At 28.6% G+C, this 57,671-nt stretch carries 54 protein-coding genes, 1 tRNA gene, 1 other RNA gene and 1 pseudogene (2 of these 57 running past the window's edge); 47 read left to right on the top strand and 10 right to left on the bottom strand.

The window, feature by feature from the left end; translation table 11 throughout:
* Positions 1-781, bottom strand: the 5' end (the start) of a protein-coding gene (nrdD, locus tag HGPB_RS04915; RefSeq protein ID WP_036738327.1) for an anaerobic ribonucleoside-triphosphate reductase. Its footprint begins 1,343 nt before the window's first position; 781 of the gene's 2,124 nt are visible here — the first part of the coding sequence; its start codon is at positions 779-781; its stop codon lies beyond the left edge, outside the window.
* A gap of 279 nt (positions 782-1,060) precedes the next feature.
* On the opposite strand from nrdD, the gene HGPB_RS04910 reads away from it, so the two are divergent.
* On the top strand, positions 1,061-2,236 hold the full coding sequence (locus HGPB_RS04910; protein ID WP_019132588.1) for a CD0519/CD1768 family membrane protein: 1,176 nt from the start codon (positions 1,061-1,063) through the stop codon (positions 2,234-2,236).
* 12 nt (positions 2,237-2,248) lie between these two features.
* Positions 2,249-3,085 carry a DsbA family protein gene (locus HGPB_RS04905; RefSeq protein ID WP_019132587.1) on the top strand — a complete coding sequence of 279 codons (837 nt, stop codon included), beginning with the start codon at positions 2,249-2,251 and terminating at the stop codon, positions 3,083-3,085.
* A 54-nt stretch (positions 3,086-3,139) separates the two neighbouring features.
* On the opposite strand, the gene gltA is transcribed toward HGPB_RS04905, so the two are convergent.
* Positions 3,140-5,449, bottom strand: a complete 2,310-nt coding sequence (gltA, locus tag HGPB_RS04900) for an NADPH-dependent glutamate synthase (RefSeq protein ID WP_019132586.1) — start codon at positions 5,447-5,449, stop codon at positions 3,140-3,142.
* Between the two features lie 202 nt (positions 5,450-5,651).
* On the opposite strand from gltA, the gene thrC reads away from it, so the two are divergent.
* Positions 5,652-7,103, top strand: a complete 1,452-nt coding sequence (gene thrC / locus HGPB_RS04895) for a threonine synthase (protein ID WP_019132585.1) — start codon at positions 5,652-5,654, stop codon at positions 7,101-7,103.
* A complete protein-coding gene (gene thrB / locus HGPB_RS04890; protein ID WP_019132584.1) occupies positions 7,100-7,945 on the top strand; it encodes a homoserine kinase in 846 nt (281 codons plus the stop codon). Before thrC ends, thrB begins: the two co-directional genes overlap by 4 nt.
* A 32-nt stretch (positions 7,946-7,977) precedes the next feature.
* Here thrB and HGPB_RS04885 read toward each other — a convergent pair whose 3' ends face one another.
* Positions 7,978-9,315, bottom strand: a complete 1,338-nt coding sequence (locus HGPB_RS04885) for a hypothetical protein (RefSeq protein WP_019132583.1) — start codon at positions 9,313-9,315, stop codon at positions 7,978-7,980.
* Positions 9,316-9,410: 95 nt separating this feature from the next.
* Between HGPB_RS04885 and HGPB_RS04880 the strand changes: the two genes are divergently transcribed.
* Both HGPB_RS04880 and holA read left to right on the top strand, forming a co-directional pair.
* A complete protein-coding gene (locus tag HGPB_RS04880) occupies positions 9,411-11,708 on the top strand; it encodes a DNA internalization-related competence protein ComEC/Rec2 (RefSeq protein WP_019132582.1) in 2,298 nt (765 codons plus the stop codon).
* A complete protein-coding gene (gene holA / locus HGPB_RS04875) occupies positions 11,674-12,672 on the top strand; it encodes a DNA polymerase III subunit delta (protein ID WP_019132581.1) in 999 nt (332 codons plus the stop codon). The genes HGPB_RS04880 and holA overlap by 35 nt, the downstream gene beginning before the upstream one ends.
* A 63-nt stretch (positions 12,673-12,735) precedes the next feature.
* On the opposite strand, the gene rpsT is transcribed toward holA, so the two are convergent.
* From rpsT to lepB, 4 genes are all read right to left on the bottom strand, one after another.
* Positions 12,736-12,993, bottom strand: coding sequence for a 30S ribosomal protein S20 (rpsT, locus tag HGPB_RS04870; protein ID WP_019132580.1), 258 nt, complete (start codon positions 12,991-12,993; stop codon positions 12,736-12,738).
* A 76-nt stretch (positions 12,994-13,069) separates the two neighbouring features.
* Positions 13,070-14,239, bottom strand: a complete 1,170-nt coding sequence (gene hemW / locus HGPB_RS04865; protein WP_019132579.1) for a radical SAM family heme chaperone HemW — start codon at positions 14,237-14,239, stop codon at positions 13,070-13,072.
* Positions 14,226-16,037 carry a translation elongation factor 4 gene (gene lepA, locus HGPB_RS04860; RefSeq protein WP_019132578.1) on the bottom strand — a complete coding sequence of 604 codons (1,812 nt, stop codon included), beginning with the start codon at positions 16,035-16,037 and terminating at the stop codon, positions 14,226-14,228. The genes hemW and lepA overlap by 14 nt, the downstream gene beginning before the upstream one ends.
* Entirely contained in the window at positions 16,030-16,572 is a 543-nt protein-coding gene (gene lepB, locus HGPB_RS04855; RefSeq protein WP_019132577.1) for a signal peptidase I, read from the bottom strand. The genes lepA and lepB overlap by 8 nt, the downstream gene beginning before the upstream one ends.
* A gap of 233 nt (positions 16,573-16,805) precedes the next feature.
* Between lepB and hrcA the strand changes: the two genes are divergently transcribed.
* From hrcA to HGPB_RS04710, 30 genes and pseudogenes are all read left to right on the top strand, one after another.
* Complete coding sequence (gene hrcA / locus HGPB_RS04850) at positions 16,806-17,840, top strand: heat-inducible transcriptional repressor HrcA (protein WP_019132576.1); 1,035 nt, start codon at positions 16,806-16,808, stop codon at positions 17,838-17,840.
* A 4-nt stretch (positions 17,841-17,844) separates the two neighbouring features.
* Complete coding sequence (gene grpE / locus HGPB_RS04845) at positions 17,845-18,411, top strand: nucleotide exchange factor GrpE (protein WP_019132575.1); 567 nt, start codon at positions 17,845-17,847, stop codon at positions 18,409-18,411.
* A gap of 21 nt (positions 18,412-18,432) precedes the next feature.
* Positions 18,433-20,274, top strand: a complete 1,842-nt coding sequence (gene dnaK / locus HGPB_RS04840) for a molecular chaperone DnaK (protein ID WP_019132574.1) — start codon at positions 18,433-18,435, stop codon at positions 20,272-20,274.
* Positions 20,275-20,363: 89 nt separating this feature from the next.
* Positions 20,364-21,479 (top strand): molecular chaperone DnaJ, encoded by a 1,116-nt coding sequence (gene dnaJ / locus HGPB_RS04835; protein ID WP_019132573.1) that lies wholly within the window; start codon positions 20,364-20,366, stop codon positions 21,477-21,479.
* A 43-nt stretch (positions 21,480-21,522) separates the two neighbouring features.
* Positions 21,523-22,440 (top strand): 50S ribosomal protein L11 methyltransferase, encoded by a 918-nt coding sequence (gene prmA, locus HGPB_RS04830; protein ID WP_019132572.1) that lies wholly within the window; start codon positions 21,523-21,525, stop codon positions 22,438-22,440.
* Positions 22,433-23,142, top strand: a pseudogene (locus tag HGPB_RS09110) (RsmE family RNA methyltransferase). Before prmA ends, HGPB_RS09110 begins: the two are co-directional and overlap by 8 nt.
* Positions 23,143-23,147: 5 nt before the next feature.
* Positions 23,148-24,452, top strand: coding sequence for a tRNA (N(6)-L-threonylcarbamoyladenosine(37)-C(2))-methylthiotransferase MtaB (mtaB, locus tag HGPB_RS04820; RefSeq protein ID WP_036738404.1), 1,305 nt, complete (start codon positions 23,148-23,150; stop codon positions 24,450-24,452).
* Positions 24,453-24,462: 10 nt separating this feature from the next.
* A complete protein-coding gene (locus tag HGPB_RS04815) occupies positions 24,463-24,801 on the top strand; it encodes a histidine triad nucleotide-binding protein (protein WP_019132569.1) in 339 nt (112 codons plus the stop codon).
* A 92-nt stretch (positions 24,802-24,893) separates the two neighbouring features.
* On the top strand, positions 24,894-25,076 hold the full coding sequence (rpsU, locus tag HGPB_RS04810) for a 30S ribosomal protein S21 (RefSeq protein ID WP_019132568.1): 183 nt from the start codon (positions 24,894-24,896) through the stop codon (positions 25,074-25,076).
* Positions 25,077-25,089: 13 nt separating this feature from the next.
* Positions 25,090-25,533, top strand: coding sequence for a GatB/YqeY domain-containing protein (locus HGPB_RS04805; RefSeq protein WP_019132567.1), 444 nt, complete (start codon positions 25,090-25,092; stop codon positions 25,531-25,533).
* A 355-nt stretch (positions 25,534-25,888) separates the two neighbouring features.
* Complete coding sequence (locus tag HGPB_RS04800) at positions 25,889-26,536, top strand: NfeD family protein (protein ID WP_019132566.1); 648 nt, start codon at positions 25,889-25,891, stop codon at positions 26,534-26,536.
* A complete protein-coding gene (gene floA / locus HGPB_RS04795; protein WP_019132565.1) occupies positions 26,536-27,516 on the top strand; it encodes a flotillin-like protein FloA in 981 nt (326 codons plus the stop codon). The genes HGPB_RS04800 and floA overlap by 1 nt, the downstream gene beginning before the upstream one ends.
* A 12-nt stretch (positions 27,517-27,528) precedes the next feature.
* Positions 27,529-28,065 (top strand): hypothetical protein, encoded by a 537-nt coding sequence (locus HGPB_RS04790; RefSeq protein WP_019132564.1) that lies wholly within the window; start codon positions 27,529-27,531, stop codon positions 28,063-28,065.
* A gap of 171 nt (positions 28,066-28,236) precedes the next feature.
* Entirely contained in the window at positions 28,237-29,217 is a 981-nt protein-coding gene (locus HGPB_RS04785; protein WP_019132563.1) for a PhoH family protein, read from the top strand.
* A gap of 1 nt (position 29,218) precedes the next feature.
* A complete protein-coding gene (ybeY, locus tag HGPB_RS04780; RefSeq protein WP_019132562.1) occupies positions 29,219-29,668 on the top strand; it encodes an rRNA maturation RNase YbeY in 450 nt (149 codons plus the stop codon).
* A 4-nt stretch (positions 29,669-29,672) separates the two neighbouring features.
* A complete protein-coding gene (locus HGPB_RS04775) occupies positions 29,673-30,380 on the top strand; it encodes a diacylglycerol kinase (protein ID WP_019132561.1) in 708 nt (235 codons plus the stop codon).
* Positions 30,381-30,388: 8 nt separating this feature from the next.
* Complete coding sequence (gene cdd / locus HGPB_RS04770; RefSeq protein WP_019132560.1) at positions 30,389-30,796, top strand: cytidine deaminase; 408 nt, start codon at positions 30,389-30,391, stop codon at positions 30,794-30,796.
* The gene (gene era / locus HGPB_RS04765) at positions 30,789-31,682 is read left to right on the top strand and encodes a GTPase Era (protein WP_019132559.1); all 894 of its coding nucleotides are present in this window, start codon (positions 30,789-30,791) and stop codon (positions 31,680-31,682) included. Before cdd ends, era begins: the two co-directional genes overlap by 8 nt.
* Complete coding sequence (gene recO, locus HGPB_RS04760; protein ID WP_019132558.1) at positions 31,679-32,386, top strand: DNA repair protein RecO; 708 nt, start codon at positions 31,679-31,681, stop codon at positions 32,384-32,386. Before era ends, recO begins: the two co-directional genes overlap by 4 nt.
* Positions 32,387-32,398: 12 nt before the next feature.
* Positions 32,399-33,283, top strand: a complete 885-nt coding sequence (gene glyQ / locus HGPB_RS04755; protein WP_019132557.1) for a glycine--tRNA ligase subunit alpha — start codon at positions 32,399-32,401, stop codon at positions 33,281-33,283.
* Positions 33,276-35,351 (top strand): glycine--tRNA ligase subunit beta, encoded by a 2,076-nt coding sequence (gene glyS / locus HGPB_RS04750; RefSeq protein ID WP_019132556.1) that lies wholly within the window; start codon positions 33,276-33,278, stop codon positions 35,349-35,351. The genes glyQ and glyS overlap by 8 nt, the downstream gene beginning before the upstream one ends.
* Before the next feature lie 13 nt (positions 35,352-35,364).
* On the top strand, positions 35,365-35,994 hold the full coding sequence (gene ccpN / locus HGPB_RS04745; RefSeq protein ID WP_019132555.1) for a transcriptional regulator CcpN: 630 nt from the start codon (positions 35,365-35,367) through the stop codon (positions 35,992-35,994).
* Between the two features lie 8 nt (positions 35,995-36,002).
* Complete coding sequence (locus tag HGPB_RS04740) at positions 36,003-36,830, top strand: pyruvate, water dikinase regulatory protein (RefSeq protein ID WP_019132554.1); 828 nt, start codon at positions 36,003-36,005, stop codon at positions 36,828-36,830.
* 12 nt (positions 36,831-36,842) lie between these two features.
* The gene (locus HGPB_RS04735; RefSeq protein ID WP_019132553.1) at positions 36,843-37,874 is read left to right on the top strand and encodes a deoxyguanosinetriphosphate triphosphohydrolase; all 1,032 of its coding nucleotides are present in this window, start codon (positions 36,843-36,845) and stop codon (positions 37,872-37,874) included.
* Entirely contained in the window at positions 37,865-39,673 is a 1,809-nt protein-coding gene (dnaG, locus tag HGPB_RS04730; RefSeq protein ID WP_019132552.1) for a DNA primase, read from the top strand. Before HGPB_RS04735 ends, dnaG begins: the two co-directional genes overlap by 10 nt.
* 14 nt (positions 39,674-39,687) lie before the next feature.
* A complete protein-coding gene (rpoD, locus tag HGPB_RS04725; protein ID WP_019132551.1) occupies positions 39,688-40,806 on the top strand; it encodes an RNA polymerase sigma factor RpoD in 1,119 nt (372 codons plus the stop codon).
* Positions 40,803-41,513 carry a tRNA (adenine(22)-N(1))-methyltransferase gene (locus tag HGPB_RS04720; protein WP_019132550.1) on the top strand — a complete coding sequence of 237 codons (711 nt, stop codon included), beginning with the start codon at positions 40,803-40,805 and terminating at the stop codon, positions 41,511-41,513. The genes rpoD and HGPB_RS04720 overlap by 4 nt, the downstream gene beginning before the upstream one ends.
* Positions 41,489-42,286 carry a Nif3-like dinuclear metal center hexameric protein gene (locus HGPB_RS04715; RefSeq protein ID WP_019132549.1) on the top strand — a complete coding sequence of 266 codons (798 nt, stop codon included), beginning with the start codon at positions 41,489-41,491 and terminating at the stop codon, positions 42,284-42,286. The genes HGPB_RS04720 and HGPB_RS04715 overlap by 25 nt, the downstream gene beginning before the upstream one ends.
* 21 nt (positions 42,287-42,307) lie before the next feature.
* Positions 42,308-42,639, top strand: an RNA gene (gene rnpB / locus HGPB_RS08490) — RNase P RNA component class A.
* Positions 42,640-42,769: 130 nt separating this feature from the next.
* Positions 42,770-43,654: a C40 family peptidase gene (locus HGPB_RS04710; protein WP_392392329.1), complete on the top strand. Its 885-nt coding sequence runs from the start codon at positions 42,770-42,772 to the stop codon at positions 43,652-43,654.
* 58 nt (positions 43,655-43,712) lie between these two features.
* Here the strand turns inward: HGPB_RS04710 and HGPB_RS04705 are convergent, their stop codons facing one another.
* Positions 43,713-44,321: a DUF4230 domain-containing protein gene (locus HGPB_RS04705; protein ID WP_019132547.1), complete on the bottom strand. Its 609-nt coding sequence runs from the start codon at positions 44,319-44,321 to the stop codon at positions 43,713-43,715.
* A gap of 114 nt (positions 44,322-44,435) precedes the next feature.
* Here HGPB_RS04705 and HGPB_RS04700 point away from each other — a divergent pair, with 114 nt between their 5' ends.
* The 9 genes from HGPB_RS04700 (at position 44,436) to HGPB_RS04660 (ending at position 55,272) form a co-directional block, all read left to right on the top strand.
* A complete protein-coding gene (locus HGPB_RS04700) occupies positions 44,436-45,767 on the top strand; it encodes a hemolysin family protein (protein WP_019132546.1) in 1,332 nt (443 codons plus the stop codon).
* A gap of 103 nt (positions 45,768-45,870) precedes the next feature.
* Positions 45,871-47,952 carry a type I DNA topoisomerase gene (gene topA, locus HGPB_RS04695; RefSeq protein ID WP_019132545.1) on the top strand — a complete coding sequence of 694 codons (2,082 nt, stop codon included), beginning with the start codon at positions 45,871-45,873 and terminating at the stop codon, positions 47,950-47,952.
* Positions 47,936-49,381, top strand: coding sequence for a GspE/PulE family protein (locus HGPB_RS04690; protein ID WP_019132544.1), 1,446 nt, complete (start codon positions 47,936-47,938; stop codon positions 49,379-49,381). The genes topA and HGPB_RS04690 overlap by 17 nt, the downstream gene beginning before the upstream one ends.
* Positions 49,378-50,559, top strand: coding sequence for a type II secretion system F family protein (locus HGPB_RS04685; RefSeq protein WP_019132543.1), 1,182 nt, complete (start codon positions 49,378-49,380; stop codon positions 50,557-50,559). Before HGPB_RS04690 ends, HGPB_RS04685 begins: the two co-directional genes overlap by 4 nt.
* Before the next feature lie 15 nt (positions 50,560-50,574).
* Positions 50,575-50,949: a prepilin-type N-terminal cleavage/methylation domain-containing protein gene (locus HGPB_RS04680; protein ID WP_019132542.1), complete on the top strand. Its 375-nt coding sequence runs from the start codon at positions 50,575-50,577 to the stop codon at positions 50,947-50,949.
* Entirely contained in the window at positions 50,946-51,644 is a 699-nt protein-coding gene (locus HGPB_RS04675) for a prepilin peptidase (protein WP_019132541.1), read from the top strand. The genes HGPB_RS04680 and HGPB_RS04675 overlap by 4 nt, the downstream gene beginning before the upstream one ends.
* Positions 51,641-52,966 (top strand): hypothetical protein, encoded by a 1,326-nt coding sequence (locus HGPB_RS04670; protein ID WP_019132540.1) that lies wholly within the window; start codon positions 51,641-51,643, stop codon positions 52,964-52,966. Before HGPB_RS04675 ends, HGPB_RS04670 begins: the two co-directional genes overlap by 4 nt.
* On the top strand, positions 52,963-53,955 hold the full coding sequence (locus HGPB_RS04665) for an AIR synthase related protein (RefSeq protein WP_019132539.1): 993 nt from the start codon (positions 52,963-52,965) through the stop codon (positions 53,953-53,955). The genes HGPB_RS04670 and HGPB_RS04665 overlap by 4 nt, the downstream gene beginning before the upstream one ends.
* Positions 53,956-53,997: 42 nt before the next feature.
* Positions 53,998-55,272, top strand: a complete 1,275-nt coding sequence (locus HGPB_RS04660) for an N-acetylmuramoyl-L-alanine amidase (RefSeq protein ID WP_019132538.1) — start codon at positions 53,998-54,000, stop codon at positions 55,270-55,272.
* A 207-nt stretch (positions 55,273-55,479) separates the two neighbouring features.
* Here HGPB_RS04660 and HGPB_RS04655 read toward each other — a convergent pair.
* Together HGPB_RS04655 and rdgB are read right to left on the bottom strand one after the other, a co-directional pair.
* Positions 55,480-55,556: transfer RNA gene (locus tag HGPB_RS04655), tRNA-His, on the bottom strand.
* Positions 55,557-55,780: 224 nt separating this feature from the next.
* Positions 55,781-56,386 carry an RdgB/HAM1 family non-canonical purine NTP pyrophosphatase gene (gene rdgB, locus HGPB_RS04650; protein ID WP_019132536.1) on the bottom strand — a complete coding sequence of 202 codons (606 nt, stop codon included), beginning with the start codon at positions 56,384-56,386 and terminating at the stop codon, positions 55,781-55,783.
* Between the two features lie 259 nt (positions 56,387-56,645).
* Between rdgB and plsX the strand changes: the two genes are divergently transcribed.
* Both plsX and acpP read left to right on the top strand, forming a co-directional pair.
* The gene (plsX, locus tag HGPB_RS04645; RefSeq protein ID WP_019132535.1) at positions 56,646-57,623 is read left to right on the top strand and encodes a phosphate acyltransferase PlsX; all 978 of its coding nucleotides are present in this window, start codon (positions 56,646-56,648) and stop codon (positions 57,621-57,623) included.
* On the top strand, positions 57,623-57,671 hold the beginning of the coding sequence (gene acpP, locus HGPB_RS04640; RefSeq protein ID WP_019132534.1) for an acyl carrier protein. It continues 176 nt past the right edge of the window; only the first 49 of its 225 coding nucleotides appear in the window; it begins with the start codon at positions 57,623-57,625; its stop codon lies off the right edge, out of view. The genes plsX and acpP overlap by 1 nt, the downstream gene beginning before the upstream one ends.

The following is a 57,671-nucleotide window of genomic DNA, read 5'->3' as shown; positions in this document are numbered from 1 at the left end:
TTTTTTCAGCCATTTTTTCAGCTAATTCTATATCACCAAGTGTATCTAATGCAATATTTAAATTCTTTTCATAAGATTTTCTTAAATATTTACCAAGACAAGCAATATTAATTGATTGACCGCCATATTGGTTAGATGCAATTTGTGCGATTATCTGAGTCATAACATTACATGCTACTTGGAATGATTTTGGAGTTTCAATCATCTTGCCGTTAACAACAGTTCCGTTATCTAACATATCTTTCATGTTTACTAGACAACAATTAAATATTGGTTGAATCATATAGTCTAGGTCATGGATATGTATAACTCCATTATTATGTGCAGCCACTAGATCTTGTGGTAGCATTTTTCTTTTAGCTATATCTTTTGATACTTCTCCTGCAATTAAATCTCTTTGTGTAGATGCAATAATTGGATTTTTATTTGAGTTTTCATCCATCAATCCAGTGTTTGTTCTATTTAATAAACCTAGGATTTCATTATCAGTTGTGTTTTGTTCTCTTTTGTAGGCTTGTACTGCCTTGTAGTTTTCATAAGCTCTTGCTGTTGCAGGGTTTCCATAGTTTATAAGCTTATAATAAACTTGTTCTTCAATATCAAAAATTGACATTGATTGATTTGAATTTTTTGCATAATCTTCTATTTCTTTTGCGATTGTTTCAGCTTGATCTTCAACAAATATTCCATTCGATGAGTTCATAGCTTTTTCGATTGCTATTTTTATTTTATTCCTGTCAAAAGCAACCTTGTCTCCATTTCTTTTTAAAACGTCCATAATAATTGCCCACCTAATAACCTTTCATTTATTTTATATAAACAGTATACAATATATTGTGGCTAAAAACAATAATATAAAAAAATATCACAATATACAGAAAAGTCTTGAAAGTTGCATTCTTGAACATTTAGAGGGAATTTATATAAAAATTTAAAAGAAAAATAAAATTTTTTATTAAAATTTATTTAATTGCTTAAATTTAATCCATGCTATAAACTATAATTAAATAATGTAAATTAATATATTTAATTTATATTAATACTAATTTTGGAGGCAAATATGGAAAAAGAAAAACTCAATTCATCTGAGAAAATAATTGAGAGGCAAACTCTTTTATTTTTAATTTTTTTCTTTGGTATTTTTGGATTTATAGCTAATAAGATGGGAACTATAAATATGATAAAAACTATACTAAACACATCTTATGATCTGCTTATGAATGTTTGTTTATATTTAATGGCTATAACCGTAATTACTGGTGGTATAGGACAATTATTTTTGGAATTTGGTGTAATAGATTTTTTGAATAAAATCTTATCCATCTTCATGAAACCTTTATATTCTTTGCCAGGGGCATCTGCTTGGGGAATAATTACTTGTTACATATCTGATAATCCAGCCATGATCTCTTTAGCTAGGAATGAAGAATACAAATCATTTTTTAAAAAATTTCAATTTCCAGCTCTTACAAATCTTGGCACTTCTTTTGGCATGGGTTTAATAGTAACTACTACTATGATGAGTATGCCAGTTAAAGGATCAGTTCCTGCTGCCTTAATAGGAAATCTAGGAGCGATAATAGGAAGTATTGTAAGTGTAAGACTCATGCTTATATTTACTAAGAAATATTATAAGGAGGAGGCTTATGATAGTGCTTCTTCTATAGATATAGATCATTTAAGTAAAAGTAGAGAGAAGGATAGACCTAAAGTTAAAAAAACTGTATTTGAAAGATTTATAAACTCTTTGATAGATGGTGGAAAGTCTGGCGTTGAAATTGGGCTTGCTATAATACCAGGAGTTTTAATAATTTGTACTTTTGTTTTATTATTATCTGACGGAGCGCCAGCAAATGGGGTATATACTGGTAGTCTAGGAGAAGGGGTAGGATTTTTGCCATATCTTGGTAAGAAGATATCTTTTATTGTTAAACCTTTGTTTGGTTTTACATCCCCTAAGGCGATTGCCGTACCGATTACAAGTCTTGGTAGTGCTGGAGCTGCAGTTGCTCTTGTACCAAATTTAGTAAAGGAAGGCCTAGCAGGACCAAATGATATTGCAGTTTTTACTTCAATTTCAATGTGTTGGAGTGGATATTTATCAACTCATATTGCCATGATGTCATCAATTGGAGAAAATGATCTTTCAGGCAAGGCGATTTTCAGTCATACAATTGGAGGTCTTGTTGGAGGTATTGCATCTAATATAATTTATAAATTGATAATGTTACTATAAAGGAGAGATTTGATGAAAATAGAAGTATTTTCTGATGTTGTTTGTATATGGTCTTATGGTGAGGAAAAAGTTTTAAGAGCTATAGATTATATTTATGACGGGAAAGTAAGTTTTGTAAATACAATGGGAGCACTAATAGCAGACTATAGAGATATTCTCCCAATGAATATGAAGGATAAGGACTCAAAGCAAACTGCAAATAATATACTTCTTTCACTTTGGAAGTCAGGATCACTTATTCACAAGATGCCTATTATGAAAAATAGTCCAGATCTTTTATCTAAAGAAAATTCTAGTACCTTTTTTATTAACAGAGGATTCATAACTGGAAGAATTATTGATCCAGAAAAGGCAAATGCTTATCTAAGAGAGCTTAGACTGGCAACAATTTTATATGGAGAAAATACCATGGATCTTGATGTTCTTGTTGATATAGCTAAAAGAGTTGGAATAGATACAGAAGATTTTAAAAATATCTTCCAAGAAGAGTCTTTAGAGGCTCATTTGCAAGATAGGATAAGGTGTTTTGATAGGAGATTTGAACACTATCCAGATTTTATGTATACAGATGAGAATGGAAAAGAGTTTATATTAAAGGGATACAAGTCAAAAGATGAATTAATAAAATTTATAGACCAACACTCCGACCTAGAAAAAAGAGAAATAAGATTAGATAAAGAAAGCCTTTTAGATTTTATAGAAAAATACAAAAAAGTATTTCCAGCAGAGCTTGTGGAAGTTTTTGAAGATGAAGAAAAGATAGAAGAAATCTTAGATGAACTAGAAAAAGAAAATAAAATTTCTATAAGTGAAATAGGAACAGGCAGAGAAATAAAAATAAATAATTAAAAAGAAAACCATTTGGAGAAAAATTCCAAATGGTTTTTGTTTGCAATAAATATATTAATTTCTAGATCTTATAGAAGAATCAATTTGTTCAGCTGCTTTTTTACCAGCTCCCATAGCTAGAATAACAGTGGCAGATCCAGTAACAGCATCTCCACCTGCATAAACATCTTCTCTTGATGTTTGTCCATTGTCGTCAGTTAAAATGCCACCCCAAGAAGTTGTATCAAGTCCTTTTGTTGTTTTAGCTATCAAAGGATTAGGAGAGGTACCAAGAGCCATGATAACAGTTTGGAATTCTTTTATAAACTCAGATCCTTCAATTTTTACTGGTCGTCTTCTTCCAGATTCATCAGCTTCTCCCAATTCATACTTTATACATTCAAGTTTATTGACAGAACCCTTGTCATCAGAAAGAATTTCAACAGGGGAGCAAAGGAATTCGAATTTTATTCCCTCTTCTTTTGCATGTTCAATTTCTTCTCTTCTTGCTGGAAGTTCTGCATCTGTTCTTCTGTATAAAATTGTAACATCAGATCCAAGTCTTTTTGCAACTCTTGCTGAGTCCATAGCAACATTGCCGCCGCCAATTACAGCAACTTTTTTGCCAATTGAAATTGGTGTATCATATCCCTCTATTACAGACCTCATTAGATTAACTCTTGTTAAAAATTCATTGGCAGAAAATACTCCATTTAAATTTTCTCCAGGAATATTCATAAACTTAGGAAGCCCGGCTCCAGATCCTATAAATACAGCTTCAAAACCATCTTTAAACAATTGATCAACTGTTATAGTTTTTCCAACAATAACATCAGTTACAATTTCTACTCCTAAATTTTCCAAGTTTTTGATTTCATTTGTAACTATTTCATCAGGAAGTCTAAATTCAGGAATTCCATATATAAGAACGCCACCCAATACGTGCAAAGCTTCATAGATTGTAACTTCATATCCCATTTTTGCGAGTTCTGATGCACAGGTAAGTCCTGCTGGACCAGCACCAACGACTGCAACTTTATGCCCATTTTTTATAGGTTTAAAGTTGCTTTCTATATTATTTTTCCTTGCATAATCAGCTGCAAATCTTTCTAATTTACCGATTGAGACTGCATCTCCACGTTTTGATAATATACATCTTTCTTCGCATTGAGTTTCTTGTGGACAAACTCTTCCGCAAACGGCAGGAAGGCTCGTATAATTTGATAAGATTTCATAAGCATGACTATAATTTGAATTTGCAATTTCTTTTATAAAACCAGGAATATCTATTGAAACTGGGCAACCGTCAATACACATAGGTTTTTTACAGTTTAGACATCTTTGAGCTTCCTTTTTAGCTTCTTCTTCATTGTAGCCAAGACAAACTTCTTCAAAATTTTCTATTCTATTTTTTGGACTTTGATTTCTTACTTCAATTTTTGTGAACCTATCAGTTTTTACATCCTTGATTTCATTATCATTAATTAAATCTTCTTCAAGTTGAATTTTTTCATCTTGAAGAACTACATCCTTAGGTAGTGACAAAGACTTTGCATCGAACTTTCTGTACTTAACATCCTTATATTGAAGTTGTCTTATTAGGGCAGTTTCAAAATCAACCTTGTGCCCATCAAATTCTGGACCATCAACGCAGGCAAATTTTGTCTCTCCATCAACAGTACACCTACAAGCTCCGCACATTCCAGTTCCATCTACCATGATTGGATTTAAAGAAACTGTAGTTTTTATTCCATATTTTTTTGTAAGTTCACAAACGCTTTTCATCATAAACATAGGACCGATTGCAACTATTTGGTCGTATTTTTTATTTTCATTTTCAACCAATTCACTTAATTTTGTTGTTACAAAGCCCTTAGATCCATAAGATCCATCATCAGTAGTTATGTATAAATTTTCAGCTATTTTTTCTAGCCTATCTTTAAAAATTAAAAAATTTTTATCTTTTGCCCCGATTATTACATCAACTTTTAAGCCATTTTTATGACACCACTTTACTTGTGGATATATTGGTGCTATTCCTGTACCTCCACCAATAAATAAAAGTTTTTGTTTTTTTAATTCTTCTATGTCACTTGAAATTAGGTGGCTAGGATTTCCAAGTGGTCCAGTGAAATCTCTAAAGCTGTCTCCAACTTCTTTTGAACAAATTTTTTTAGTAGAATCGCCAGAAACTTTTACGATTATATCAACAGAACCTTCTTTTCTATCGAAGTCGCAAATAGTTAGAGGGATTCTTTCAGAATATTTATCTACTATTACTATTACAAATTGTCCAGGGTTAGCTGATGCTGCAACTCTAGGAGCGAGCACGCTCATATGAAAAGAACCTGGAGCAATTTCATTTTTTCTTAAAATTTCAAACAAAATATCACCCCTATACAAATTAATAATTATATAACTCTATAGGATTATAATAACAAAAAACAGCTTGATATAAAACTAGATAAAATGATAATAGAATAAATTAATAAAATAAAAAAGCTGATAGATTGATAAAAGTAACTAGCTTGTAGTAAAATAAATGAAATACAGTAACTATAAATTTAATATTTATGGGAGGAAAAGAATGAATTACTTAAGTACAAGAGGCAGTTCAAAATTAAGTTCAAGCTTTGATGCTTTGATGAAGGGACTTAGTGATGATGGTGGCCTTTACATTCCAGAAAAATTAGAAAAAATAAGTTTTATAAAAGATGAAATAGAAAATTTTCAATATACAGATTATGCAAAAAAAATAATATCTAACATATTTGATGATATAGATAAAAAAGACTTATTTGAACAAATAGATTTAGCCTATGAAAGTTTTGAAAAAGATATTCTTCCAATAAAAGATTTAGATGATATTTTTTATATGGAATTATTTCATGGACAAACTTTTGCCTTTAAAGATTTTGCCCTAAGTCTTTTACCAAGACTAATAAGTCTAGCGCTTAAAAATAAAAATATAGACAAGGATATTTTAATATTAACTGCAACATCTGGAGATACTGGATCTGCAGCTCTTTATGGATTTAAAAATGTTGATAGGACAAAAATAATTGTATTTTATCCGAACAAGGGGATAAGTGAAATCCAAAAAAGACAAATGACATCTGTCGATGGCAATAATACTTATGCAGTTGGGATTGAGGGTAATTTTGATGATGCACAATCAAATTTAAAACTTATATTTAATGATAAGGAATTTAAAGAATATCTTGATGAAAAAGGATATATCTTATCCTCAGCAAACTCTATAAATATAGCAAGATTGGTTCCACAAATTGTATATTATTTTTATACTTATAATACTCTTTTAAAAGAAGAAAAAATTAAAGAGAAAGATAAAGTTTCTGTTTGTGTTCCAACTGGAAACTTTGGAAATATCTTGGCTGCTTTTTTAGCACGCAAGATGGGACTTAAGATTAATAATTTAATTTGTGCTTCTAATAAAAACAATGTTTTAACAGATTTTATTAACACTGGTGTCTACAATATTAAAAGAGATTTTTATATAACAAATTCGCCTTCCATGGATATTTTAGTATCTTCAAACCTTGAAAGATTTTTATATTATCAATTAGGCGAAGATCCTGAAATTGTTAAAAAACTTATGGAAGATCTTAAAGAAAAAGGGGAGTATAGGGTTGATAAAGATAAATTAAAGTCAATCTATGCCTATTCTTTTGATGATGAGGATACTCTAAAAGAAATAAAAAGAGTTTATGATAAATATAATTATCTAATAGATACTCACACAGCAGTTGCAAGCCTTGCAGCCAATGAATACTTAAAAGACCACGATGAAAAAGTTATGCTTGCATCAACTGCTTCTGCTTTTAAATTTGCTCATTCTACTAATCAAGCACTTGGCATAGACTACAATGACCAATTAGATGCGATTGATTGCTTAGAAAAGGCTACAAATATTTTAGCTGACAAGAGATTTAAGGAAATTTTAAATAAAAAAGAAAAACAAAATTATAGTGTTGATAAAAGTGAAATTAAGAAGATAATAAAGGAGATTATAAATTGATAGTAAGAGTTCCTGGAACAAGTGCAAATTTAGGCCCAGGTTATGACTGTATGGGCATGGCATTTAAGCTTTATAATGACTTTCATTTTGAAGAAACAGATTTTATGTCTGAAGAAGATAAAGAATCGCTAATGTATAAAACTGTAGAATTTTTTTATAAGGAAAATAATTTAGAAGCACCAAAGCTAAAAATCACAGTCGATGCTAATGTTCCTATGACAAGGGGTCTTGGAAGTTCTGCAACCTGCATTGATGCAGCCTTATTATTTGCAAATGAGTTTTCTAATTTAAACTTAGAAAAGCAAAAATTATTAGAATATGCTACAAGGATTGAAGGCCACCCAGACAATGTTCTTCCGGCCTTTCTTGGTGGGCTAGTTTGTGCATCTTATGATGATGGACTTGTTTATTATAAGGCAGAAGTTTCAGAAAAATTTAAATTCACCTTGCTTGTTGCTGACTTTGCTATGGAAACTAAACTAGCAAGAAGAGCCGTAAAAGATACATTGAGTTTAGACCATGCAATTTCTAATATAGCTAAGTCAAATCTAATCTTTCAAGCTATGAGAATAGGGGATATGGATATGTTAAGAAAGTCTGCCAAAGATTATATTCACGAACCTTATAGAAAAGTTTTGATTGAAGATTATGACATGCTTAAAGAAATTGCAAATAAAAATGAATCAGTTTTATTTATATCAGGAGCTGGATCAAGTCTTCTTGTTATTTCAGATTCTAATAATAAAAATATAGATACAGCCTTTGATAATTTAGAAACTAAGGCTAAGTGGAGGGCGATCAACTTAGAAGTTGATAATGATGGAGCTTACATACTAAGGTAAAGAAAAAAGAAGTTGTTTTTGTGCAACTTCTTTTATTTTTCTGTTTCATTTTTTATATTAATTAAAAATGCCTCCATGGCTCTTGCAAGATTTTGAGTTTTAACATTTGCTACAATTTGGTACATATTGCCAAAGCCCTTGATTGGAACTTTTTTACTAATATCATTGCTTATTTCTTTTAAGTTGATATTTATATTTTGAGATCTTGTAACTATTAATTGAGATTCATCAAAATTTTCTAGACCATATATTTGAATATAATTTTTTTCTTTCATTATTTTATTTGAAATTTCTTTTATTTCTTTTAAAGGCATATCTTTGAAAATTTTGTATATATACCTATTATCTCCAACTAGGGTAGACATATTTTTAAAACTTTCTATAAGTTCTAGATGGGATGCTTGCTCATCTTCATCTTTGTGAATTTCTTTATTCTGATTTTCTTCAAGCTTTTCATCTTGATTTTCTAATTTATTTTCATGATTTAAATTTTCTTTAGATTTTTCAGTTTTTAAAATAGGATTTTCCTTATTTTCTAAAGGGTTTTCATTTAAATTTTTAGAAATTTCATTTTTTTCTATCTTATTTTCTTGTTTTTTAGTTTTTTCATTCGAATCTTCTTCATCTACAGTAGAAACTTTATTGAAATTTGATTTAGATTTAAGATTTTTAACTTGGGAAAATATATCTTCTTCATTTTCTACGAATAAAATATTTTTAAGATTGCTAATGAGTTTAGATTTTTCTCTATAATCATCCAAAGCTCTTTGACCTGCAACTAGGCTCAATTCAATTTTATTTTCTTGATTTTTATCTAGATTTACTATTTTTATAAGACCAAGTTCGCCAGTTCTTTCAAGGCAAGGACCTTGGTAGTCTATTGATCCATAGCCATCAAGTGAAATTTTTCCATCTTCATTTTCTACTTTTAAATTAGCAAAGCATATGTAGCTGGCTAAATTTTCAATATCACTTATATTTTTATAAGAAACATCATTGCTATCTAAGATTATTTTATTTTCTTTAGAAGAAATTTTAAAAGATTCAATTTTTAAATCGCTGATTCTTTTTATGCAAAGTCTTACCAGAGCATTAGCAAGATTTTCTTGCATGATGTCAAGTCTGTGGTCATAATCAATTGTTTCTTCAATATAATCTTCATCAACTCTATAAAAAATCTCTCCATCTCTTATTAGATATTCAACTTGGTCTGAATTTATTTGAAATTTATCAGATTCAAGTTTATCATTGCCTAGAAAAATTATAGTATTTTTAGGACTTTTATAAAGAGATCCTTTTTCCTCTATTGTTTTTTTAATTTCTGTTTTATTTATTTTTTTGTATGGGTAATCTATATATAATTTATTCATTGTTAACTCCTAATCAATTGATAAATATTATTTTATCACAATAAGCCTTCTTGTTAAATATCAAGGCCTTTAATATAATTAATCTGAGGTGGCATATGATTTACTTACTCTTATCATTTTTACTTGGAATTTTTATAGCTAGTATAATAAAAATATCTTCTTACTTATCTTTATTAGCTTTTGGATTCTTTATATTTTTTTATTTTAAAAGCTCGAAAAAATTCAAACTGATAAGTTTAAGTTTGATATTTCTTTTCCTTGGATTTATTTCAACAAATTTTAGAAATAGAAATATTATAAATAGTGAAGAAATTTCTATAAGAGGGCAAGTTGTTGAAAATAGTATCAGCAATGAGAATAAATACATAATAAGAGATAATAAATTTAATTATTATTTGTTATATAGTGATGAGAATTTAAAATTAGGAGATAAATTTTCTTTAAAGGCAAGAGTAAAAAGACCCATGGGGAAGTTCAATGATTTTGACTTTGATTATAAATCTTATTTAAAGTCTAATAAAATCGACTACACATTATATGAAGAAAGTTTATCTATAAAATCAAGATCAAAACTGGGCGAGTTAAAGGAATTATTTAGAGACCGCACTTTAAAAAGTCTTTCTTATTTAAATGATAAAAATAAAAACACCATGGCATCAATTTTATTAGCCAACACTGATTATATGGACCCTAATTTAAAAGATAATTATAGGCAGGCTGGTATTTCTCATATTCTTGCCATGTCTGGTCTACATATTGGAGTGCTTTTTGCTCTGATAAATTTTATATTAAAAAAACTTTCCCTATCTAAAAAACTTAGATTTGGACTAGCAGCTTTTTTGATTTTTTTCTATATATATTTATCATCAATGCCATTTGGAGCCTTAAGAGCCTATATAATGATTCTAATAACTTTTTATTCTTTTATTAGTAAAAGAAAAATAGATAAGTTTGATGCTTTACTAGCGAGTGCTATCCTTATACTTATTTTTAATCCATATGCAATATTATCTGCATCTTTTTTATTGAGTTTTTTCTCAGTGGCAGGAATTCTTTTATTATATAGACCAATTTATTTGGCACTGCCCAGTAAATTATCTAATAAATCCTTGGCCTTATCGATTGCAATCTCAATAATGATAACTCCGATATGTTTATATTTTTTTAGCCAGTATTCAATTTTATCTATTATTTCCAATATTTTTATAGTGCCTTTAATAACTTTATCGATAGTTTTATCAATAGTTATGGTGATATTTAGCCCTTTTGCAATTATAATTTCTGCCAGCGTGGACCTGCTATTAAATATTTCTAATTTTTTAATAGAATTTATAAATAAAATTTCATTTATAAATATTAGTGGGTCTATAAATAGACTTAGCATTCTTGTTATTTACTATTTATTTGTATTTTTCGCATATAATAAAGATTCTTTTCTTAAATATAATAAATTTTTAAAAAGCATTTTTTATGCCTTCGTATTGGTAAGCTTATTTAACTTTACTTACTTAATTTTAGAAAATCAAAATTATTTTAGGATGGATTTTATATATGTAAACCAAGGAGATTCAACCATTATAAGGACGAAAAATAAAACTATTATGGTAGATACTGGGGGATCTTTAAATGAAAATTACAGGCCAGGAAAGATTTACACACTTAATTATTTAAAATCCAGGTCTATTAAAAATATAGACTACCTATTTATTTCTCATTTCGATGAGGACCATGTTGATGGTTTATTTGATATAATTGATCATGTAAATATTGATAAAGTTTTTGTTTCTTATATAGAAGATAATCCCTATTTAAATTTATTAAAGAGCAGGGGAATAGATACTTATTTGCTTAATAAAAATGACATTTTAAAAATTGATAAAAATAATTATATAGAAGTTTTAAGCGATAGAAAAGAAGGCACAGAAGTTACAGATGCTAATGATAAATCTTTGGTATTTATTTTAAATCATAAAAATTTTAAGACTTTATTTACAGGAGATATAAGCTCTAAAGTAGAAGAAAATCTAAAGACAGAAGCAGACCTTTTAAAAGTTGCTCACCACGGTTCTAAAACTTCAACAAATGAAGATTTTATAAAAAGACTTAAGCCAAGATATGCAACAATTAGTGCTGGCTTTGAAAATTCTTATGGGCATCCTCACGAGGAAGTTTTAAAAACTTTAGAAGACAACAATGTAAAATATAAGTCTACAAATAAAAATGGTATGATTAGCCTGCAAATAAGAGACGGAAAAATTTACTTTACTAGCTATGATCAAAAAAATTATAGATTTATTTACTATATGGCAATTTATATAATTTTATTATTAATATTTTTACTTAAGTTTGGTGATTATTTTGAATTACAGACAAATTTACAAGGAAGAGATTAGCGGAGCCTACTTATTTTATGGCTACGAAAAGCTGCTTTTAAGAAATACTAGCGAATATATTATAAAAAAATATTTAAAAAAAGATTTTAGGAACATAAATTTATTGAGCTTAAATGGAGACCAAATTGAGCTCGAAGATTTTATCAACTCTGTTGAAACTTTGCCTGTTTTTGATGATAAAAAAGTTATTATAGTGAAAAATATAAAAAATTTTTCCCTAAAGGTTGATGATTCATTCTATGAAATTTTAGATAAGCTTGCAGATTTTGTTATTGTGATTTTTTTAGATCTTGAAGATGAGTTGGATAAAAAGAGAAAATTTTTTAAATATTTTAAAAAGAAAAATAGAAATATTGAATTTCCAAAATTAAAAGGTCAGGAAGTAATAAGATTTGCCAGCCAATATTTTAAATTAAAAGGTTATGAAATAAATAATTCAGACCTATCTTATTTTATAAATAAGTCTAGTTACAATTCTAGAAACATAGAAGTGAATTTATATGATCTTAAAAATGAGATGGATAAGTTATTTTCTTTGTCTGAAAGCCCCCAAATAAAGAGGGAAGACATAGAGGCATCTATAATTGAAAGTATAGATACTAATGTTTTTAGATTTCTTGATTGTCTGTCAAATAGAAATGTGGGACAGGCTATTTTGGAATATAAAAATTTACATGATTTGAATGAACCTGCGCAAAAAATACTTTTTATGATAAGTAGGCAGGTAAGGAATTTAATTAATTATAAGAGTCTTTTAAAAAGTGGATATAATAATTTTGAAATACAAAAGAGGATGGGGATAAGTCCTTTTGAATTTAATAAGATAAGTTCTTTTTCTAAGAATTTTGAGCTAGATAAACTATACGAATTGCATGCTGAAATTTTAGAAACAGACAGGTCTCTTAAGACAACAAGCCTATCTAAAGATGTATTATTAGAATTATTAATCTATAAATTTGCATAAAAAGAACCTGAGATAGTCTCAGGTTTATTTTATATAATAAATGAAAAGTTATTACATAGTAAATTATTTATTTAATTTTTTAGCTAGACTTGAAATTTTTCTAGAAGCTGACTTCTTAGAAATAACATTTTTATTAGCTGCAACTTTTAATTTTTTATCAACAGTTTTTAATAATTCTCTAGCTTCATCTACATTACCTGCTTCAAGAGTTTTTTCAAAATCTCTCATTGCTGATTTAGCTTGAGTTCTAAATTTTTTATTACGATCTGTATTTCTTTTTGTAACTTCAATTCTTTTAATAGCTGATTTAATATTTGCCATGTAAATCACCTCCACAAATTCTTTTTTTTAGGCTCCTAGTATTTTATCATTTATAAAGAGTCTTTGCAAGAAAAAATTATTTAAAGAAGTCCAATTCAACCTGGTTACTAAAATCTAGTCCTAGACTAGTTAAGGACAAATTATTATTATCCAATTTTATAAGTCCAAGCTTTGTATTTTTGTCAAATTCTTTCTTGTAAGATTTAAAAAAGTCTTCATCAAACTTTTTATTAAATTCATCAATATTTAAACCCTTATTTAACCTAAGTGCCATAATTATATATTCATTTATTCTATCAATCTTATCTAAAATCTCAAAATCTTCTATAGGAAAGCTATGGTCTTTTAAAGAAGAAAAATATTGGTCAAAATTTTCAGTATTTTTAAATCTTATATTTTCTATATTTGAAGCTGCACTCATTCCAAAAGATAAATAATTTTTTAGTCTCCAATATCTTAGATTGTGTTTAGATTCATATCTATCTTTTGCAAAGTTTGAAATTTCATACTGTTTAAAATTTAAATTATCAAGACCTTTTAATAGGTAATGATACATTTTTCTATCTTCTGTATCAGAAGCAAAATTAAAAAGACTTCTGTTTTTATACATATAAGTATTTTCTTCTAATATTAAAGAATAATAAGATATATGTTTTGGATTTAAATCTTCTATATAACGAAGAGACTCTTCAATATCTTTTAAATTTTGATCAGGTAGACCAAGCATAAGGTCTAGAGAAAAATTTTTAATATTTTTTTCTTTTAAAAGCTCTATAGAAGAAATAATTTGTTTTTTATTATGAATCCTTCCAATTTTTTTAAGAAGACTATCATTAAAAGATTGGGCTCCTATTGAAAACCTATTTATCCCGGAGCTCAAATAATCATCTAATTTTTTTGAATCAAGAGAATTCGGATTAGCTTCAATAGTAAACTCTAAATCTTTTTTTAAATAACTATATTTATTTAACCTATCTACTATATTTAAAATATTTTTAGAATCTACGCAAGATGGTGTTCCTCCACCAATAAAGACACTTACAATTTCCTTATCTTTTAAAAATTCTTTATATAAATCAATTTCTCTTAATAGATATTTAAAATATTCTTCTTCCTTTTCTTTATTTAAAATAGAAGAGCAAAAATCACAATAAAAACATCTTTTAATACAAAAGGGAATGTGTATATAAATAGATAAATCTTTATCAGGAGAAGATATTTTATCTAAAATATTAATTTTCTTCATCGAATTTTAGTACAGTCAAGAAGGCTTCTTGTGGAACTTCAACATCTCCAACCATTCTCATACGTTTTTTACCTTCTTTTTGTTTTTCAAGTAATTTTCTCTTTCTTGAAATATCTCCACCATAACATTTTGCCAATACGTCTTTTCTAAGAGCTCTGACAGTTTCTCTTGCAATAATTTTATTTTGTATAGCTGCTTGAATTGGCACAGCAAATTGATGTCTTGGTATTACATCTTTTAATTTTTCGCAAATTTTTCTTCCTTTAGTATAGGCAGTAGATTCGTGAACTATTATAGAAAAAGCATCAACTAGATTTTCATTTATTAAGATATCTAGTTTAACAAGTTTAGACTCTTCATATCCTATAAAATCATAATCATAAGAAGCATAGCCTCTTGTTTTAGATTTAAGGGCATCAAAAAAGTCATAAATAACTTCATTTAAAGGAAGATCATAGATTATATTTGCTCTAGTTTCTTCAAGGTAAACCATATCTATAAATTTACCCCTTCTATTTTGGCAAAGTTCCATTACAGCACCAACATAGTCTGTTGGTGTCATAATTTCTGCCCTGACTATTGGTTCTTCCATCTTTGCAATTTCTGTAGTTTCAGGTAAATTTGATGGGTTTTGTATCTCAATAACTTCTCCATCGTTCTTTGTAACTCTGTAAATAACAGATGGAGCAGTTGTAACCATGTTTAAATTAAATTCTCTTTCAAGTCTTTCTTGGATGATTTCCATATGAAGCAGTCCTAAAAATCCGCATCTAAAACCAAAACCAAGAGCTGCTGAAGTTTCAGCTTCAAATTCTAAAGCAGCATCATTTACTTGTAATTTTTCAAGAGCTTCTCTAATATTTGTATATTCTTCGCCTTCGCCTGGATAAATTCCGCAATAAACCATTGGAACAACTTTTTTATAACCAGGATATGGTTTAACATCCTTGCTATTTGCAAGTGTGATAGTATCACCAACTCTTGCATCTTTAACATTTTTGATACTAGCTGCTATGTATCCAACATCTCCGGCTCTTAATGAATCAACAGGTAAGTGACCAGAAGTTGTTACTCCAACCTCAACTACTTCAAATACTTTATTATTAGAAAACATTTTTATCATATCGCCAGCTTTAACAGATCCATCACCGATTCTTACATAGCAAATTACACCCTTATAAGAATCATAGTAGGAGTCAAAAATTAAAGCTTTAAGAGGAGCACTCTCATCTCCAGAAGGTGCTGGTATATCAGTAATTATTTTTTCTAAAACTTTTTCTATCCCTATACCACTCTTAGCTGAAATAAGAGGAGCATCTTGGCAATCAATTCCAATAATATCTTCAATTTCTTTTTTTACTTCGTCTGGTCTTGCACTAGGAAGATCAATTTTATTCAAAATAGGAACAAGTTCCAAATCTTGATCAACTGCTAAGTAAACATTGGCAAGAGTTTGTGCTTCGACACCTTGAGATGAATCGACAACAACCAAGGCTCCTTCGCAAGCTGCCAAAGATCTTGATACCTCATAGTTAAAGTCAACATGACCAGGAGTATCTATTAAATTAAAAGTATATTTATGACCATCTTTAGCTTTATAAATAAGTCTTACAGACTTTAGTTTTATAGTTATACCTCTTTCTCTTTCAAGATCCATAGAGTCAAGAACTTGTTGATCCATTTCTCTTTTTGTAAGTAGTCCAGTATCTTCTATTAATCTATCGGCTAAAGTAGATTTACCATGATCTATGTGAGCAATTATTGAAAAATTTCTAATATATTTTTGTCTATTATTCATTTATACCTCCTACTGTTCCAAATTTTGAGAAAGGCCAAAATCTTAATTTAACAATTCCATCTATGCTATCTTTTTTTATTGGACCAAAGGCCCTAGAATCAGATGATTTATTTGGATGACGATTATCTCCTAAAACAAAAAATTCATCGTCTCCTAATTGCCACGAATCTTCAAAATAAATTCCAGTTTTTACATCTTTATCAATATAATTTTCTTCTAAAATTTCACCATTTCTAATAACATTCCCATCCATGACTTCAATTTTATCTCCAGGTTTTCCAACAATTCTTTTAATATATTCTTTCCCTTCCTCAATAGGGGAATTAATGATTACAACATCTGCATATTCTGGATCTTTATAATATAAAGGAAAAATTAAAGCTATCACTCTGTCATTTTCAGTAAAAGTAGGCTCCATTGATACTCCGTTAATTATATTTGCAGAAAAAACAAAACGTCTAATTAATAAACCTAGAACTAAGGCAATTATAAAAGTAAATATATAACCACTTAAACTTTCTTTATTGTTACTCATTTTTTATTCTCCTAATTAATATTAAAATTTAAAAATTTAAAATATAAAAAATTAAAATACGATTAAATGCGATTAATTCAAGCTATATTTTAACATAGTTTAATAATAAATAAAATAAAGTGAAAATATATAATTATTTTTTAAAAATCATTGACAATCTTTGACCAAGCATGTAGTATATATACATAAGCATTAGCACTCAAATAAAACGAGTGCTAATAAAGGGTGATAATTTGGATAAGAGAAAAATAGAAATATTAAATGCCATTATTAATTCCTATATCTACTCTTCTACTCCTGTTGGTTCTAGAAAGTTATCAAAGGAATATGATCTTGGAGTTAGCTCAGCCACTATTAGAAATGAAATGGCTGATCTAGAAGATTTAGGATATCTAAATAAACCTCATACATCAGCTGGTAGGATACCATCTGATAAAGCTTATAGATTTTTTGTGGATCAGTTAATAAAAGAAGAAGGATTGTTTGAATATGCTAGAGATGATTATGAACAAATTTCTAAAAGCTTATCAAATGATATCTTTAATATAAGCGATATATATAAAAATGCTGTTAAACTTTTAGCTGATTACACAAATTGCACATCATTTTTGATGGCTGTTAATGAGTCTGACACTAAGATCAAACTTATTGAGCTTATTAGTATAGATGTCAATACGGTATTGCTGATTATTGTAGGCAATAAAGGAGTTGTTGATCATCAACTAATAGAAGTCAAAGAGAGCATAAGTGATGTAGAGTTAAAAAATTTATCTACTGAACTAAATAAAAATTTAAGTGGAGTTGATTTTGGTAAAGTAGGCAAAATAAAAATTATATTAAAAGGCTCACTAGTTGAGTATAGCGATCTAATATTGAATATAATAGATAGAATTTCAAAATTTCATGAAAAAATATCATCTATTAATTTTTATTATGATGGAATAACAAATATACTCAATTTCAAAGAATACTTTGATACAGAAAGAGCTAAAGAATTTATGAATTTTATTAATGATAAGAAAGATTTAATAAACATAATTAAAGAATCAGAAGATGAAAGTAATTTTAGTGTAATTATTGGAAGTGATGAGTCAAGTGGTCTTCTAAAAGGAAATGCGATTATTAAATCAAACTTTGCTAGTTTTAGCAATCATAGAGGTGTTATTGGGATAATCGGTCCTAGAAGAATGGACTACAAAAATCATGTTAAAAATGTTTGGGCAGTTAGCAATAACTTAGTTAAAACAATAGATAGTATAGTGAGGTGATTAGGTGGCAAATTTAGAAAATAAAGATGAAAATCTTATTGAGGAAGAAAAGTTAGGCCAGGTCAATGAAGATTTAGAAAAAGATTCTTCGGATGAAAAAGTTGAAGTTGAAACTGAAATTGAAGAAGATGAGCAAGATTCTGATAAAGAAAATGAAAAGTATGCTGCCTTAGAAGATAATTTTGTGAGACTACAAGCTGATTTTGTTAATTACAAGAGAAGGACAGAACAGGAAAGAAAAGACTACATTGAGCTTGGAAGTAAAAAAGTACTCAATGAATTATTAACAGTAATTGATAATTTTGAAAGAGCAATAGAGGCTCATACAAATGAAGAAAGTTTTAAAGAAGGTGTTGAATTAATCTACAAACAACTTTTAGAACTTTTAAACAAAAATGATGTTACTGAAATGAAATGCTTAAATGAAAAATTCGACCCAGAATTCCACCATGCAGTATTAGTTGAAGAAAAGCAAGGTGTTGAAGAGGGCATTATAATAGATGTTTTACAAAAAGGATATTTAATAGGAGAAAAAGTATTGAGACCTGCAATGGTCAAGGTATCTCAATAATTAATAAGGAGGATATATATTATGGGTAAAATTATAGGTATTGATTTAGGAACTACAAACTCCGCAGTTGCAGTAATGGAAGGTGGAGATTCAATAATAATTCCAAATATTGAAGGTAGTAGAACAACTCCTTCAGTAGTAGCTTTTACAAAAGACGGAGAAAGACTTGTTGGAGAAACAGCAAAAAGACAAGCAATAACAAATCCTGATAGAACAATTCAATCCATTAAAAGAGAAATGGGTTCAGATCATAAAATAAATATAGATGGAAAAACTTATACACCACAAGAAATATCAGCAATGATTCTTCAAAAGTTAAAATCAGATGCTGAATCTTATCTAGGTGAAAAAATTACAGAAGCAGTTATAACAGTTCCTGCTTATTTTACAGATGCTCAAAGACAAGCAACAAAAGACGCTGGAAGAATTGCTGGACTTGAAGTTAAGAGAATAGTAAACGAACCAACAGCTGCAGCACTAGCATATGGAGAAGATAAAGAAACTAATGATGAAAAAATCATGGTTTACGACCTAGGTGGAGGTACATTCGACGTTTCTATCCTTGAAATGAGTGATGGAGTATTTGAAGTACACTCAACAAGAGGTAACAACAAGCTAGGTGGAGATGACTTTGATAATAAAGTTATTGATTATTTAGCTGAAGAATTTAAAAAAGAAAATAGTGTTGATTTAAAAGCTGATAAGATGAGTCTTCAAAGACTTAAAGAAGCAGCTGAAAAAGCTAAAAAAGAATTATCTTCAACAATGTCAACAAATATCAACTTACCATTCATTACAGCAACAGCAGAAGGTCCACTTCACTTAAATATGGACTTAACTAGAGCAAAATTTGATGAATTAACAAAAGATCTTGTAAAAATGACAGAACAACCGGTTAAAGATGCTCTTAAAGATGCTGGACTAAGCAGTAGTGATATTGATAAAGTTTTACTAGTTGGTGGATCTACAAGAATTCCAGCAGTACAAGAATGTATTAAAAAATTAATAGGAAAAGATCCTCAAAAAGATATTAACCCAGATGAATGTGTGGCACTTGGTGCAGCAATTCAAGGTGGAGTATTGTCTGGAGATGTTAAAGACTTATTATTACTAGATGTAACACCACTTTCATTAGGAATTGAGACAATGGGTGGAGTAACAACTAGATTAATTGAAAGAAATACAACAATCCCAACAAAGAAATCACAAATCTTCACAACTGCTACAGATAATCAAACTTCAGTAGATATTCACGTACTTCAAGGTGAAAGACAAATGGCTTCTGACAATGTTACTTTAGGTAGATTCCAACTTGAAGGTATAGCACCAGCAAGAAGAGGAGTTCCTCAAATCGAAGTAACATTTGATATAGATGCTAACGGTATAGTAAATGTATCAGCTAAAGACCTTGGAACAGGAAAAGAACAAAAAATTACAATAACATCATCAACTAATTTAAGTGATGAAGAAATTGATCAAAAAGTAAAAGAAGCTGAAATGTATGCTCAAGAAGATAGCAAAAAGAAAGAATTAATAGAAGCTAGAAATAATGCTGACTCTATGATATATCAATCAGAATCTACCTTAGAAGAAGTTGAAGGCAAGATTAAAGATGAAGATAAAGAAAAAATAGAAAAAGCTATTGAAGAATTAAAATCTGTTAAAGATTCTGATAATTTAGATGAAATTAAAGAAAAAACAGAAAACTTAACTCAAGCTTTCTATGCAATATCTGAAGAGCTTTATAAAAATGCTAATCCAGATGGAGAACAAGCTAACCCTGGATCTACAAGCGAAGAAGCACACGACAAAGATGATGTAGTTGATGCTGATTATGAAGTTGTAGACGATGATGAAGAATAAGAATCATCTTAATAAAGCTAAATCTTTTTAGATTTAGCTTTATTTTTTTTGATAAAAGATATAAAATATTAATCTAATGGGGTGAAGAATTGAGAGATTTTTATGAAATTCTTGAAGTAGAAAGAAATGCTAGTAAAGAAGAAATAAAAACTTCATATAAAAAGTTAGCAAAAAAATACCATCCTGATTTAAATAATGGTGACAAAGAAGCAGAAACAAGATTCAAAGAAATTAATGTTGCCTACGAAATCTTGTCAGATGACAAAAAGAGAAGTAATTATGATCTTTATGGTGAAGATGGTATAAATCAAAATTATCAAGATGCTGGATTCGGCGGATTTTCTGATATTTTTGGTGATATTTTTGACATGTTTGGTGGAGGCTTTAGAGGAAGCGACACTAGTCAAAGAAAAGATATGCCAATTAAAGGCGATGACTTAAGGTATGATATCAGATTAGACTTTAGAGAAGCTGTTTTTGGTGTTGAAAAAGAAATCAGAGTTAGAAGAGAAGAAAATTGTTCTAAATGTGATGGATCTGGTGCTGAAGCAGGCAGTGAAAAACACACTTGTGATAAGTGTCATGGAAGCGGACAGGTTAGAGAACAAACCAGCTCTGGTTTTGGAAGATTTATAAGGGTTGTAACTTGCGATAAATGTCATGGATCTGGAGAAATCATTGAAAATCCTTGTAAAAAATGTCATGGAAAAGGTAGAGAAATAGTTTCAAAAAAATTAAATGTAAAAATTCCTGCAGGTGTCGACAATGATACTGTAATTTCAATGTCTGGAGAAGGTAGTGCTGGAGAAAATGGTGGACCAAATGGAGACTTATATATCTATATAAAAGTACAATCTGATTCAGTATTTCAAAGAGATGGATATAACTTACATTTAAATATGCCAATAACTTACATGGATGCAGTTCTTGGAGGAACAATCAAAGTACCTACACTAACAAAGCTTACTGAATTTGAAATTCCCAAAGGAACTCAAGCAGGAACAACCTTTAAGCTAAAAGATGAGGGAGTTAAAAAACTTAGATCAAACGGCAAAGGAGATCTTTATTTCACAGTAAATATTATTGTACCTAACAAGATAAATGAAGAGCAAGAAAGACTTTTAGAGGAGCTTAGGAGCAAGAGTGATACTGCAGAAAAGCAAGAAAAAGGTTTCTTTAGCAAAGTAAAAGAATTTTTCGAATAGACAAACTCATTTGAATTTGTCTATTTTTTTATAAAGGAGAAAAATGCAATATTTAAAATTTCAAGTATCATCTACCATTGATAAAAGAGAAGCAATAATTGAAGAACTCGAAAAAAATGATCAATTTATATATGAAGAATATGGATCACAAGTAATAGATGAGCTTGACCAAAATGAGAAGAATTGGGACTTTGTAGATACGGACATATTAAATATGGACAAGACTCTTATAAAAATTTGTCTGTATTTTGCCTTAGAAGATAGAAATAAGGCCCGAGATTTAAAAGATAAATTTGATGATAAAGATTTAGGCAAGGTAGAAATTATTACAGAGGATGATCAAGACTGGTCTAATAATTGGAAGAAATATTATCATCCAATTGAAATTTCAAATAAACTTGTAATCAAACCATATTGGGAAGATTATGATAATAAAGATGATAGAAAAATTGTAGAAATAGATCCTGGCATGGCCTTTGGTACAGGTAGCCATGAAACAACTTATTTATGCCTTGAAAGCATAGAAAAATATATAAAAGAAAAAGATAAAATATTTGATATAGGTTGTGGAAGTGGAATACTTGCAATAGCAGCAGTAAAATTAGGGGCAGAATCTGCAATTTGCGTAGATATAGATGAAAATTGTATAAAGGCAAGTAAGCACAATGCCAAAATAAATGGAGTAGAAGATAAGCTTACAATTTATAAGGGCAACTTACTTGATGTTATAGAAGGTAACGCTGATATCATAGTTTCTAATATTATAGCCGAAGTAATAGTTGAGATGGTACCAGATTTAAGAAAACATTTGAATGAAAATGGAATTATAATATTTTCTGGAATAATTACAGAAAAAGTTAAAATGGTTACAGATAAACTTTCTGAAAATAACTTTGAAATAGTAGAAATTAAAGATAAAAATGGTTGGGATCTTATAATAGGTAGGATTAAAAATGTTTAGATTTTTTGTAAATGAAAATTTTGATGAAAAAATAAAACTTAATAAAGAAGATTCTCATCATTATTTAAATGTTGCTAGAATAAAAGCAGATGAAGACGTAGAAATCATTGCAGATAATGGATACTTTATAGGAAGATTTCTTTGTGAGAAAGACGGATTTGTTTATATAAAGAAAATTAAAGAAATTAATTCTAGCAATGAAAGCGATGTAAAACTTTGCTTAGCTTTTGGGATATTAAAAAATAATAATACAGAAGAAATACTAAAATACTGCACTGAAATTGGTGTAAGTGAATTTTTACCACTGTATACAAAAAGAGTAGTATCAAATATAAAAGCAAAAGAAAAAATAAAATTGAAAGATGGAAAAGAATTGTTGAATCAGCAGCAAAACAATCAAAAAGAAATGTAATTCCAACAATACACAAGCCGGTAGATATTATGGATTTAGAAAAGTATAAGGATGATAAGAAGATATATCTTGCTTATGAAAATGAAGATAATAACAAATTCGATGGATCCTGTAAGGATAAAAATATTATGCTAGTAATAGGTCCAGAAGGCGGATTTGAAAGATCTGAAGTTGATTATATAAAATCTATTGGAGCTGAAATTATATCACTTGGAGATAGGATTCTTAGAGCACAAACTGCTGCAATTTGTTCAAGCTTTTATATAATAAATCTTTTAGAAGGGAGGTAATCGCAATTAAAAAAACTTTTTCTATACTTACACTGGGTTGTAAAGTAAACCAATATGAATCAGAAGCTGTTGCTGAGATGTTCAATAAAAAAGGATATTTAAACTTAGATTATGAAATTGAAAACTCAGATATTTTTATTGTAAATACATGTACTGTCACAAATCTTTCTGATAGAAAATCAAGACAAGCAATTAGAAAGGTAAAAAGGAATAATCCTGATGCAATAGTAGCTGTTATGGGTTGTTATTCACAAGTGGCTCCTGAAAAAGTAGAAAAAATTGATGGAGTGGACATAATAATTGGAACCACAGAAAGAGATAAAATTGTTGAACTTGTTGAAAATTTTGAAAAAGAAAACAAGCAAGTAAATATAGTAAGATCTCTTAAATACGACCATGAATTTCAAAAAATCCATACAAAACATACAGATGGTATGACAAGAGCCTATATGAAAGTTCAAGATGGATGTAATAGATTTTGTAGTTATTGCATTATACCTTATGCTAGAGGACCGATAAGATCTAGAACTATTGAAGATGCAGTAGAAGAAGCAAAAAAATTAACAGAAAATGGCTACAAAGAAATTATTTTAACAGGAATACACGTTGGATCTTATGGATACGATCTTGGCAAAAAAAGACTTATTGATTTAATTGAAGCAATAGCAGAAGTTGATAAGGTTAAGAGAATAAGATTATCCTCCATAGAACAAGGAATTATTTCAGAAGAATTTTTAGAAAGAGCAATGAAAACCGGAAAACTTTGCGATCATTTTCATCTTTCTTTACAAAGTGGATCGGATGAAATTTTAAAGAAGATGAACAGAAAATATACTTGTGATGAATTTTATGAAAAGACTGAACTTATTAGAAAATATATGCCTGATGCTGGTTTAACAACAGATGTTATAGTTGGATTTCCTGAAGAAAAAGAAGAAAACTTTAAAGAAAGTCTTGAATTTATAAAAAAAGTTAAGTTTTCTAAAATTCATATTTTTAAATATTCAAAAAGAGCAGGTACTCCAGCTGCAGAAATTAAAGACCAAGTCGACGGAAATATAAAGATTGAAAGAGCGGAAAAATTAGCAGAAGTTAATGAACAATTAATGAAAGATTTTAAGAAAGAAAATTTTGGGAAAATCAAATCTTTATTAGTTGAAGAAGAAATTGAAAAAGGTAAATTTTTAGGATATACTACAAATTATATAAGATGCTTAGTTGAATCTGAAAAAGATATCAAAAATCAAATTCTTGATGTAGAAATAAAAGATGAAATCGATTCAGAAATAGCTAAAGCAATAATAGTGTAAGGAGGTTAAGATGGACTGTTTATTTTGTAAGATAATTAGTGGTGAAATACCATCAAATAAGGTCTATGAAGATGAAAAAATATATGCTTTTAAAGATATAGACCCTCAAGCTCCTGTGCATATTTTAATTATACCTAAAAAACATATAGATTCTTTAGACGAAATTGATGAGTCTGATAGCGAATTACTTTCCTATATACTTTTAAAGATTAAAGATCTTGCTAAAGAATTTGAACTTGATAAAGGTTATAGAGTTGTAATTAATACAAAAGAAGATGGTGGACAAAGTGTAAATCACTTGCATTTTCATTTGCTTGGCAAAAGATCACTACAATGGCCACCAGGTTGATAAAATTTTATTGAAAACAAGTTAATAATAATATATAATTATTGAGAAATGGTTCAATATGAACTACCTTTTCTACGAGAGGAGGGAATGCAGTGTCAGAAATTAGAGTTGGAGAAAATGAATCTCTTGATAATGCTCTTAAAAGATTTAAGAGACAATGTGCTACTAGTGGAGTACTTAAAGAAGTAAGAAAAAGAGAACATTATGAAAAACCAAGTGTGAGAAGAAAGAAAAAATCAGAAGAAGCACGTAGAAAAAGAAATTCTAGATATTAATTAGGGGTGTAATATGTCTTTAAAAGATAAATTAATGGAAGACTTAAAGTCTGCCATGAGAAATAAAGACAAACTTAGAAAAGATACCATTACTATGGTACGTGCAGCTATTAAACAAAAAGAAGTTGATGACAGGGTTGAACTTAATGATCAAGATGTTATCGACATTTTAACTAAACAGTTAAAGGAAAAGAAACACTCTATTGAGGAATTCAAAAAGGGTGATCGTCAAGATTTAATAGAGCAAACAAATAAAGAAATTGATGTTTTACTAGATTATCTTCCAAAACAACTTGGTGAAGATGAATTAAGACAAATCATTCAAGAAACTATGAATGAAAACAATATTAACTCTGTAAAAGACATGGGCACTCTCATGAAAAATATAATGCCTAAAGTTAAAGGCAGGGCAGATGGAAATACTGTTAGTAAAATTGCAAAAGAATTATTAAAATAATCTGGATTATTCCAGATTATTTTTTTTTGTGTTTTTTAGAGTTTATAAAAAATAATATTTGATTATTTTACATAATTTGGTTTTAATTAGTATCTTAATATTATTTGTAATTCATCATAAAAATAAAAAATTTACAAATTATACAAGAAGGTTAAACAAAATTAAATTATAATAAAGTAAATTAATTATAAAAATAATATAGGTAAAACAAGAAAATTATATAAATATTAAAATATAGAATAAACTCAAAAATAAAAGATATTATATTAAAATAATACTTATAATTCTAATATTATAAAATTTATTGATAATAATAAGTTAAATTAATATAATTAAGCTAAAGTGAGTTGATAATATGTCAGATTTTTTAAATTTTATAGCAAGCCCTAATGTTACCACAATATTATTAATTTTTGCCCTAGTTGGCTTAGTTGTTGAAATATTTACTCCTGGTTTTGGCCCAGGAGGTGTGGTTTCTTTAATTGCATTTTCTCTATTTTTCGTATCAAATATAGCGTCTCAAGATTCAAATTGGTATGCTATACTTATTTTTTTAATCGGAATTGGATTAATATTTATTGAAGTTTTAGTTCCAGGCTTTGGTATAGCAGGAATAAGCGGAATTGTAGCGATCATAGCAGGAATTATTATAGCTATGAACTCTATAGAAGTAGCACTAAAAAGCTTATCTATTGCAATTGTAATATCAGCAGTAATAATAACTTTTATAATTAAAAAATCAAAAAACTCAAAATTTATAAAAAATAGTTTGTTATTAAATAGTCATAAGAGTGAGAAAGGTTATTTGAGCGTTGATAATAGCCCTTTAAAAAAGGGAGATATAGCTATAACAACAAGTGTATTAAAACCAACAGGATTTATAGAATTTAATGGAGAAAAATTTGAAGCTATAAGTGAAGATGGATTTATTGAAAAGGGAAGTAAGGTTGAAGTATCAAAAACTGAAGGATTTAAAAACTTTGTAAGGAGGATTGAAGAATAATGAGATCGATATTTCTTGGTGGAGGAACTGTATTCCTAGCCTTAGTATTAATAATATTATTTTTTAGCTTTGTGCCAGTTGGACTTTGGGTAACAGCATTTTTTTCTGGGGTAAAAATAAAAATTTCTGATTTAATTGGGATGAAATTAAGACGTGTTAGGCCTAGTAGAATAGTCAACCCAATGATTAAGGCAACAAAGGCAGGATTAGATATTAAAATTGAAGAATTAGAAGGACATTATCTAGCAGGAGGTAATGTAAACACTCTTGTAGATGCATTGATTGCAGCAGAAAGAGCAAATATTCCACTTGAATTTGAAAGAGGAGCAGCAATTGATCTTGCGGGAAGAAATGTTTTAGAAGCGGTTCAAGTTTCTGTAAACCCAAAAGTAATTGAAACTCCAAATATTTCTGCTGTTGCACAAGATGGTATCGAAGTATTGGTAAAGGCAAAGGTAACAGTAAGAGCAAACATAGATAGGCTAGTTGGTGGAGCTGGAGAAGAAACAATTATAGCAAGAGTTGGCGAAGGAATTGTTACTACAGTTGGTTCTTCAAAAACTTATAAGGGAGTTTTAGAAAATCCAGACTCAATATCAAAAGTAGTGTTAGAAAAAGGTTTGGACTCTGGAACAGCTTTTGAAATTTTATCAATTGATATAGCTGATGTTGATGTTGCTAGAAATATAGGAGCGAGATTACAAACAGATCAAGCAGAAGCAGATAAGAGAATAGCAGAGGCAAAAGCATCAGAAAGAAGAGCTATGGCTCTTGCTAGAGAACAAGAAATGAAAGCAGAAGTTGAAGCTATGAGGGCAAAAGTAGTTGAAGCTGAATCTGAAGTTCCTTTAGCTATGGCAAAAGCTTTAAAAGATGGAAACTTAGGTGCGATTGATTATTATAAATTAAAAAACATCTTATCCGACACAGATATGAGAGAATCAATTTCAAAAGTAACAAAAGATACTAAAAAAGATTGATGAAGTGATTTTATGATATATAAACTTTTATTATTTATAGCGATATATTCTATTCATAATAAATATAAATCAAAAAAAGAAGCTGAAAAGAAAGAAGAAAATCCTAATGCTGGAACTTTTAAAAACAAGAAAAATAAAAAATCTAAAATTTCTAGGGGAATGTCTTATTTTAAAAATGATTTAGAAAATGAAATAAAATATTATAAAGAAGATGAGAGATTTAATTCTTCTGATGATAAAAATCAAGGCTTTTTTACATTTATTAAAGATGTAGAAAGCGATATAAAAAGACAAGTTTCAGATAAGAACTCAAGTAAAAATAAAAGTACAAAAAAACAAGCATCAGATAAGATAAAAACAAAAGATAAAGAAAAGAATAACGGATATATAAAATCAGCTGAAGAAAAGGTTGAGAGAAGTTTCTTAGAAGAAAAGAAAGAGGATTATGATGAATTTTTAAATCCTAGAGACTTTGAAGCAGATCAATTAATAAAATCGATTATTATGAAAGAAATTTTAGACAAACCAAAAGCATTAAGAGATGAGTAAGATTGAGAATTAAAGTTTATATTTATAGACTTTAATTCTTTTTTTATTTTTTTAAAAATAAATTATATATATGTTATCCCATAAAAAAACAAAAAATCAATCTTTAGCTGCTGCTAATATAGAAAAAATCAGCTCTATATGATATCATATTAAGGATAATTGGAGGTAATAATGTTTAATAAAACAGTAGATTTAAGCATGTTAAATTCAGATAAATATTCTATGCTTGTTGGCAAACTTGATGAAAATATTAATTATATACAAGATAAGTTTGATGTTAGAATTAAAGTTGCTAGCGACAGTTTAGTTATAGATTCTGAGAAAGAAGAAAATGTTTATAAGGCTCAACTATTGTTTGATAACCTAATTAAACTTTTGAAAATACAAAAAAACATAGAACTTAAAGATGTAAAATATTCAGCATATTTAATTAATAGTGGCAGAACTGAACCTATAGCTGATTATATTAATGAAACAATTTTATATAGTTCTATGGGAAAACCAATAAGGGCAAAAACATTGGGACAAAAGAAATACATTGACACTATAAAAGAAAATGATGTTTCTTTTGGAATTGGACCTGCCGGAACAGGTAAAACATATTTAGCTATGGCGATGGCTGTTAGAGCTTTTAAAAATAAGGAAGTAAATAGGATTGTTCTTACAAGACCAGCAGTAGAAGCTGGGGAAAACTTAGGATTTTTACCAGGAGATTTACAAATGAAGGTAGATCCTTATTTAAGACCACTATATGATGCTTTATTTGAAATGCTTGGCCATGATAATTACGACAAGTATGTTGAAAAAAACCAGATTGAAGTTGCACCTCTAGCTTATATGAGAGGTAGAACTCTTGATTCATCTTTTGTAATATTAGATGAAGCCCAAAATACAACTAATGAACAGATGAAGATGTTTCTTACAAGACTTGGATATGGATCAAAGGCAATTATAACAGGAGATATAACACAAACTGACCTTCCAAGAGCTAAAAAATCAGGCTTAAGAACAGTATTAAAAATATTAAAAGATGTTAGAGGAATAGGTATAGTTTATTTAGCTAACAATGATATAGTTAGACACCCTCTAGTACAAAGAATTATCACAGCCTATGATAAATACGAAGAAGATTTAGATAAAAAAGAGGATTAATATGGATGAGATAATTTTTGATAATAGACAAGATTATGTTGAAATTGATGATGAATTATTAAATCTTATTAAAAAATCCATCAGAGCAGTTTTAGATGAAGAGAAGATAAAAGATTCAGTAATGGTTAGTGTATCTTTTGTTGATTCAGAAGAAATAAGAAATTTAAATAGAGACTATAGGAATGTTGATAGATCAACGGATGTCTTATCTTTTCCAATAGATGATGAATTTATGATAGAAAGAAGAATTCTAGGAGACATTGTAATTAATACTCAAAGAGTAATAGAACAGGCAAAAGAATACGGACATTCAGAAAAAAGAGAATTTTCTTATCTTACAGTCCACTCATGCCTTCATCTATTAGGCTATGACCATGAAGAAGAACAAGACAAAAAGGTTATGAGAAGCAAAGAAAAGCTAATTATGGATAAATTAGATATTCACAGGTGATTATATGAAAAAGGGCGGTTTTATTTCTTCCTTTAACTATGCAGTTCAGGGAATAATATCAGCTATAAAAACTGAGAGAAATATGAAATTTCATTATTTGGCTGCTGTTTTAGTTTTAATATTTAGTTTATTTATGGATTTTTCCAGACTGGAATTTATGATTTTATTTTTTACAATTTGTTTTGTTGTTGCAAGTGAGATGTTTAACACGGCTATTGAAAGGACAATTGACCTTGTAGTTCAAGAATATAATCCAATAGCAAAATATGTAAAAGATGTTTCTGCTGGAGCAGTCTTGATATCATCAATAAATGCCGTGGTAGTTGCTTATCTTTTATTTTATGACAGGATTTCAATTAGTGGAGATTTTGTTCTAGATAAAATACAAAATTCAAATGAACATTTAAGTTTTATAGCAATAATATTAGTTCTAATCTTTACTATAGGTGGTAAATACCTAAGAGCTAGAAAAAACAAAGGAACTTACTTTCAAGGAGGAGCAATCTCTGGGCACTCAGCTCTTGCTTTTTGTGCAGCGACAATAATATCTATAATAGCAGCAGATAAATTAGTGACACTTGCTGCTTTTGGAATAGCTTTTTTAGTGGCTGAATCCAGAGTTGAAACAGGAGTGCACAAGGTAAGTGAGGCTATATCGGGTGCAGTTTTAGGGGTATTGATTGCAATTTTAATTTTTAAATTTTTTAGTTAGGAGAAACAATGGACTTTACTAAGATGATAGAAGAAGCTATATTTGCAAGAAATAATAGGACCTACACACCTTATTCTAACTTTAAAGTCGGAGCCTGTGTAATGATGGAAGATGGCAGTCTTTATAGTGGCGGAAATATAGAAAATTCATCATATGGAGCGACAAATTGTGCAGAAAGAACTGCAATATTTAAGGCTATATCAGAGGGGAAAAAGAAAATAAAAGCAATAGCGATAGTTGCAGACCAAGAAGATGTTTTTCCTTGCGGTATATGCAGGCAGGTAATAAGAGAATTTAGTGATGATGCAGAAATAATTATTGCAAGTAGCATAAATAAATACGAAATCTACACTATAAATGATTTGTTGCCAAATAGCTTTACTAATAAAAATATGGGAGTAAAAAAAGATGTTTAAATCAGGATTTGTCAGCGTAATAGGAAGACCGAATGTTGGTAAGAGTACTTTCCTAAATGCTTTGATTGGGCAGAAAATATCTGCAATATCAGATAAGGCTCAAACAACAAGAAATATAATAAATATAATCTATACAGAAGATGATATGCAGGTTGTATTTTTAGATACACCGGGCATCCAACAACCAAAAAATAAACTTGGCGACTATATGCTAAAAATTTCAGAATCGGCTCTAAATGATGTAGATGCTATTACTTATATAGTTGATTGTTCGCCAACAATAGGGAAATTAGATTCTTATATTATAGAAAAACTACAAGAAGTTTCAGCTAATATTCCTATAATACTTTTGATAAATAAGATAGATCAAATTCCTAAAGAAGGATTATTAGAAATAATAAATATGTATAATAAGATTGGAATTTTTAAAGAAATAATACCGATCTCAGCCTTAAAAAATGATGGAATAAAACAGTATATAAATTCATTAAGAGATTATTTAAAAGAAGGCCCACAATTTTATCCAGAAGACATGATAACAGATAAGTCTGAAAGATTTGTTGTTTCAGAAATTATAAGAGAAAAAGCACTTAGAAATTTAAAAGAAGAAGTGCCTCATGGAATAGCAGTAACAATTGAGTCTATGAAAGAAAGAAAAAATAAAGACCTTACAGATATATCTGCAACAATTTATGTTGAAAGAGCAGCCCATAAAAAAATAGTAATTGGCGAAAATGGTAAAATGATTAAAAAAATAGGAATAGATTCAAGAAAAGAGATTGAAAACTTGATTGATTCTAAGGTAAATCTAAAACTATGGGTTAAGGTAAATCAAAAGTGGAGAGATGAAGAAAAAGGACTAAATAAATTTGGTTATACAATATGAGTGATTTAGAAACTTTGATGCTGGTTTTAAATGAGCAGAAATATGGTGAATCTAGTAAAATTATTAGGGTACTGACAAGAGATCATGGAAAAATATCAATAATGGTAAAGGGTGCCTTAAGAGCTAAATCATCTTATGTTAGCATTTCATCAAGATTTGCTTATTCAAAAGTATTGCTTTCTAAGGGGAAATCATTTTATTATATAAAATATGCAAATTTAATAGATTCAAATTATAAACTAAGAAATAATTTTTTCAGCATAATATATGCATCTTATCTTGTTGAATTATTAGATAGGAGCTTGCTTGAAAATTATGTAAATAAAAAAATATTTGATTTAACAATAAAGACACTTGAATTACTCTGCCAAGAAAAAAATCAACAAAACCAGGCAAATATAATTCTTGCCTATAACTTAAAATTCATATCATTTTTAGGATATAGGCCAAATCTTAAGTCAAATATGGGTAATGTATTTTCTATTTCAGAAGGAGGTATAAGTAGTAAGAATGGTGTAAGCGGTTTAACTTATAATCTTAGCAAGGAAGAAATTAATATTTTAAATAGCTATCTACTTACATCTCTTGATAAATTAGATTTTAATATAAGTAAAAATAGTTTAAAAAAACTAGAAAATATAATTATAGAATACATAAAGTATAATTTAGAAATTGATAATTTTAATTCATTATCACTTATTTAATGAGGAGGAAAAATGTATTTCCAAGAATTAATTCAAAATTTACAAAAATATTGGATGGACAAAGGATGTATAGTAATGCAACCTTACGATATAGAAAAAGGTGCAGGTACAATGAATCCATCAACTTTTCTTAAAGCTCTAGGACCAGAGCCTTGGAGAACTTGTTATGTAGAACCATCAAGAAGACCGGATGATGGTAGATATGGAGAAAATCCAAACAGACTATATCAACATCATCAAATGCAAGTTATTTTAAAACCATCACCAGAAAATGTTCAAGAATTATATCTTGAAAGCTTGATGGCATTAAACATTGACCCGCTAGCTCATGATATTAGATTTATAGAAGATAACTGGGAATCTCCAACCTTAGGTGCATGGGGACTCGGCTGGGAAGTATGGCTAGATGGAATGGAAATAACACAATTTACTTATTTCCAACAAGTTGGGGGAGTAAATTGTGAACTAGAATCAGCAGAGTTAACCTATGGTCTAGAAAGAATTGCAATGTATCTACAAAATGTAAATTCAGTTTATGACATAAAATGGAATGAAAATGTTACTTATGGTGACGTATTTAAGATGAATGAATATGAACAATCAAAATATTCCTATGAAATTTCAGATGTAGATATGCTAATGACTTTATTTGATACTTACGAAAAAGAATCTTTAAGAATTATAGAACAAGGACTTGTCCTACCAGCATATGACTACTGCTTAAAGTGTTCACATGTATTCAATCTACTTGATGCTAGAGGTTCTATTTCTGTATCAGAAAGAACTGGATTTATTTCTAGGGTAAGAAATCTTGCAAGGGCAGTAGCTCTTCAGTACCTAAAAGAAAGAGAAGAAATGGGCTATCCATTAGCTAAGAAAGGAAATGCAAATGAATAAGTTTTTATTAGAAGTCGGAGTTGAAGAACTACCTTCTAGATTTATCGAAGCTGCTATAAATGATTTTTCAAACAAGGCTTCAGATTTATTAAAAGAAAATAAAATAAAATTTGATAATATAGAAGCTTATGCAACTCCTAGAAGATTAAGTTTAATAATAAATGATATAGATTTAAAACAAGATGACATCCACACTGAAGTAAAAGGACCTGCTAAAAAGATTGCTTTTGATGAAGAAAATAATCCTAGCAAGGCACTTCAAGGTTTTATGAAATCTCAATCCATTGGACTAGATGAGATAGTAATAAAAAGCTTAAAAGATGTTGAATATGTTTATGCAGAAATTTATAAACAAGGACAAGATACAAAAGATATATTAAAAGAAAATTTAGCTAATCTTATAAAGTCAATAAATTTCCCTAAAAATATGAAATGGGGAGGCAAAAATATAAGATTTGCAAGACCAATCAGATGGGTTGTATCTATGTTAAATCAAGAAGTTGTGGAATTTGATTTTGAAGGAATTTCCGTTTCTAATGTAACAAGAGGACATAGATTTTTAGGATCATCACATATAGAAATTGATGAAATTGACAACTATGAAAAACTTCTTGAAGAAAACTATGTTGTCTTAGATCAAAACAAAAGAAGAGATAAAATTAAATATGAAGCTACAAGACTAGCTAAGACTCTAGGCGGAGAAATTGAAAAAGATCCAGCCCTACTTGAAGAGCTAACTTATATTGTAGAATATCCAAATCCAATAGTGGGAAGCATAAAAGAAAAATATTTAAGTCTTCCAAAAGAAGTATTGGTAACACCAATGAAAGATCACTTGAGATTTATTCCAATAGTTGATTCTAAAAAGGAACTTCTACCATACTTTATAACAATAAGAAATGGCGACAATCAACACGTTGAAACTGTTGTAGAAGGAAATGAAAGAGTATTAGATGCAAGACTTGAGGATGCAAAATTCTTCTATGAAGAAGATATATCTAAAAAACTTGAAGAATATGTTGAAGCATTAAAGGGAGTTACTTTCCACGATCAACTTGGCAATATGTATGATAAATCTCTAAGAATTCAAAAGCTTGCAAAAAAAGTTGGAGAAGACTTAGAAATTGCAGAAGAAGCGACAGAAGAACTTCAAAGAGCTGCATTTTTATCAAAAGCTGATGCAACAACCAAAACAGTACAAGAATTTACAGAACTAACTGGAGTTATGGGTTCTATTTATGCTAAAAATTCTGGAGAAAAAGACATAGTTGCACAAGCTATATTTGAACACCATCTACCAAGATTTGCAGGAGACAAACTTCCGGATTCAACAGTGGGTTCTATTCTTGCAATAGCAGATAAGATGGATACAATCTGTGGTTTATTTGCAATAAGTCAAATTCCAACAGGTTCTCAAGATCCATTTGCTCTTAGAAGAGCAGCAATTGGAGTAATAAATATTATTAGAGATAGAAATTGGGAAATTTCCATTTCAGACCTTATAGATTCAAGCCTTTATTTATACACAGAGGATTTAACATTGGCATTTGATTATGAAAAGACTAAAGATGAGATAATCAATTTCTTTAAGGGAAGACTAAAAACGATCCTTCAAGGCTTAGATATAAGATATGACATTATAGAAGCAATAATTAATGATAATATTTCTATAAATGAAATATTTATAAAAGCAGAACAAATAAATAATTTCTTTAAAGAAGATAAAAAAGAACTTGTTGATTCTTTAGTCAGAGTTCATAACCTAGCAAGCAAACAAGAAGAAGATACAGAATTTGATGAAGAATTGCTTGAAGAAGATATAGAAAAAGAGCTATATGCTGCTCAAAAAGATGTATTAGAAGAAGTTAGAGAATTATCTAAAGATAAAAAATATGAAGAAGCACTTGTAAAAATTGCCGAACTAATAGTTCCTATCAACAAATATTTTGACAATATCATGGTATTAGTTGATGATAAGAAAATTAAAAATAATCGCTTGAGTATGTTAAATGAAATTGATAAGACAAGTAAAGAGATATTTAACATAGAAAAGATTGTTACTGAATAAAGTTGGTGATATTTTGGATCTTACAAATAGACAGCTTGAGATAATTGATATAGTAAAAAAAGAAGCACCTATTACTGGTGATGATATAGCGAAAAAGTTAGAACTATCTAGAGCAACAATAAGACCTGATTTAACAATTTTAACTATGCTAGAAATTTTAGGAGCTAGACCTAAAGTAGGTTATTTCTACACAGGGAAAAATAATTTTAATAACTTTGCAAAACAGGCTAAAAATATTCATGTAAAAGATACCATGAGTGTTCCAGTTGTTATGGATGAAAACATCTCCATATATGATGTTATAGTGGGATTATTTTTAGACAATATGGGATCAGTTTTTGTAACATCAGATGGCTTTTTGGCAGGGGTGGTATCTAGAAAAGATTTATTAAGATCAGCTATAGGAAAGCTAGATTTACAAAACACTCCGATCGGACTTATAATGACAAGAATGCCGAATATTGCTTATGTTTTAGAAGAAACACCTGTAATAGAAGCTGCTAAATTAATACAAGCTAGAGAAGTCGACTCATTACCAGTTGTAAAAATTATCGACAAGGAAAAAGATAAGTTAAAGGTAATAGGAAGATTTACTAAAACGAATGTAAATAACTTGTTTGTAGAATTTGCAAGCGAGAAATAGGAGGAAGTATGCAAGATAACGGAATAATAATTTATGTGATTTCAGACTCAATAGGCGAGACAGGAGAGTTGATTGCAAAAGCGGCAGTTAGACAATTTGAGACTGATAACTATGAAATAAAAAGATATCCATATCATAATAGCATAGAAGATATTGAACCTATACTATTAGATGCTGCAAAACATCCAAGAAGTTTAGTTATATATACAAATGTTGTATTAGAAACTAGTGAATTTATAAATAAAAAGGCAAAGGAACTTAATATCAAAGTTGTTGATGTTATGGCTGAACCCATGCAAAAAATAGAAGAAATTTTAGAATATCCACCTCTAAGAGAACCTGGATTAATAAGAAGGCTTGACCAAAATTACTTTAAAAAAGTTGAAGCGATCGAATTTGCTGTTAAATATGATGATGGAAAAGATCCAAGAGGAGCTAAAAAAGCTGATATATGTCTAATAGGAATATCTAGAACATCCAAGACACCACTATCAATGTATTTAGCTCATAAACTATACAAGGTAGCAAATATACCTCTAGTTCCAGAAGTTCCAGTTCCAAAAGAAGTTTATGAAAAAGATCCTCATAAGATAATAGGACTAACTTGCAATCCTGAAAAATTAATTTCAATAAGGGAGGCAAGATTAAAATCTCTAGGACTAACTGGAAATGCTAAATATGCAAATTTAGATAGGATAAAAGAAGAACTTAGATATTCTAAACAAATAATGGAAGAATTAGGCTGTATAGTAATTGATGTTTCAGATAGAGCTATGGAAGAAACAGCTGGAATTATCATAGACTATGTTGAAAACAATTCAAAAGAATTATTATAAAAGGGTGGTTAATTGATACCAAGAATTAAAAGAGAAAAGCTTGAGCATTATATGCTTTATAAAGAAGCATCTTTTGCTGATCAAACAAGAGGAAGATTAGAAGAAGAAAACAAGTGCGATATAAGAACCGACTTTCAAAGAGATAGGGATAGAATTCTACATTCTAGAGCATTTAGAAGGTTAAAGCATAAGACGCAAGTTTTTATTTCTCCAGGCAAAGATCATTTTAGAACAAGGCTAACTCACACACTTGAAGTTTCACAAATTGCAAGAACAATTGCAAGAGCCTTGGAATTAAACGAAGATCTTACTGAAGCTATGTCTCTTGGACATGATCTTGGACACACACCATTTGGTCATAGTGGAGAGTTTGTATTAAATAAATTAAATTCAAAAGGTTTTAGACACTATGAACAATCCCTTAGGATAGTTGACCTTTTATCTCACAGAACTAATAAACAAGGTTTAAATTTGACATTTGAGGTAAGAGATGGAATACTTAATCATTCTGGGAAAAATAAAGCCAGCACTTTAGAAGGTCATATATTAAAGTATGCAGATAGGATTGCCTATATAAACCATGATATAGACGATGCAAGATCTGCAGGAATAATTTCTGATAAAGACCTTCCAAGTGAACTAATAGAGATTTTAGGAACTACAAACTCACAAAGAATAAATACAATGATAAGTTCAGTGGTAAATGAAAGTTATCATAAAGATTATATAAGGATGGACGAAAAAATAGAGAAAGCAACTGGAGAATTAAGAAAATTCATGTTCCAAAATGTCTATTTAAATCCAGTTGTAAAATCTGAAAATGATAAAATAGAACATTTAATTACTAGCTTATTTGAATATTATAAAAAAGACCTAAGTAGAATCCCTAAAGAAAATCTAAAAACATACGAAAATATTGATTGTAGTGATGAAGATATAATATGCGATTATATAGCTGGGATGACTGATGTATTTGCTGTAAAACTATACGAATCATTATTCATACCAGTTGGTTGGAGTAAGCAGGTGAGCTATTGGCACTAATAATTGATGATTATTTACTAGAAGAAATCAAAGACAGAGTTGATCTAATTGATTTTATAGGTGAATATGTAGATCTTAAAAAAAGTGGTAGCAACTATATGGGATTGTGTCCTTTTCACAATGAAAAGACACCATCATTTTCAGTATCCCCTTCAAAGGGGATATTTCATTGTTTCGGTTGTGGAGCTGGCGGAGATCAAATAACTTTTGCAATGAAAATTGAAAACTTAAACTTTATAGAAGCAGTTAAGTTTTTAGCAGACAGGGCTCAAATTGAAATAAAAGAAAAAGAAACTACAAGCTATGATAAAAAAATAGTAGATGAAAAAGAAAAATGCTATCAAGCTAACAAAGATACTGCCTTATTTTATTTAAATAATTTAAGGAGAAATAAAATAGCATATTCCTACCTAACAAAGAGAGGTATAGATCCAGAGACTATAAAAAATTATGGACTTGGATTTGCAGAAAACTCTTGGGATGGTCTTTATAAATATCTAAAAAATAAAGGATACAAAGACGAGGAATTATATAATTATAATTTAATAAGCAAAAGTAAAAATGGAAACTATATAGATAGATTTAGAAATAGGATAATTTTTCCAATAATAGATACAAATAAAAGAGTTATTGGGTTTGGAGGAAGAGTTATAGACGATTCCATGCCAAAATATCTTAATACAAAAGACACAATCGTATTTAATAAAGGTAGGCATCTCTACAATCTGAACATAATAGCTAACGAATCGAAAGAAAGAAAGATTATTTTAGTAGAAGGCTATATGGATGTTATTTCTTTATATAAAAGTGGTATTAATTACAGTGTAGCAAGCTTAGGTACTTCACTTACTTTAGACCAGGCTGGACTAATAAAAAGATATGCTGATGATGTATATATATGTTATGACTCAGATGATGCTGGAGTAAATGCAACTAAAAGAGCCATTGATATATTAATATCAAAAGATATACATCCTAAAATAATTAGCCTGCCTGATAGACTTGATCCAGATGACTATATAAAGAAATATGGGAAATTAAGCTTTGAGCTTGAAATTAAAAATGCCATAAGCTATATTGATTATAAAATTTTAAAAATCAAAGAAAATTATAATATAGAATCAGCTGAGGGTCTTAGTAACTTTACAAGTGAGATAGCAAAAGTTTTATCTAGAATAAAAAATCCAATCGAAATGGATGTATATGTAAGTAAGATAGCCAAAGATTATCAGATTTCAAAAGAATCAATTTTATCTTATATTAAAAGTCTAAATATAAATAAAAATAAAAAAGAACTAAAAAAACAAGCAGTAAGCAAAAAAAGAGTCATTAAAAAAGCTAGTGAGAAGATTTTTACATCAAAGAGAAAAAGAGCAGAAGATTATTTGATTAGATTTTGTATGGATGCAGAAGAAAATTATCGCTATGCTCAAAAATTTATATCTTCTTATGAATTTTCTGACACTAGAAATAGGATTATTTTTGAAAATTTAGATGACCTATATAAGCAAATAGATAGTAGTAAAGATTTAATAGATAAAATTACCAATGATAGGGGTATAGAAATAGAAAAGCTAGAAGATCTTCTATCAATTGATATAGATAAGCTTAACTTTAGCGATATTAAAGATGAATTGATTTTGACAATAAAGGATGAGAACTTAAAAACTAGAAGAATTCAGATCCTTGAAGAAATTAAATCTATTGAAAGTACAAGGCAAACAGAATCGACAAAGACGGAAATTAATTATTTACTTAAAGAATTAGACGAGATAAATAAAAAAATTCAATCTTTCTAAAAAAGGAGGATGCAATGAGTAGAGATCTTAATGAAAAATCAGAAGATTTATCAAAAAATGTTATAATAAAAAAATTAAGGAAAAGAGGTAGGATTAAAGGTAATCTTACTTATGAGGAAATAGTAAATGCCCTTGAAGAGATACCTTTGGATTCAGAAGAGGTTGATCACATATATCAAGATTTTGAAAATGATGGTATAGAACTTCTTGATGACAAAAAAATAGATGAAAAAATAAAAGAATCTGAGGGTAAAGATGACGAAGAAGATGCATCCAAGGAAGATTTAAGCGTTCCTAAAGGAGTAAGCGTAGATGATCCTGTTAGGATGTATTTAAAAGAAATTGGTAAAATTCCACTTCTTACAGGCGAAGAAGAAGTAGAAATAGCTAAAAGAATGGAAGCAGGAGATAACTCTGCTAAAAAAGAATTAGCAGAAGCTAACCTAAGACTTGTTGTATCTATTGCAAAACGCTATGTGGGCAGGGGAATGAGTTTTCTAGACCTAATTCAAGAAGGCAATCTAGGTCTAATGAAAGCTGTAGAAAAATTTGACTATAAAAAAGGTTTTAAATTTTCAACCTATGCTACATGGTGGATTAGACAAGCTATAACAAGAGCAATAGCAGACCAAGCTAGGACAATAAGAATTCCAGTTCATATGGTAGAAACAATTAATAAATTAGTAAGAGTTCAAAGACAATTAGTACAAGAATTCGGAAGAGATCCTTTACCAGAAGAAATCGCAAAAGAAATGAATTTGGATGTTGATAGGGTAAGAGAAATTCAAAAAATTGCTCAAGAACCGGTATCATTAGAAACACCAATAGGAGAAGAAGAAGATTCTCACCTAGGTGATTTTATTCCAGATGATGAAATTCTATCACCATCAGATGCTGCAACATTCACTCTACTTAAAGAACAATTAGATGACGTTTTAACAACTTTAACAGACAGGGAAAAGAAAGTTCTAATTTTAAGATTCGGACTTTATGATGGTAGAGCTAGGACCTTAGAAGAAGTAGGAAAAGAATTTGATGTAACTAGAGAAAGAATAAGACAAATTGAAGCAAAGGCTCTTAGAAAATTAAGACATCCTAGTAGAAGTAAAAAATTGAGGGACTTTTTAGAATGATAAAACTTTCTAAAAGATTAGAAGAGATTGTAAATTTAATAGATAAAAATTCAAAAGTTGCAGATATTGGTACTGATCATGGATTAGTACCAAATTTTCTTGTAGAAAACAATATCTCTTCCTATATAGTTGCTAGTGATATATCAGAAAAATCATTAGAAAAAACCTATGAATTAGTAGACGATAAATATATCGATTCTAAGATTCATTTAAGAGTTGGAAATGGACTAGAAGTAATAGAAAAAAATGAGGTAGACACTGTAATACTTGCAGGTATGGGTGGTATATTAATTTCAAAATTAATAGAAAGAGATTTTGATAAAGTAGAAAATCTGAAAAAACTAATTCTTCAGCCAATGCAAAATCAATATGAATTAAGAGAATACTTGTATAAGAATGGATTTATATTTAATGATCAAAGAATTGTTTACGAAGAAAAAAAGTATTTTGAAATAATGGATGTAAGCTATAAAGGAGAAATCAGTAAAGTTGATTCAATTTTTTATGAACTTCCTTATGAATGCTATAAAAGAAAAGACGAAACTTTTGCAGAATATTTGCTTTATAAAATTAGAAAGAATAAATTTATTTTAAATAAATTAGCACCAGAAGAAAAAACAAAAAGAATAGAAAATAAAATATTAGAGTTAAACGATAAAAATGAAAGGTATGAAAAATTATTATGGGATATAAAATCAGCCAAATAATAAAATTTATTGAAGACTGGGCAAAACCTTCCTACCAAGAAAGTTGGGACAATAGTGGTTGGCAAATACTTACAAAGGATAGAGAAGTTGAAAAAGTTTTACTTGCCTTGGACTTAACTGATAATGTAGTTGATAAAGCGATTAAAGAAGGGGCAAATTTAATAATTACACATCATCCCTTATTTTTTGATTCTGTAAAAAATATCAAAGATGATGATTATATTGGAAATAATATAATCAAACTAATTCAAAACAATATAAGTCTATATTCAGCTCATACTTCAATGGATATAGCAGAAGAAGGCGTAAATGATACTATCTGTGATTATCTGGGATTAGAAAAAATAGCAGGACTTGAAGAAACAGACAAAGGATATTATCTTGGCAATATAGCAAAAAATTCAAAAAACTTATCATTAATAGATATTTATAATTTGTTTGATAAATTATCTGATAAAAATGAAGTAGGAGTTTATGGTAGAGCTAAAGATAAAATTGATAAAATAGCAATTTGTGGAGGATCTGGATTTTCATTATTTGAATCTTTTAAAGAATCTGGAGCAGATTTATTTATAACTGCTGATATTAAACATCATCAAGCCCAACAAGCATATGAAAATGATTTATGTATAATGGACATTGGTCACCACAATGGTGAAAAGTTGATAATAAATAAAATTAAAGATAAGCTAGAAAAAAACTTTTCCATAGAAGTTTTAACTTATTTAAATAATGATTATAAAATAGACATTAATCATATTGAAAATAAATAGAAACAATGTTATTGTTATATGGTAGTAATTCATTCAATCGCTTCTTTTGAAGAGGAAAGTCTGCACTCCACAGAGCAAGGTGCCAGTTAACGGCTGGTGGGGGTGACCCTAAGGCTAGTGCAACAGAGATATACCGCCTGTTTATCAGGTAAGGGTGGAAAGGCGAGGTAAGAGCTCACCGTGATATTGGTAACAATATTGACATGTAAACCCCACTTGGAGCAAGACCAAAATAGGAAAAAACAAATGCTGCTCGCATTTGCCGGTAGGTAGGTCGCTTGAATTTATTGGTGACAATAAATCTAGATAGATGATTGATTAAACAGAATGCAGCTTACAGAATTACTATTTAAATTTAGTATTATATTTTTGGAAAGATTACAAAATGGTTAAAAATATTTTAATAATTTTGTAATCTTTCTTGATTTTTTGTAACTATTTTGTTATAATTTAAAAAGAAAATATAAGAACATTAAATAAGGAGTGTTTATCTTGGATAAGAAATGTAAAAGCTCTTTATCAGTGCTAATCCTTTGTTTAGTTTCACTATTTGGATTAAAGGATACTGGTATATTTATAGCTGATCATGCTCAAACTACATACAGTGGTAATAAAATTTATTTTGAAACTGGAGAAGAAGCCAAAATAATTGATTCATCAGATAAAGGATATCTAGTGGAAAAAGGTAGTGCAAAAGTCACAGTACCACATACGAAAGTTCAACTTACAGAAAAAGTTACTAGAACATATAAAGTTATAAAAAGTACTTCAATAAAAAATGATAAAAATGAAATTGTTAGAAATTTATTTATTGGAGAAGAGCTAGAAGAAATTTCGATGGGTAATGGCTACATACTAGCTAAAACTTCAGACGGAGTTAAAGGAAATGTTTCTTTATTATGTTTAGAATTAACTTCTGAAAATAAAACAAAAGAAGAAGTTAAAGTAGAAAAGAAAGACAATAAAGATACTAAAAATTATGAAATAAAAGCTAGTGGACAAGCCAAAGAAGCTGTTGATCTAGCATTAGATAAATTAGGTTCTACATATGTTTATGGAGATACTGGTAAAGATGGTTATGACTGTTCAGGTTTAATATATGCAGTTTATAAAAATCAATTAGGAATTAACTTACCAAGAACATCTTCTGAACAATCAAAATACGGTAAACAAGTTTCAAGATCAGATTTACAAGCAGGAGATTTAATCTTCTTTAACACAAGTGGTAATGGTGTTTCTCATGTAGGAATTTATATGGGAGACGGAGAATTTGTTCATTCTTCTAGTGGTCAAAAGAAAGTAATTGTTTCAAAACTTAGCGAAAACTATTATGACACTAGATATGTAAATGCAACAAGAGTATTATAATAAAATTAAATTAGGTTACATAAAAAACTCTAAGTTTTTAAACTTAGAGTTTTTTTAATTACTTGAATTCAATTTCTAAACTATACTTTTCTAGCAAGTCATCAATATTTAAAATATCATAAATTGCCTTTTTTGTTTTCTCATCAGCTTTTTCTAACAAACCTTTTTCAATAATTTCATTTTCGATTTTCTTTTTTTGGCTTTTTGAAAAATTGTTATAATCTTCTAACCTGATAGGATTAAATATAGAGTTCTGTTCATCAAATATTTTTAAAGAATCCTCATAAATTTCATGACTAAGTATTTTAGCATGGTCTAGCTTGATTTTTATTTTATTTGAATCTATAGTAACATCCATATCAGCAAGATTTACACCGATATTTACACTTCCATCATATGAGATTATAAATTTCTTTGAAGTAAAAGGAATTTTATATCCATAAAAAGTATTTGAATTTTCAAATTGACCCATATTTGTATAATTGTATTTTACTGTTGTTAATTCTTGGACTGATACCAACTTATTCTTTATTATGTTTGAATCAATTTCTGTTTTTTCTTTAGGTCTAAGGGAAAGTCCTAAAAATAAAAATATACAAATTACAAAAAGTAGTAAAGAAAATTTTTTATAAGAGAATTTTAATATAGTAATTCCTCCTTTGTACAAAACTTGTATTTCAACTTATTTAAATTATACTATAAAATAATGAAGTTTATAAAACATAGATAAATTTATTTATAATTGATATAATATAATTTATTAAAATTAGGAGGTATTTTTATGGAAGAGGGAGCCTTGTGGCCCAAATTTATTTTAATTTTAATACTTATTATAATTAATGGTTTTTTTGCTTCTGCTGAAATGGCAATGGTTTCAGCGAATAAAAATAAAATAAAGGAAAAAGCTGAAAAAGGCGATAAGAGAGCTGAAACTTTGCTTTCTATTACAGAGGATCAAACTAGGTTTTTATCAACAATTCAAGTAGCTATAACACTTGCCGGATTTTTCTCATCTGGATCAGCTGCACTTAGTGTTTCTCAAGTTTTAGGAAATAGTTTATATAATTTTGGAATTCCATATGCAAAAACTATATCGTTTGTGCTTGTTACCTTTTTGCTATCTTATATAACTCTTGTATTAGGAGAACTTGTACCAAAAAGGATTGCACTTAAAGATCCAGAGAAGGTTGCTATTAGGTCAAGTTATATAATTAAATATGTTTCTAAATTATTTTTCCCATTTGTTAAATTGCTTTCTGTTTCAACAATATTTGTACTAAAATTGTTAGGCAAATATTCTGAAGATGTAGAGGAGAAAATATCTGAGGAAGAATTAAAAAGTTATATAAGGGTATCTCAGCAAGCAGGAGTTATAAATTCTACTGGAGAGAAAATGATTGTTAATATCATGGACTTTGATGACAAACTTGCTTATGAAATAATGACTCCAAGAACATCGATTTATATGATTGATATAGATGAATTTAGCACTGAAATGATCTCAGAAATTTTGAAATCTGGATATTCTAGGATGCCTGTATATAAAGATAATACTGACAATATTATAGGTGTCTTATATATAAAAGATCTTTTTGTTGAATATGATAAAAATAACTATGAGCCAATTAAGTTAGAAAATATTATGAAAACACCTTATTTTGTTCCTGAGACAAAGAAAATAGATATACTTTTAAAAGATTTGCAATCAAGTAAAAATTATATTGCATTACTAATAGATGAATATGGTGGATTTTCTGGAATGGTAACAGTTGAGGATATAGTGGAAGAAATAGTTGGAGAAATAGAAGACGAGTATGACTATGATTATCCCGCCATTAAAAAAATTAAAGATAATAATTATATAGTAGACGGTGCCATGACTATAGATGATGTAAATAATCAGTTAAATATTAATTTAAATTCTGATAAGCACGAGACTATTTCTGGTTTAATTATAGAAAAACTGGGCTATATACCAAAGACTAACATTTCAAAAAATTTAAAACTAAATATAGAAGGCTGCATATTATCGGAAATGAAAGTTAAAGATAAGAAAATTTTAAGTACAAATCTTGAACTAACAGAAGAAGCTAAAAAGGACAAAAGATATTGATTATCTAATAAGATAATTGATATCTTTATTTTTTTAAGTTGAAGAGTTAAAGATTAATTGATATTATGAATATGTTTATAGAAAAAAGTTAGGGAGTGTAAATTTGGCTAAAAATTTAGTAATAGTTGAATCTCCAACTAAAGCGAAAACTATTAAGAGAATGTTAGGTAGAAATTATAAAGTTATGGCTTCTGTTGGTCACATTAGAGATTTACCAAAAAGCAGATTAGCTATAGATATAGAAAATAATTTTGAACCTGAATATATTAATATCAGAGGCAAAGGCCCAATAATTAAAGAATTGAAGAAGGAAGCAAAAAATGCTGATAAGATTTTTCTTGCAACTGACCCTGATAGAGAGGGAGAGGCAATTTCTTGGCATTTAGGGAAAATACTAGATATAGATCCAGAAAGTAATTCCAGGGTAGCATTTAACGAAATTACAAAGGATACTATAAAAAGAGAAATGAAAAATCCAAGAAAGATAGACAAAGACCTTGTCGATGCACAACAAGCTAGAAGAGTCTTGGATAGGTTAACTGGTTATAAAATAAGTCCACTACTTTGGAGCAAGATAAAAAATGGATTATCAGCCGGTAGGGTTCAATCAGTAGCTTTAAAAATTATATGTGATAGAGAGCAAGAAATTAGCGAATTTATAACAGAAGAGTACTGGACAATAGAAGCTATTCTTAAAAAATCAAGAAAGAGTTTTGAAGCTAATTATTATGGCCGGATAGAAAATGGTAGTAAAGTAAAAGTTGATATAAAGACTGAAAAAGAAGCTATAGATATTTTAAACAGGATTGATGAAGATAGGTTTGTAATATCGGATTTAAAGAAAGGTAAAAGACAAAAGAAATCTTACAATCCATTTACTACTTCAACCTTGCAGCAGGAAGCATCTAGGAAATTAAATTTTTCTAGTAGAAAAACTATGATGATAGCTCAAAAGCTTTATGAAGGTATAAGTATTCCAAAAGAAGGTCAAGTCGGATTAATAACTTACATGAGAACCGACTCAACAAGGATATCAAACGAAGCTAAGGCTCAAATATCTTCTTATATAAAAGATAACTTTGGTAAAGAGTATCTAGGCTCAAGCTATGTCAAAAAAACCGATAAAAAGATACAAGATGCTCACGAATGTATAAGAACGACTGATGTATTTAGAACACCTTTTCAAATTAAAGACTCCTTATCAAAGGATGAGTACAAGCTTTATAATTTGATTTGGAAAAGAACAGTGGCATCTCAAATGGCAAATGCAGTATATGCAACAATTAATTTGGAGATTTTAAATAATAATGAAATCTTTAAATCTAGTGGATCACAAATTATCTTTGATGGATTTTTAAAAGTCTATGATTACACAAAAGATAAGGATAATATTTTGCCAGACTTAGAAGTTAATGAACAAGTGAAATTAAAATCAATAGATAAAACCCAACATTTCACACAACCACCAGCTAGGTATAACGAGGCTTCTTTAATTAAAAAATTAGAAGAGCTTGGAATTGGCAGACCATCGACATATTCGCCAATAATATCTACTTTATTATCTAGGTATTATGTAGTGGTTGATGAAAAAAGACTTACTCCAACTGAGCTTGGTTTGACAGTAAATGAAGTTTTGTATAAAAACTTTAAAGACCTAATTAATGAAGAATTTACTGCAAATATGGAAGATAGTTTAGACAAAGTTGCAGATGGAGAAATGTACTGGAAAGACTTAATAGCAAACTTCTACGAAAAACTAAAAAAAGATCTTGATGTTGCTGAGAAAAACATACAAAAAGTTGAAATCAGAGATGAAGAAACTGATATAGTTTGTGAAAAATGTGGAAGAAACATGGTCATAAAAATGGGAAGATATGGTAAGTTTTTAGCTTGTCCAGGTTTTCCTGATTGTAGAAATACAAAACCACTTGTTGAAAAGATAGATGTTGCTTGTCCTAAGTGCGATGGGGATATAGTTATTAAAAGAACGAAAAAGGGTAGAAAATTTTATGGTTGCTCAAATTATCCAAAATGTGATTTTGTAAGTTGGAATGAACCAATTGATAGAAAATGCCCAGTTTGTGGAAGTATATTGACTAAATTTAATTCGAGACAGGGCAAGCAAATAAAATGCAGCAATGACAAGTGCAACTACAGAGAGAAAGAAAATGATTCAGAAAAATAATATTGAGCAGGAAATAAACAAAGAATTATCTATAAAATATAGGATTGTTCCATATAAGTTTGACCAAGATAAGATGATTTTTTGGACAGATAAATATTCTTCTAACACAAAAGAAGCCTTAAAGGTCTTGACCAAGAAGAATATAGAATTTAAAGAATGTTCTAGCAAAGACTTATATGATTTGAGGCAAAAATATTATTCTAAAACAGATATATCAAATATCAAATCGATAATTGATGATTTTTCTGACGAGAAAATTTTAAATAAAAGACAAGGTTTTGAAAATAATGATTCAAAGATTATAAGGCTAGTGAATTACCTTTTAGACTATGCAATAGCAAACAAGGCATCAGATATTCATTTTGATGCAGTTGATGGAGCTTCCCTTGTTAGGATTAGAATTGAAGGAATACTAAGAGATTTATTAAAACTTGATAGGTCTCTTAGTAATATTTTAATAAATAGGATAAAAGTTTTAGCTAAGCTAGATTATACAGTGAGAAATATTCCACAAGATGGAAGCTTTAGCTACAAAAAAGATGGAAAAAATATAGATATAAGAGTTGCAGTAGTTCCAACAATTTATTCTGAAAAACTAGTTCTTAGGATTTTAAACAGGGACAATGTTGAATTAACTAGACAAGGAATAGGTTTGCAGGGAAGAAATGCAGAACTTGTGAGTAAACTTATAAGGCAACCAAGCGGACTAATTCTTAGTGTTGGACCGACTGGAAGTGGAAAATCTACAACTCTTATAACTCTTTTAAAAGAATTAAAAAGTCCAGAGATTAATATTATGACTGTTGAAGATCCAGTCGAATACAAGGTAGAAGGCTTTAATCAAATAGAAATTAACGAAGAAAGAGGCTTGGATTTTAATCTAGGATTAAAATCTATTTTAAGGCTTGACCCAGACAAACTCATGGTTGGGGAAATTAGAGACCAAGAAACAGCAAGGACAGCTCTTAGAGCATCTATAACCGGCAGATTAGTTTTAAGTAGTTTACATACCAACGATTCACCTTCCGCCGTATATAGGTTAAAAGATATTGGAGTAGAGGAATATTTAATTTCAGCTGGGCTTATAGGAGTAATTTCTCAAAGACTTGTCAGAAAATTGTGTGATTGCAAAGTAAAAGAAAGAAAATATGTTGAGCTTTATGACGAAACTATGGATATATATAAACCAGGATCTTGCGGTAAGTGCGACATGGGTTACACAGGAAGAATAGCAGTATATGAAATTCTTCTTTTAAATGATAGATTAAAAGAAGCTATAAATTCAGGCATGGGACTTATAGAATTTAAAAGACTTTGCAAAGAAGAAGGACTTATTAGCTTAAAGGAATCCATGAAAGAAATGCTAAAAGAAGGAAGCACATCGCTTGATGAAGTTTACAAAAACATCATGACAATAGGTGAAAAATGATTTATAAATACAAGGCCCTATCCTCTGATGGAAAAGAGTTAAGAGGCCAAATTGATGCTAGCGATAAGAGTCATGCAGCTTTAAAAATTAGAGATTTAGGCTACAGACCAGTTAAAATATCAGAAGCAAACATTTTAAATAAAGACATAGTATTATTTTCAAAAGCCTTTAATGATAAAAATCTACATATATTTCTCTATCAACTATACATATTATTAAAATCAAAAATCCCAATTGACCAAGCAATTTCTCTACTAAAAGATAGTTATAGCAATAAAAGACAAAAAATTATTGCAGATATACATAAAGAAATCATTTCTGGAGAAAATCTAAGCAAGAGCCTGGATGCTAGCGGATCTTTTCCAAAGCTCGTAACTAATATGGTAGAGGTTGGAGAAAATTCATCAAATTTACCTGAGGTTTTAAATAACCTTTCTAAATTTTATAAAAATAAAGTTATTTTTGAACAAAAAATTAAAAATGCTTTAATTTATCCAATTATTTTGATCCTTGTAACTTTTCTTATTTTAAACTTTTTAGTTTTTAATATTTTGCCAAGTTTTGAAGAAGTTTTTAGAGATTCTTCAATGCAACTGCCTTTTTTAACTAGGATTTTGCTTGGATTTTCAAGATTTATAAGAGATAATTTTTTTATAGTTTCTTCTATATTTATTGCTATAATTCTAGCCTTGCTTGTTTACTTTAATTCAAATAAGGGCAAGTCATTTATAGAAAGGTTAAAACTTAAATTTGATTTATATAGGATATTTTTAATATCAAACTTTGTAAATATGATGAGATTTTTATTAAAGTCAAATTTAACGACTGCAAGAGCCATTGAAATAATAGCTGATTCTAATGAAAATGAAAGTCTAAATAAGGATTTACAAAAAGTAAGACAAGATATATATGAGGGTTTATCTTTATCAGAATCATTAAAAAGCTCTAAGATTTTTTCTGATTTTGATATATCTATGATAAAAACAGGAGAAGAGTCTTCTAATATATTAGAAATAATGGATTCAATTTCTGAATACTATGAATATAAACTAGAATTAAAACAAGAAAAATTTATTTCATATTTTGAACCAATTATGATATTAATCTTAGCCGTAATTGTTGGATTTATCGTAATATCAATAGCCATGCCTATGTTTGATTTAATTAATACCATTTAGCCTTAAGGAGGTAACATGAAAAGAAAATTAAAAGCTTTTACCTTGGTAGAACTCGTAATCGTTATAGCAATTATATTAATACTTGTTTCAATAGCTTTGCCAAGATTTAAAAAATCTAATTTAAATGCTCAACTGGCTGCGCATAACTTAAATGTTAAAGAAATAAAAAATGCATCCATTTTATATTTAATGGAACATGAAGATGAAAAAGTATCTAGCATAAGCATAGATGAACTTTCTGATTATTTTGAAGGTAAGCCACCAAAGCCAGCCAAGGCTTATACAAATGACGATTTTACTATAAGCGTTGGAGATAATCAGGAGATAACTGTAAAGCCAGGACTTTTAAAATTAGAGGGCGACAAATTAGTTCCTGATGATAGCAAATGATTTATTTAATTTTTATAATTGGTGCAATAATGGGCTCCTGTATGGGGGCCTTTATTAGTAGAAGAGATAATATAAAATCATTTTTATTTGGAAGATCGGAATGCGAAAGTTGCGGGAAAAGAATAAAATTTTATAATAATATACCAATTTTTTCCTATATTTTTCTCAAGGGAAGATGCCAAGATTGTAATGAAAAGATAGATTTTTCTATATTTTTAATTGAAATTTTTACTGGAATAATAAGTTTAATTATCTATAAAAAATATGGTCTTGGGTTAAATTTTTCTTTGAGAATTTTGCAAGCCTATCTTTTAATCTTGATAGCTTTTACTGATATAAGATTTAAATATATTTATAGTCTAGATGCATATCTTGTATTTTTTCTTGAATTAATTTATAAATACATAAATACTTTAGAAATTAGAGGACCTATTATAGCAAGCCTATTTTTACTTGCTATTTATTACTTAATATACAAATTTAGTGGAGCAATGGGAATTGGAGATGTAATATTGGGAGCTGTTTCTGGATTTTTTGCAAGTGATTTATTCCAAGCATTTATAATTCTTAGAAATAGTTTTATTGTCGCTGCAGTTTTCTCCCTTATTTTTGTAGCTAGTGGATATAAGAAAAGAAAAGATCAAATAGCTTTTTGTCCATATATTGCAATAGCTATTATGGAGGTCATACTTTGAATTTTTATAATAAAGATACTACATATATTATTATCGACGACTTATCTTTTACTATTATTAGCAAGAATTTAAATAAAACTTTTGAACTGCCAAAAGATATTATTAAAAATCTTCTAGTTGAGGATAAGTCTTATTTATTTTATATCTTAAAAAAAGAAATTGAAAATAGCGACATGGATAATTTTATTATAATAAGTCCATCTGATAGATTTATAAAAGTTAATTTAGATATTCCAAAAATTGATGCAGAAGATATTGAATCTATGATTTATTATGAAATTGAAGAAATTATGCCGATTGATATGAATAATTATTCTTACGTCTACAAGGCTAATTATTTGGAAGATAAAATTAATTTAGATATAAGTCTTTTGGAAAAATCAATTATAAAAGATTATTTTGATATTTTTGAAAAACTTGGCAAAAAGCTAAAAGGATTTTATAGTTTAGAAGATATTATAAATGAAAATACTTGCTACTTTTCCCTAAACCACATAGTATTTAAAGACCAAGAAAAATCTGAAAAATTATATTTTGACGAAATATATGAAATTTTAAAAGAATATGATCTTGAATACCTATCTCTTGAAAATATAATAGAAGGAAAGTTTCAAGAATATGACGAAAGCATAAAAGAAGAGATAAAAAATAATTTTACTTTAATTAGTTATAAGAAAATAAACTATTTAAAAGATAATTTTAAGACAGAAAAAGCAAATTTTTTTGGGAATTCTATTTTTGCAGAAGTTAAGGACTTATTATTAAACGATTTTCCAGGATCTAGTTTTGATAATGAAATCAACTTTAATCTAGACCAAGATTATAACTTTATAAAAAATAAAAAAGACAAGAAATTCAAAATTATTCTTGCCGTATTGGCTTTACTAATAGTAAATTTGACTTTTCTTTTATCTTTAAATGCTAATATAAAAAAGGAATATGCAAGAAAAGCTGAACTAGAAAAAACAAATATTGCAGTCCAAAAGAAATTATCAGATTTAGATATAGAAAACATAAAAGATGAAAACAAAAATTTAATCGAAGAAAATGATATAAAAAAAGAAAGTCTGCAAGTAAAAGAAAAAAATAAAGAGCTTATAGATTTATTTCTAGATCTTGAAAACAAACAAAATAATAACTTATTCTTTAATTATTATGAATTAAAAACTGATAGCATATTTTTAACAGGATATACAAACTCTAAAGAAACTTTAGATAATTTTATTAAAGATATAAAATACAAAACTGAAATAAAAGACCTGAGTGTAGAAAATGAAGTCTATAAATTTAGAATAGAAATTTATACAGGAGAAAGCAATTGAATATAGGTAAATTAACCAATAAAGAATTAAATAAATATATTTTTAAAAATTTGAAAATAAAAAGAAAAGAATCTCTCCAAGCATCTGCAATAGGATCAGACACTGCAGTTTTGGATTTTGGAGACGATTTGATAGTTGCATCTGTAGATCCAATAACTGGAGCAAGTAAAGACCTTGGAATTTTAGCAGTAAATGTAGCTTGCAATGATATAGCGTGCCAGGGGGCTGAGCCAGTTGGACTTTTAATATCTGCTTTGATTCCAAAAGATTTTCAAATAGAAGATTTAGGACTTGTAATGAAAGAGCTCGAAGAAGAAGCCAGCAAGTTAAATGTAGATATTATTGGAGGCCACACCGAAATAACAGATGCAGTTAATAAACTTATATTAACAGTAACATCTATAGGAAGAATTGACAGAGATAAACTTATAGATCCAAAATCAACAAAAGAGTCTGATATTGTTTGTATTTCAAAAGATATAGCAATAGAAGGAACATCAATAATTTATAGCGAAAATAAAGAAAAATTAGATAAGATTTTAAATGCAGAAGATAAAAAAGAATTAGATGATTTAAAAGAATTTTTATCAGTATTAAAAGAGTCAAAGATAGCTATGAAGCATGGTGTAAAATATATGCACGATGTGACAGAGGGTGGGATTATTGGTGGACTTGTTGAAACTGCAAATTTTTTAAATAAAAATATCAGCTTAGATAAAAAAGATATACCAATAAAAAATATAAGTTTAAAAGTTGCTGATTATTTCTCAATAGATCCCTATAAACTTATATCGTCTGGTAGTATGATATTTGTATTTAGTGGGGAAGATTTTGAAGCATTTAAAGAAGAGTGCGAGGAAAACAAAATAAAAATCACTAAGATAGGAAAAATTAATGAGGGATCGGGACTTAGTATTTCAAATGAGAAAGAGACTATACAAGTAGAAGAAGTGAGCAAGGATGAACTTTATAAAATTGCAAATAATTGACAATATGCCCATTCTGATGTATAAATTTTAGTAGGAGGGCTTATGAAAAAAATAATTTTATTTTTCTTATTTGTATTTTTACTAGTGCCTCAAAGTGTAGCTGCTAGTTCCACTTTCAATGTAAAAATAAATAATAAGAACACAAAGGTCAATGATGTAAATATTAATATCGATGGAAAAATTTTAAAAACAGACTTTAAAGCATACAATGTGAATGGACGTACTTTTATACCAATCAGAGAAGTAACTGAAAATCTTGGTGCGACAGTAAGCTGGGATAATAAGTTAAAAAGTGCCACAGTAAATTATGGAGATAAAAATCTAGTTTTACAAATAAATTCTAATGTTGTTTATTTAAATGGTAAAAAACAAAAAATTGATAAAAATTCAGTTCCAAGATTTGCCAACTATTCTCAACCAAGAAAAGAATCAAAAACAATGGTACCAATTCGTTTTATTTCCGAAACATTGGGTTATGATGTAGATTGGGATCAAAAAACAAGCACAGTTTTTATCAAAACTATAAAAGGTGATAAAATAGATGCAGAAGAAAAAGAATTGATTAAAGACTCAAAACCTGTAAAAGAATCTTATGGCAATAAAAACAATGAGTTTATTTCTAAAAATGAAAAAAAAGAAATGAACAAAATTGAAAAAAAATCTGACAAAGAAATTTATAAGGCAGCAGGTTTGGATGTTGATGATATAAAAAAAGAAAGAAAAATTACCAAGACAATAAAAGCCAAAGGCAAAGTATCAATACTTATAGATCCTGGACACGGTGGAAAAGATCCAGGCGCAAGTGCAGCATCAGGTTTACAAGAAAAAGAAATCACCTTAGAACTTTCTAGATTACTAAGAGATAAATTTGCAAATGATGATCTAGAAATTGAAATGACTAGAGATAAAGATGAATATGTAAAACTACTTGATAGAGCAGGACAAGCAAATGAAGAAGATTTTGAAATCTTTGTATCAATCCATGTTAACTCGTCTGATAACAGAGATGCTAGTGGTATAGAAGTTCTTTATGCTAGTGAAAAAAATGTTGAAATAAAAGAAGCTGAACAAAAACTTTTAGCTAAGGAAATTTTAGATGCCATAATTAAAGAAACAGGAGCAAAAAGTAGGGGAGTTAAAAACAGACCTGACTTAATAGTTTTAAATAAAACTAAATGTGTATCAGCTCTTGTTGAAGTAGGATTTTTATCAAATCCACAAGAATATGATAAATTGACAGAAGACCAATACTTAGATAGTTTGGCAACTGGAATTTATAAAGGTGTAAAAAGTTATATAGACAAATATGTAGAATAAAAGAGATTTAATCTCTTTTATTTTTTTATTTAAAAGTATTTAATATTTAAAAAGTGGTGTAAAAATTTTGAAATTTCGTAAAATTCTATGAATTTTTATAAATTTCTGTGAAATATTATCACTTTTGAGAAATAAAAAACTTCACTAAATGCTGTAATTCAAGCTATTTTGAATTTCTACAGAATTTAATGAAGTTTCTTAAAATTATGGGGTGGATAGTGGGATTCGAACCCACGACCTCAAGAGCCACAATCTTGCGCCCTAACCAACTAGGCCATACCCACCATGTCTTTAAGTATATTAACAAATTTTTTACTTTAAGTCAAGATTAATTTACTTAAGACTAGTTCAAAGTTTCTAATAACGCTTTCTAGTTTTCTCTTAGTTTTTTTAATGATACTCTAATTAAGATTATTAAACATATAATTTGTATTATCTTAAGTAAAATATTTAAATATTCCAAATTTTCCTTCATTATCTTGCTCCTTAAATATAATTTCTTGTATTCTTAAATTTGTTTTTTAAGAAATTCTTCTAATTTTTCAATTGCTTTTCTTCTATGGCTGATAAAGTTTTTTTCATCATCTGTCATTTCAGCAAATGTCTTATTATATCCTTCTGCCTGGAAGATAGAGTCATATCCAAAACCGTTCTCGCCTCTTTCTTCTCTTGTTATATAACCTTTACAAATTCCTTCAAAGTATTCTTTTTTTCCATCTTCTCCTATGTAAACTATAATTGTTTTAAAATAGGCTGATCTATCTTTTGAATCTTTAAGTTTAGATAAAAGTTTATTTCTGTTGGCTTGATCATCATGATCTCCTGAATATCTTGCAGAGTGTACACCTGGTTCCCCACCTAGTTCTTCTACAAATAATCCAGTATCATCTGCTATTACAGCATTTTTTGTATATCTTTTTATGCTTTCTGCTTTTACTAGTGCATTTTCTTCTAAAGTATCATATTTTTCATCTACTTCTAAGTCTTGGCAACCTATATCTTTTTTAGATAAAATTTCTATTGGAAGATCTTTTATTATTTCTTTTATTTCTCTTATCTTATTTTTGTTATCACTGGATAAAACTATTTGTTTTTTTATTTTATTATTTACCATATTATCTCCTAATTAAATTTCTATATTATACGCAAGAATAAGAAATGCTTATAAATAAATCATAATACAAAACTTATATTTTATGAAGAAAATTATTAATTAAAAAATAAATAGCAAATCATAAAGTGATTAATATATAATCTATCTAAGACTAGTGTTTGACTAGATATTTTAGGCTAGATACTTGACAATATCTATGTCTAGTTATTAAATATAAAAGATGGAGTTCTATGAACTTTATTAAATATGGAGGTAATAAATGAAAATATTATTTGATGCATCAGGTGGAGATAATGCACCTCTAGCAATTATTCAAGGAGCCCTTGATGCAAGAGAAGAGTTTAAAATAGATGCAACTTTGATTGGTGATGAAGAAAATATAAAAAAAGTTGCTTTAGATAATAATATTAACCTAGATTTTGATATTATAGATGCAAAAGAAGTGATTGAAAATACTGATGATCCTGCAAAGAGTATTAGAAGAAAAAAAGATTCTTCTATTGTTAAGGGATTAAATTTATTAAAAGAAAATGAATATGATGCTTTTATATCTTGTGGATCAACTGGAGCACTTCTTGCTGGTGGAATTTTTATAGTTGGAAGAATTGAAAATGTTAAAAGAGCAGTTTTACCAACCTTTTTACCAGCTAAAGATGGAAAAGTCTTATTGATCGATTCTGGGGCTAATATGGATTGTGATGAAGAATTATTATTACAATTTGCAAAGCTTGGTTCAAGCTATCTTGAATCTTTGGGAAATGAAAATCCAAGAGTTGGTCTGCTTAATGTTGGAAGCGAAGAGGGTAAGGGAAATGCCGTTACTAAAAAGGCCTACCAACTTTTGAAAGAATCTGATTTAAATTTTGTAGGAAATATAGAAGCAAGAGATATTACATCTGGAAATTGTGACCTAGTTGTTTGTGATGGTTTTGATGGAAATGTTATTTTAAAAAACACTGAAGGAATTGCAATGTTTTTATTAAAGACAATTCAAAAAACTGGTCTAGAAATTGGGATTGACCAAGTTCAACTTAAACAATTATTAGGAAATACTATGAAAAGTTTGGATTATAAAGAAGTTGGAGGAGTATCTCTACTTGGACTTAAAAATATTATAATCAAGGCACATGGTAGTTCAGATGCTAAGGCTATTAAAAACGCAGTTAAGTCTGCTATTTTTACTAAAGAACATAAAACTATAGAAATTATTAGTGATAAATTTAAGGAGGAAAAATAATGAAAGAAAAATTACTAGAAATTATAGCTGAACAATTTAATAAAGAAG

The sequence above is a fragment of the Peptoniphilus obesi ph1 genome, from assembly GCF_000311865.1.
Classification (GTDB): domain Bacteria; phylum Bacillota; class Clostridia; order Tissierellales; family Peptoniphilaceae; genus Peptoniphilus_E; species Peptoniphilus_E obesi.
This window is presented reverse-complemented; position numbering and strand designations above follow the sequence as displayed.

Bases quoted from the DNA above. Each gene is read 5' to 3' on its own strand.
- HGPB_RS04910 (WP_019132588.1), top strand. From the start codon at position 1,061: ATGGAAAAAGAAAAACTCAATTCATCTGAGAAAATAATTGAGAGGCAA.
- HGPB_RS04905 (WP_019132587.1), top strand. From the start codon at position 2,249: ATGAAAATAGAAGTATTTTCTGATGTTGTTTGTATATGGTCTTATGGT.
- thrC (WP_019132585.1), top strand. From the start codon at position 5,652: ATGAATTACTTAAGTACAAGAGGCAGTTCAAAATTAAGTTCAAGCTTT.
- HGPB_RS04885 (WP_019132583.1), bottom strand. From the start codon at position 9,315: ATGAATAAATTATATATAGATTACCCATACAAAAAAATAAATAAAACA.
- HGPB_RS04880 (WP_019132582.1), top strand. From the start codon at position 9,411: ATGATTTACTTACTCTTATCATTTTTACTTGGAATTTTTATAGCTAGT.
- rpsT (WP_019132580.1), bottom strand. From the start codon at position 12,993: ATGGCAAATATTAAATCAGCTATTAAAAGAATTGAAGTTACAAAAAGA.
- hemW (WP_019132579.1), bottom strand. From the start codon at position 14,239: ATGAAGAAAATTAATATTTTAGATAAAATATCTTCTCCTGATAAAGAT.
- lepA (WP_019132578.1), bottom strand. From the start codon at position 16,037: ATGAATAATAGACAAAAATATATTAGAAATTTTTCAATAATTGCTCAC.
- lepB (WP_019132577.1), bottom strand. From the start codon at position 16,572: ATGAGTAACAATAAAGAAAGTTTAAGTGGTTATATATTTACTTTTATA.
- dnaK (WP_019132574.1), top strand. From the start codon at position 18,433: ATGGGTAAAATTATAGGTATTGATTTAGGAACTACAAACTCCGCAGTT.
- prmA (WP_019132572.1), top strand. From the start codon at position 21,523: ATGCAATATTTAAAATTTCAAGTATCATCTACCATTGATAAAAGAGAA.
- HGPB_RS04815 (WP_019132569.1), top strand. From the start codon at position 24,463: ATGGACTGTTTATTTTGTAAGATAATTAGTGGTGAAATACCATCAAAT.
- HGPB_RS04805 (WP_019132567.1), top strand. From the start codon at position 25,090: ATGTCTTTAAAAGATAAATTAATGGAAGACTTAAAGTCTGCCATGAGA.
- HGPB_RS04800 (WP_019132566.1), top strand. From the start codon at position 25,889: ATGTCAGATTTTTTAAATTTTATAGCAAGCCCTAATGTTACCACAATA.
- floA (WP_019132565.1), top strand. From the start codon at position 26,536: ATGAGATCGATATTTCTTGGTGGAGGAACTGTATTCCTAGCCTTAGTA.
- HGPB_RS04790 (WP_019132564.1), top strand. From the start codon at position 27,529: ATGATATATAAACTTTTATTATTTATAGCGATATATTCTATTCATAAT.
- HGPB_RS04785 (WP_019132563.1), top strand. From the start codon at position 28,237: ATGTTTAATAAAACAGTAGATTTAAGCATGTTAAATTCAGATAAATAT.
- ybeY (WP_019132562.1), top strand. From the start codon at position 29,219: ATGGATGAGATAATTTTTGATAATAGACAAGATTATGTTGAAATTGAT.
- HGPB_RS04775 (WP_019132561.1), top strand. From the start codon at position 29,673: ATGAAAAAGGGCGGTTTTATTTCTTCCTTTAACTATGCAGTTCAGGGA.
- cdd (WP_019132560.1), top strand. From the start codon at position 30,389: ATGGACTTTACTAAGATGATAGAAGAAGCTATATTTGCAAGAAATAAT.
- era (WP_019132559.1), top strand. From the start codon at position 30,789: ATGTTTAAATCAGGATTTGTCAGCGTAATAGGAAGACCGAATGTTGGT.
- recO (WP_019132558.1), top strand. From the start codon at position 31,679: ATGAGTGATTTAGAAACTTTGATGCTGGTTTTAAATGAGCAGAAATAT.
- glyQ (WP_019132557.1), top strand. From the start codon at position 32,399: ATGTATTTCCAAGAATTAATTCAAAATTTACAAAAATATTGGATGGAC.
- glyS (WP_019132556.1), top strand. From the start codon at position 33,276: ATGAATAAGTTTTTATTAGAAGTCGGAGTTGAAGAACTACCTTCTAGA.
- HGPB_RS04740 (WP_019132554.1), top strand. From the start codon at position 36,003: ATGCAAGATAACGGAATAATAATTTATGTGATTTCAGACTCAATAGGC.
- rpoD (WP_019132551.1), top strand. From the start codon at position 39,688: ATGAGTAGAGATCTTAATGAAAAATCAGAAGATTTATCAAAAAATGTT.
- HGPB_RS04720 (WP_019132550.1), top strand. From the start codon at position 40,803: ATGATAAAACTTTCTAAAAGATTAGAAGAGATTGTAAATTTAATAGAT.
- HGPB_RS04715 (WP_019132549.1), top strand. From the start codon at position 41,489: ATGGGATATAAAATCAGCCAAATAATAAAATTTATTGAAGACTGGGCA.
- HGPB_RS04700 (WP_019132546.1), top strand. From the start codon at position 44,436: ATGGAAGAGGGAGCCTTGTGGCCCAAATTTATTTTAATTTTAATACTT.
- HGPB_RS04690 (WP_019132544.1), top strand. From the start codon at position 47,936: ATGATTCAGAAAAATAATATTGAGCAGGAAATAAACAAAGAATTATCT.
- HGPB_RS04685 (WP_019132543.1), top strand. From the start codon at position 49,378: ATGATTTATAAATACAAGGCCCTATCCTCTGATGGAAAAGAGTTAAGA.
- HGPB_RS04680 (WP_019132542.1), top strand. From the start codon at position 50,575: ATGAAAAGAAAATTAAAAGCTTTTACCTTGGTAGAACTCGTAATCGTT.
- HGPB_RS04675 (WP_019132541.1), top strand. From the start codon at position 50,946: ATGATTTATTTAATTTTTATAATTGGTGCAATAATGGGCTCCTGTATG.
- HGPB_RS04660 (WP_019132538.1), top strand. From the start codon at position 53,998: ATGAAAAAAATAATTTTATTTTTCTTATTTGTATTTTTACTAGTGCCT.
- rdgB (WP_019132536.1), bottom strand. From the start codon at position 56,386: ATGGTAAATAATAAAATAAAAAAACAAATAGTTTTATCCAGTGATAAC.
- plsX (WP_019132535.1), top strand. From the start codon at position 56,646: ATGAAAATATTATTTGATGCATCAGGTGGAGATAATGCACCTCTAGCA.